Raw genomic sequence first — 56932 nt, forward strand, 5'->3', positions numbered from 1 at the left:
AGGAATTCGAAAACTTTGCCACATCCCATTTGTCTATCGACAGACAGCCGTTCGAAGATTTCAAAACCAACATACTTCTGGTCGCGGAGGAGAAGGCGGATTACCTGATAATCGCCCGCCAGGAAGGCGAGAGGATGATCAAGGAGGCGAGGGTCGAAGGAAAGGTCGAAGTCTTGCCGTGGGTTGCTTCGGTCAACACGCTTCATTTCATGTTTTCCAGGGCAACGCCGTGTATAAAGATGCTGGAAGCGTTTGACGAAGAGCTGCTTCGCCGCCGGGAGACCGGCCGGTTGGATGAGTTGATCGAAGACTACACTCTGCCAGTTGGCGACGGGTAGCAGAACCAAGAGACCCACATGCAGCATCAGGTAAACGCGTGACGGATCTGGGTGCATCCGGCCTGGGGCTGGTTCTCGTTGCCGTTGTGGTGTTCCTCGGTGCGGGGTTCGTCAAGGGGCTCGTGGGGTTCGGTTTGCCGACGATCGGGCTCGGGCTGATGACCGTTTTTGTCGGTGTCGAAAAGGCGATGGTCCTCATTCTGTGGCCGGCATTTCTGACCAACCTTTGGCAAAGCGTGTCCGGTGGTCACCTGCGCGTTCTAGTGCCTCGCCTCTGGCCGTTTCTGGTTTCCGCTGTCGCAACGCTTGCAGCCGGGACATTCATCCTCACACAATTGCCGGACGGGGCTGCAGATCTGCTGCTCGGACTTCTTATGGTTTTCTATGCCGTACCGATGCTGGCTGGTCTTGTTCTGCGTATTCCGGAAAACCGTGTCATTCCGGTGGGCGTGGCCATCGGGCTGGTCAACGGTGTCATGTCAGGCCTGACAGGGTCCTACACGGTGCCGGGGGTCATGTATCTGCAGGCACTTGGGCTCAAGCGGGACGAGTTGATCCAGGCGATGGGCCTCTTGTTCCTGTTGTCGACGATTGCGCTTGGTGTATCGCTTGGTGGCTTCGGATTGATGGGGGGGCAGGAGGCACTGGCTTCCGCTGCGCTGGTCGTTCCGGCACTCTCCGGCGTCTGGGCCGGACAATTCACGCGGCGCAGAGTGTCTGAGGCTGGCTTCCGCCGACTCGTGCTCGCCGCCATCCTCGCACTCGGCCTCTATCTCATTCCCCTCGGTCTCTGGCGGCTGTATTAGCTTTTCCAGCAGATAGGGGGCTTGGTGACAAATTCCCGTCTGGTCATCCCGGACGCAGCGTAGCGAAGATCCGGGATCGGAGAGCTGGGAAACTTGGAACCTGAAGCCCTGAAAACAAATTCTCAAACACGATTGAGTTTTGTGCCTGCCCGGTCGCGGCTCGCGCTTCGCTTGGCCGGGTGACAATGGAGAGGCTTTTTTCTGCTAAACACAGAAACGCCGCGGAAACCGCGGCGCTCACACTCTCATGATGTTGGTGAATCTGTCTTACTTCGCGATCAGTCGCATGGGTGTGGCCGTGCCGACACCGGATGTCGGCTTGGTGTTGGCCCACTGGTAGGACTGGCGCTCTTCCGTCGGCGTGCACAAGAAGCGCTCACGGTAGCACTTGGTGAAATGAGACGTTGACGCGAAACCGCAGGCAAGCGCGACATCCAGCACCGGCCGGCTGGTCCGGCGCAACAGGTCCCGCGCGGTTTCCAGGCGCAGACGCAAATAGTACTGGCCCGGTGTGCAATTGAAATGCCGGCGGAACAGACGCTCCAACTGGCGCGGCGACAGGTTGACCGTCATGGCGAGCTGCTGGCAGCTCAGCGGGTCCTCGATATGAAGATCCATGATCCGGATCGCGTCGAGGATCTTGGCATTCGAGATGCCGGTCCGGGCTTCGATGTCGTGGCGCTGTGCAGATTCGCCGGAGCGCATGTTCTGGTAGAGCGCAACTTCAGCGACTTCATGGGCCAGATAAGCGCCATGCTGGATGGCGATCAGGCGCAGCATCATGTCGAGCGAAGCCATGCCGCCGGCGCAGGTGATGCAGTTGCGGTCGATCGCGAAGATGTCGGAGGTCACTTCGACGTCCGGAAATTCTTCCCGCAGGGACCTCAGGTTCTCCCAATGGATGGTGCAACGGCGGCCGTCCAGAAGATGGTACCGGGCAAGCAGATAGGCCCCGGTGCAGATGGCGCCGAAGGTTCGGCCCATGGCATTCAACCGGCGCAGTCTGTTGCCGAGTTCCGCGTCCAGCGGCAAGCGTTCAACGTCGATGCCGGTACACAAAAGTGTAATGTCGGCGTCATGCAGGTCGCGAACAGATTTTTTAACCGCGACCTCGCAGCCATTGCTTGCCGTGACTGGATTTCCGTCAAGCGAATAAGTCGTCCACTGGTAGTATTCTCTCCCCAGAAGGCGGTTTGCTATTCGCACAGGCTCGATAACGCTCGCGAAAGCGTTCATGGAAAACCGCTCCATGAGCACGAATGCTATTTTCTGGCCTGTTTCTTCGTGCGCGCGTCCGGACATTTACTGTGCCTCAGTGGAAGGTATTATTGCTGTTTGTCTTTGGTTTTCAGCAAGTTTTGCAGTTTGTATTTATCTGTCAAATAAAAAACGCTTACAGAACTGATATTATCGTAAATGTCATAAACGAATTGGCGATGTTGCCCAGCCTGTCATCCAGGTGCGGAACATTTCATCGGCAAATGTCGTCTTTTTAACCGCGACGCCAACGCTGCGGTGCTCCAGGCCCTCATGGTCCAGCGGAATCCCCCTCAAGGAGCTTTTCAACTTCAGATGACCGGCTGGCAGAATGGCGGCACCAAAGCCAAGTCCGGTCAGTTCCAGCACCTGCTGATCGTTCACGGCTTCTGCGGAGACTTTTAAGGGGGCGTCCGCGAGGGCGAATTCGGCCAGCATTGCATCGTGCCTGGGGCAATATCTGCGGGAAACCAGCGTAACCGAGCGCAGGTCCTCAATCGAAATCCTGTTCCGTCCCGCAAGCGGATGAGACCGTGCAACGGCAAGGACATAGGGCTCTGTGTAAAGTTCCGTGAACCTGTGCCCTTTCGGTGCGCAGACCTTGTCGACAATTGCAAGTTCCGCATCCTTCGCCGTCTGCTCGAAACGCATTTCCAGCGTGGGGCAGGAGGTGCGAAGGGCATGGAACGCGCCTTGATAGGCGGACAGCAGGACATCGGGAGCCGTGTAGAGGCTCAAATGAAGAGGCGGCTCTTTGAGGAAGCGACGTTCGGCATCCCCGACCGCACGAAGGATCGTTTGGGCATGATGATAAAGATCCCTGCCGGCCGGTGTCGGACGTAGGCCCGTGCGAGAGCGGACAAATAGCGGCGTTCCCAACGTGTCTTCGAGTTTCTGCAGGGCTTGCGACAGGGAAGGTTGGGAAATGCCGTGCCCGGACGCTGCTGAACTGATCGTTCCCATTTCAAAGGCGCTGACGAAATAACGCAGAGGGGTCACTTCAAGCATAGGAGTGGCCTATATTAAAGATAAGTCGCATAGGACTATACTATGAAAGAGCGGGAATGCACACCTCTGCCTGTCAATCACATCGTCCGGTATTGAAGGATCCCCCGCATGAATTCCGCATTCCCTCTATCTCAGTCCGAAACCTTTCCGCTGGCGCGCACAGAACGGATCGCCATTCACCGCGTGCTCGACCTCTTCGAGAAGGGTTCTCCCGAATTGTTCGCAGAACTGTCGGATCAAATCGATTTCCGCATCGATCACTACCGAGATGAAACCGATGTTTCCTGGCAGGTCGCCTCGAGCCCCGCGGATATGGCAATTGTGCTGCAGCGCCTTGCGCGGGAAGTGTTTCCCAAAGGAACACATGTGCACGGGCTGGCTTCCCAGGCCTTGGGGCAGGGGTGGTTTTTCACGCGCTTCGAGCAAAGGTTTTTCTATCCCGTCAAGGACTGCGAGTGCGAAAGTGTCACTTATATCGTCAGCCACGAAAGCGACGGAAAGCTCGATTTCTTTCGGGAAACCGTGACGACGATCGTTGAGAAGTCCTGACCGATCATGTGCCAGACCTGCGATGCCGCAATGAAGGATGGCAGGTCTGGAGCACATCTGAACGGTGTTGGCGCGCATTCCTGACCTTTTTTAGAATGATTTTTTTGCAGTAAGTGCGTTTAGTGGATCGGAGTTGCTTCAAGTCAAGGCTGGACTAGTGCTACATGAGGCACAATCTTAGAAGCGCGCTGACTTACGGACCCCGATTGACATGAACGTACTTGCCAAACCCGCCGACCTCGAAGCTGCCGCGCCGGCCGGCGCTTTCGTCGAGGAAGTAAAATTCGTCCAGCATTACACGGACCGCCTGTTCCGCTTTCGCATGACCCGTCCGGCGAGCTTCCGTTTCCGGTCCGGGGAATTCGTGATGATCGGCCTGATGATCGATAGCAAGCCGCTTTACCGCGCCTATTCCATCGCCAGCCCGGCATGGGACGAAGAGCTCGAGTTCTTTTCGATCAAGGTTCCGGACGGTCCGCTGACGTCGCATCTTCAGAAGATCCAACCCGGTGATGCGGTGCTGATGAAGAAGAAGCCGACCGGCACGCTGGTGAACGATGCCCTGATTCCCGGCAAGCGTGTCTACATGTTCTCCACTGGAACCGGCATCGCGCCGTTCGCCAGCCTGATCCGCGATCCGGACACCTACGAAAAATTCGACCAGGTGATCCTGACGCATACCTGCCGCGAAGTTGCCGAGCTGAAATACGGCGAGGACCTTGTGCAGGAAACCATCAACGATCCGCTGATCGGTGAATTCGCGAAGGACAAGCTGGTGCATTACACCTCCGTGACCCGCGAAGACTTTCCCCGTCAGGGCCGGATCACGGACCTGATCAAATCCGGCAAATTGTTCGAAGACCTCGGCGTGCCGCCGCTCGACCCGGCGGTCGACCGCGGCATGATCTGCGGTTCCATGGACATGCTGAAGGACACCAAGGCTCTTCTGGAAGAAGCTGGTCTCACCGAAGGGGCCAACAACAAGCCTGCAGAGTTCGTTGTCGAACGTGCTTTTGTCGGCTGAGTCGGCGACGACTTAATTTGTTAATAATGCTTAGATCTTTGCTCGGGGGCGCGTGTTTAACACGTGCCCCCGCAGCTTTATTAAGGGTCTATTGTGGGTTTTCCAAAGAAAGGAAGGCCGATAGCCCCGAATATGGGGTTCGCGGGTGGACAGACCTGATGGCGGGTGGCAAGAATCTGTTTAAAAAATGGCAAGTCAGCAGGGCCACTTGAACGCTGCAGGCCAAACATCAAGGTACTGAGCCATGATCTCCGACAGTCGAACCTATGTGATTGCCGAAATCGGTATCAACCATAATGGCGATATCGATCAGGCCCTCGAAATGATCCGCAAATCCAAGGAGGCCGGGTGCGACGCTGTCAAATTTCAGAAGCGCACGGTTGATGTCGTCTATTCTGCCGAAGAGCTGGCGCGTCCGCGTGAAAACGTCTTCGGCACGACGAATGGCGATCTGAAACGCGGTCTGGAATTCGGCAAGGCCGATTACGATCGTATAGACAAGCTGTGCAAGGAGCTTGGCATCGATTGGTTCGCTTCTCCCTGGGACGAAGGGTCCGTAGACTTCCTGCTGGACTACGACACGCCCTATATCAAGGTCGCCTCTGCCATGGTCACGGATCGTGACTTCCTTGAATACTGCGCGCGCAGTGGCCGCCCTTTGCTGGTTTCCACCGGCATGAGCGACATGGCAATGGTCAAGAGCTTTGTCGACGTGATCGAACGCTCCGGTGGTGAGATCGCATGTCTCTATCACTGCACCTCCACCTATCCGACCCGTGATGACGAGATCAATCTGCGCGGCATCTCGACTCTGAAGGAAGCTTTCCCCCATCTGAAGATCGGGTTCTCCGGTCACGAGGAAGGCATTCTGCCAAGCGTCTGTGCGGCCGCTCTTGGCGCATGCTCGATCGAGCGCCATGTCACGCTTGATCGTTCCGACTGGGGCTCAGACCAGAAGGCGTCGCTCGAAATGCCGGAAGTCGCCGACATGGTCTCGCAGATCCGGCGGGTAGAGATTGTGCGCGGCGACGGCGTTCTGCGTTTTTATGAAGACGAGAAGCCGATCGCGGAAAAGCTGCGCCGGAAAGTCACGCTGCAGGCGGCGTGAGACGGCAGATGTATTGGTGGGCTGACCGGAACCGGTTGGCCCTTTTTTGTTCAAGAGCTTTATATGTCCATCATTGATAGCTGCCTGAATCTCTACCGGGGGGAGAGCTACTACGTGGCGTATCCGGCCCGGCCGCTTCCACAGGACTATTGGGAAGCAAAGAAGGATCCGGACGGCAAGGTCAGGGATATTGAAGCCGAGCGAGACCAGCGCAAGGAAGACGTGCGCTACATCGCTGACTATGTGAACGCACGGGCACCCGGCCGGGTGCTGGATATCGGCTTTGGCCTCGGCGAGTTGCTGGAACAGGTGACCGGCCAGAACGACTGTTTCGGTCTGGACCCATCTCAAAAGGCTGTCGAGGTCGCCCGGCAATGGTGTTCCGCCGACCTTCGGCACGGCGTTCTGGAGAAAGGTACCTTTCCGGCGAACATGTTCGATGTGGTGACTGCCAACCATGTCATCGAACATGTCGATGAGCCGATCCCCTTTGTTGAAGCCATCTTCGAGATCCTGAAGCCCGGTGGGGAATTCATCTGCGGCACGCCGAACTTTGCGTGCGCGGCCGCACGGGTCTATGGGGACCGTTTCAGGTTGCTGCATGACCCAACTCATGTGAGCCTGTTTTCTGACGATTCTCTTGTCAGGCTGCTGCGTGACACGGGGTTCCGCATCGAAATGGTCGAATATCCCTATTTCGGAACACGTTTTGCCACCCGCGAAACGTTCGACAGCATGGTGCGGGCCGATGCGGATGTGTCGCCGGCATTCTGGGGATCCTTCGTAACGGTCTTCGCGCGCAAACCCGTGTGAGCACAGTTTTCCCGAGGTGGTTGAGCATAAAATGAAAATTGTAGCGGCCATTCCTGCCAGAGGCGGTTCCGTTGGTCTTCCGGGAAAGAACATCCGTCCCTTGAACGGCATTCCGCTTGTCGGGCGGACAGTGCGTGCCGCACGCGGATCGCGCTTCGTGTCCGAGGTGTTCGTTTCGAGCGATTCAGCGGAGATTCTGACCGTCGGCGAGAAATACGGCGCTAAATCCGTTCTGCGCCCGGCGGAACTTTCCGGACCGACCGCCAGTTCGGAATCCGCGCTGATCCACCTTCTCCAGAACGAGCCGAGCCTCGTCAGCGAACCGCCGGACATTCTGGTCTTCCTTCAGTGTACGGCGCCGTTTACCCAGGCGCATCACGTCGATCATGTGGTGGAAGCCCTGCTGGCCAAGGAAGCGACAAGCGCAATCTCGGTTGTCGACGATCACGGCTTCTACTGGGAAGTCGGCCCCAACGGCGAAGGCGTGGGTCTGAACCACGACCCCAGCAAACAGCGCGTCCGGCGTCAGGATATTTCTGCAAGATACCGCGAAAATGGCGCGGTCTATGCCATGCGTGTTCCGGAGTTCCTGGAAGCGGGAAACCGCTATTGTGGGAAAACGATCCTGGTGCCGGTGGATTCGACCTGGATCGAAATCGATACCTCGCAGGACTGGGATATGGCGGAGGCCTTTATCCGCTCCGAACCGTTCACCGGCTTCCTGACCGAATCCGAAACACCCCCCTTGCGGGCTCTGGTGACTGCCTTTGCCGGCGTGCATACCGACAATACGATTTTCGTCAATCGGGATGGCACGGAATCCATTGTCTGCAACCGCTACGACGAGATCGGTCTCGACCGGCTGCTTGGCCGGGGCATGCTGCTGCTGATGCTGGATCGGGAAGAGGACAGCCTGGCCGTCCAGCGTGCACGCAAACTTGCCATGGATTACAAGCATCACCTGTTCGACAAGATGGAAACCCTGTCGGACTGGCGCGACAAAAAGGGTCTGGACTGGTCCGAGATCGCTTATATCGGCGCCGACATTGCGGATCTGGATTGCATGAAGGCCTGCGGCCTCAGCATCGCGCCGCGCAACGCGCCGGCCGAGGTGAAGGCGACGGCAACTGTCGTTCTGGAAAGTGCCGGCGGTGCCGGTGTCCTGAACGAAGTCGCCGAATTGCTGATCGCGCGTGGGATGATCGCCGTCTGACAGCCATTGCTGCGGTGGCATTGAAGAAATTGGGCTCGGGGATCGCAACACGAGCAATCTGCAAACGCATGAGTTCCCCGGACGTCTTGCGATTGAAAAGGTGAAATATGGCCGTTGAACCTCTGCAAAAGAACGTTTCGGTGTTCGATACACTGCGGCAACTCGGCCTTGCTTCCCTGGAAACACAAAGCGTTTTCGCGCCTCGGACCCGCGATAAAGACGGACTGACCGTCTATCGCGACACGGTTTCCGGTGTCATTTACATCAACGACTATTATGTCGGCGACGAGACCTACGAAGGCGCTGAACACCGCAAGGACGATTTCTACAAGCGCATCGACTGGGACTATGAATACCAGCAGGACCAGTTCCGGCGTCTGGATGCGTATACGCAGTTCTATACGGGCAAGACGATCACCGAGTTCGGGTGCTGGAAGGGGCTTTTCCTGCGGGAAGCGGCCAATCGGGGCGCCAATGTTACCGGGATCGAGCTTCACAAGGGCTATATCGAGGCCCTCGTCTCCGATGGCTATCGCTGTGTCGACAATGCCAACCAGATCGCACCGGGCACACAGGACGCGGTCTTTGCCTTTCATGTGCTGGAGCATCTTCCCGATCCGCTATCCACCTTGCGCGACTTGCGGGCTCTTCTGACCGACACCGGAACACTTGTTGTCGAGGTTCCGCATGCTTCCGATTTTCTGCTGTCCAATCTTCAAAGCGAAGCCTTCAGGAATTTCACCCTCTGGAGCCAGCATCTCGTTCTTCACACGCGCGAAAGCCTGAAGCGTCTGCTTGCGGCAGTCGGCTTTGAGGATATCGTGATCGAAGGTGTGCAGCGGTATCCGCTTTCCAACCACCTCGGCTGGCTTGCCAACGGCAAGCCCGGTGGCCACAAGTCGAGCCTGTCTGCTCTGGAGACACCAGAACTGAGGTCTGCTTACGAGGCAGCGCTTCGCAAGATCGACGCGACAGATACGCTAATGGCAATTGCCAGGAAGACCCGGTAGCAGGCCGCGTAAAAAAAGGCGTCCGAAGCCTCGTTCAGGCGCGAAGTTGCACAGCCTGCTGACACAGACAAACGTATGGGCGTTTGATCGGTTACAGCCCCAGCCGCTCCTTCCGCTTGTCTGGATAGCCCGCCGCCAGCTCCTCGCGCATGACATCGATGATTTGCGGCACCATGTCTGCCGTTGGCCTCGTTTCATCGATGTGGAGGTATTTCATGCTTGGATACCAGGGCGGATTGGCCTGGCCGAGAAGCAGGGCAGGCTCAACCGGACCGAACCGCACACACGGAACGCCCAGAACGCCTGCCATGTCCGCAACGCTGGTATTTGCCGAGACGACGACATCGCAAATAGCGGTCAGATCGGCTGCCGCAATCAGGTCGTTGAACAGATCGATGTCCCGGAAAAAGGTGAACCGTCCCTCGGAGCGGGCCACCAGAAAATCGAGTTCCTTCTGCAGGGCCAAATACTGAAGATTGATGTAAATCGCATCTTCAGCATCGAGGATAGGCGCAAAATCCGGAGCTGACAGGTAATAGCGCGCCCGGTATTTCTCCAGGTTGCGCGAGCGCCAGGAGACGCCGATAACCGGTTTCTTGTCGGCACCCGACAACAGGCCGAGATAGTCCCGAGCCCTTTGCTGGTTGAATTTATAGACCGGGTAGGGAGCCTTTTCGTAGGCTTCGAAGCTTCGCCGGAAATAACGCGCAAGGTCGACCATGTTGGCCGTGATGTCGTAGTCCGCATCCTCCGGCGCCTGGTCTTCCTTTGGCGTGCCGGGTCTGACAAGGATTTCCGGAAATGAATTCTGGAAGAAGGGAACGGACTTTGCGGAGACTTCCAGAATAAGCTTTTTCGCCCGCGCCTGAATGTCGAGAAACATCGTGCCGCATTTCAAAGCGTCACCCAGCCCCTGATCCCCCCACAAAAGGACTGTCTTGTCCGAGATGTCCTCGCCTTGCCATTCCGGCTTGGGAAACTCGCGCCGCTGTGACGTAGCTTTCTTGTCTTCAAAACGCGCGGCGTGAATGTCCCAGCCTGTTTCCAGATCTCCCTTGGACAGATAGGCAAGTGAGAGGTTCCAGTCGAGGCCGGAAATCACGCCGCCGGGCGCTTCTGCCTTGGCCTGTTTCAGCATGTCGATGCTGTCCTGGCTGCGGCCGAGCATGAGATAGTGAACACCAAGCGTTACCTTGCAATGGTAGTTGCCCGGCGTGCCCTTCACCGCTTCTTCTGCATATGTCAGGCCTTCGTGCGTTCTTGAAAGCGAGAACAGAACGCGGGCCTTCTCATGGATCAGCAGCGGATTGTCTTTGAAGCGTTCCAGCGCCTTGTCGATCGCCTCCAGCGAAGCGTCAAACTGCTTCAGTTCCAGCCGGCACCGTGCCTGTTCGATGCAGTTCTCGACATTGTCCGGTGCCAGTAATTCTGCACGCTGGAAAAACTTGAGCGCGTCTTCGTACCGGTTGCTCTTGCGCAGCAACAGGCCATAATTGGTGAAGATTTCGCCGTAGTTCGGGTGGGCCACGATCAGGCTTTTGAAGATCTCTTCGGCCGCTTCAAACTGCTTCAGACCTGTCAGCGCGATTGCCTTGATGTTGAGCGCTTCGCGCTCCGCCGGATTGAGCGAAAGGGCCTTTTCCGAAACGGCGAGCATGCTTTCCGAATCCGTGCCGATGTCCATCATCGCGCGGGCAAGGTTGGCATAGAACGACGCCTGCTTCGGGTTTTGCGCAATCGCCTTCTGGATATATTCGACAGCTTTCTGGGGGGACCCCAATTGCCGGTAGGTCACGCCAAGCAGGTTGAGCGCATCGGGATTGGTCGGCGCCTTTTTCAGAACCAGCTTGTAGCACCGCTGCGCCTTTTCGATCTCTCCGGACTGATGATAGGACAGTCCCTTGACGAGTTTTTCACGTAAAGGATTTTGAGCGGTTTGCGTGGCCATCTTCTATCTGCTCTTTGGGAATCACTTCAGCCAGAATAGCAGGAAGGGTTCGGAAAGGCAGGCACGCTGGCCAAACTGCCAGGATTACCTTGGGGATTGAAGCCGTAATCTTGTCTGAGCGCGTCTATTGCCGGCGAAACTGCTGCGATTGATATTGCTGGCGCTGGTATTGTTGCGGTTGTCCCCGCTGCGGCCTGTAGTCTTCGCGCTGAAATTGCTGGCGCTGGTAGTAAGACCGGTTCTGCGGCAGACCCGAGCGCCGCTGTCTTTCGAGCTGCAGCAGGCGAACTCTTTCCTCACGCAATTGCTGAATGCGTTGAGCCTCTTCCAGTTTGCGCCTTTCCTGTGCCAGCCGTTGCCGTTCGAGTTCCAGAATGAGCATCTGCTGCTGCAGCAGCGACTGGTTGATCTGCTGCTGCTCCTCGGTCAGCAAGGGCGCTGCTGGAAACTGCGGGTCTTGCACCGTTTGCGCAGATGCAAAGGGTGCGAACGCAAAGGCCGCAGCAAATACCAAAAATGCCAAAGCTGTGTTCGTGGCAGAGCGTAACATGTCATCCATGCCCCGTGCCGGAGCACGGGGCTTTGTTGGCGGGCAGCATGGCACCGGACCACTCCCGGCTCACCCGATCATCAGGATCCGCTCAACGGAACGGACATCGCCAGTATACACACTCACCATTTGCGGGGCTGATCTTCAGCCAAATTTGCCCAGTTTTCTCGCAAGACTTGCAATCGTCGTGAACCGGGGCACTCCAAAGTCGTAAAAAACGCTAGGGCCGTGTTTGGACTTTGTAAGGAAAAATGGTGGGCGATACTGGGATTGAACCAGTGACCTTTCCGGTGTGAACGGAACGCTCTCCCGCTGAGCTAATCGCCCATGCCTTGGCGGCTGGTGGCGCGTATCTAGGGCAAATCGGCAGCTTGCGCAATACTCTTTTTGCTGAACCGGATTTGGGGTCCGGTGCTTTCCGGTTTCAAGGGCTTGTGAGCGAGCGATTGCGTTTTCCACGCACGCGCTGGAAGTTTGTAGCAAGAGGTTTGGAGGTCTGGCCTTGGCTATGAGCCGGGTCCTTTTTGAACCACTGACGTTCCTTCAAACGGGAAGCGGCCTGCCGGATGAAAAGACCTTGGGCTAGCCCGTCAGATTATGTCAGGAGGAGGGTGCCGGTTTCCCGAAAAGGCCGTATTTAAGGCAGACGATCATCGTCACCGATTGTTTTTTGGAGTGTTTTTAAATGATTACGCGCGTTTCTTCCCTCACGCTCGTGTGCCTGTTTCTGCCCGCTGCGGCGTTTGCTGCGGACAATGGGCCCATTACCAGCATCACGCTTTCCTCCGGCGGTCTCGCCGAAGTGGTGCGCAAGGCGGACATTGATAGCAGCGGCCTTATCAACATGACCGTGCCGCTCGAACAGGTCAACGATGTGCTGAAGAGCATTGTCGTGTTCGATGAGGCAGGCGTTGTCGAAGGCATCACACTGCCGGGACCGAACCCGCTGGCCGAAACCTTCAAGAACCTGCCGTTCACCGTGGAAGATCTGCAGTCGCCTGCACGCCTTCTCGCAAAATTGCAGGGCACACGGGTCCGTCTGGAAAAGGCCGGCTCCACGGTCGAAGGGCTTGTTCTTGGCGTGTCGGTGCAGGACGATGGGGACAAGGGGCAGTCCCATGTCGCTTCGGTTCTCAGCGATGGTCGCATCACCGGCGTCGGCCTGTCTGCGGATACGGAAGTCACGTTTCTCGATGAAGACATTCAGCAGAAAGTCGCCAAGGCCTTGTCAGCGGTGGGCAACGGCAAGTCGGACGGTGCGCGCACGGTCGCGCTGAAAGTGGCAGGTGAGGGGGAACGAGAAGTTGCCGTTTCCTATGTTGTGCCGGCCCCCATCTGGAAAACCGCTTACCGGGTGGTGACGATGGCGGACGACAAGGCCCGGCTGCAGGCCTGGGCGGTGCTTGAAAACGCCAGTGGGGAAGACTGGGACGGTGTCAGGATCACGCTGTCTTCCGGCGCTCCGGTGACGCTGAAACAGCGGCTCCATGACCTCTACTGGAGACAGCGGCAGGAAGTGCCTGTGGATGTGTCCAGCGGCTATGTGCCCCCTGTCGACATGGGGGCCGAACCGCAATTCGATGTTGCCGAGAGCGAGGCCCGCATGCCGGGGGCGCCGCGGTCCAGTTTCATCGCCTCTGCCGTCGCGCCGGACATGGTTCTCAACATGGCGGCCGCCAATGTGGGCGAGGTAAGCGAGGGCGCGGCGACGGCTTCCTTTACAATTCCATGGCCTGTCGATCTTGAAAGCGGGGAAACCCTGTCGGCGCCGATTGTCGACAAGGTCGTGTCCGCTGAAACGGTGTCCGTGTTCCGGCCGGAAAGCGGACTGCAGCATCCGATTGCGGCCATCCTGATCAAGAACGAGACCGAAACCAGTCTGCCGCAGGGCATTCTGACAGTTTATGACGAGAAGGAAGGCTATGTCGGCGATGCGCAGATCAGCGGCATGCCCTCGGGCGAAAGCCGCATGGCAAGCTTTGCCACCGACAAGAAGGTCAGGATCGCACAGTCCACGTCCGCCGACAGCCAGATCGTCTCGATCAAGGTCACCGATGGTGTTTTGAACGCCACGGTGCGCGAGCAATCGTCAACGCAATATGCAATCAAGGGAGCCCCGGACGGTGACCGGACGATTGTCATCGAACAGGCCAAACGTCCCGGCTGGACGTTTTCTTCCGTCCAGGAACTGGACAGCACAGTCACCCATCATCGTCTGAAGGTCGAAGTGCCCGCCGGCAAGACCGAGACGGTTTCGGCGCTGCAGGAACGGACCTTGTCGGAGACCTATTCGCTGATGTCCACGGATGCGGGCCAGTTGCTTTACCTCTCCAAACGCTCGCCGGACAAGGAAACCGCCGAAAAGTTGCAGGAACTGTCGGAACTTCAGAACGAGATCGCCCAGATCGAGCGTCAGATCCAGCGCCTGCGTCTGGAAAAGGATGAAGAGACCCGCGACCAGGAGCGGCATCGGGCCAATCTGGCAGCTCTTGAGCCAGGGGCCGATCTCTACAAGCGCGCCGCGCGCAAGCTGGAGGAAAGTGAAACGCGGATCGAGGCTGTCGACACGCAGATCGCTGACCTTTCCGTGCGCCGGGAAGAAATCCGCGAAACCCTGGGCGATGCCATCAGAACGTTCTGAGTGTACGCTGCATCTGTCTCAGGACTTGAGAGAGGCGACGGCACCCGCCAGCTCGTCGAAATGCGAAATCACACGGTCCGGCGAAAGATCCCGGACCGGCACGGTCGTATATCCGAAATCGACCGCTATCACCGGAATACCGGCGTTGCGTGCGGCGTCGATATCAGTGCCGCTGTCCCCGATCATGATGGAGCCACCGATCTGGCCGCCCGCCCGGTGGATGGCACCATGCACGGGTTCGGCATGAGGTTTGGCGACGGAGAAGGTGTCACCGCCGACGACGGCGTCGAAATGCCTTGCAAGATCAAGCGTTGCCAGAAGCGGATGCGTCAGGCGTTCGACCTTGTTGGTGCAGACCGCCAGCTTCCATCCGTCCTTCCGGAAGGTTTCAAGCGCCGTGACAACGCCATCGAAAGGCCGCGTGTGAACCGCGATGTTGTCGGCATAGTGCTCCAGAAAGTGTGCGAAGAGCGGGGCAACTGTTTCGTCCGTCCAGGGGATGTCGTTGAACTCCAGACCGCGCTGGATCAGCACCTTCGCGCCCAGGCCAACCATGTTCGCGACGTTCTCCTGCGGAATGGCGGAATATCCTGCGGACGTCAGGACAACGTTCAAGGTGGCGACGAGATCTTCCATGGACGACACCAGCGTGCCATCCAGATCGAAAACCAGAACGGACATGTGACCCTCTAAGCAGAAAGAGCCGGAGATCATGCGGACAGTCATGCGCACAGGCACGACTGCGGACAGGAAAACCGGCCCCGGAATGTGGGAACGGCCTGCATTCGCCCGAATGCAGGCCGCTTTCAATGCCTAGCTGCATAGCCGCTCCGCCGCAAGGGGCGTGATAGGCAGGCTGGAAAGTTAAATGGTATTGACCCATAAACGACGCGAAATGGCTTCACCTTATACAGTGAGCGTGTGGCTGGGCATGCAGCCAATCCGCGCATTTTTCCTGACATAGTTTTGCGGTTTGTCACGCCGGTATCTTCGCATTTTTAAGGCCAGTGAAAGACTACCTGCAGGATGATTTACTCGCTAACAATGCCAATAGTCTTGCGCGGTCTCTGGTTTCTGAAAGAGAGAAAGAACATGAAATATCCGATGTTGATAGCCTCAATTTTGGCGTCGACTTTATCTATCGAGTCAGCACGAGCTGATTGCTACGGAATGTTGGACAGTGATCATGAGGACGTAAAAAAAAGCAGTGAAAAGCTTCTGGCTGGTAATTACGAAGATTTTGTAGGCGTAATTAACAATATTATTTCGGCGCCGAAAGATAATTTCGATGCTGTAGTCGAACCATTTTTACGATATTTTCCAGAAGGATTCGATAAGTGTAGAATATTGGCACGAAAGAATTACTCAGAAAGCATGTCGTCGTACCTTTTTGAGTTCTCAAAATCTGGATCAATTGTATATCTTTATGAAGTCGCTCTTAATGGTGCGGGAGGTTTTGATAGTGGAGTAATACAGGTTCAAGTAACTACAAATTTCAATGAAATTTTTGACTATTTTGATTAATTAATATTTCAAGACGATAGAAAATTTTGTTGATTTCCAAGTAAAAGCTTTGATTTTGTTTATCTTGTTTTGTCCTGTTTGAGTTTGGGGCAGAGGCACATGCGGTCAATTCTGATGTTGGCCCAAGTCAATAGGGTGCCGATGACAAGGCAGGCTCAAACACGAAAATGGCAGGGCTTCCTTAGTGGCTCCCTAAGTCGACGTTGCGAAGTGTGGTAGCTGCTTCGCAATAGATAGAGAAAATCTTCGAACGGGTCCTGCGCCTGATCGGTACTATTTTATCCATAGTGCAAGACGTGTTTATTCTCTCGTTTGGACGCTCTCATTTAATGTTGGCCCATAGTGCCATGTCCGTTCTTGTGAGGAAACTGGACCATCATACTCCGCGATCAAAACGCTAGAGTTTGTACGCGGTCCGGAACCCGCCCCAGTGACGGCCCTGAACGATGATCGGGGCGTCGATTTCCTTCATCCAGACGATATTGCCGCCGCCCATGTCCCGGGCGTAGGACTGGATCAGGAAGGGGCGTGTGTTGCGTGCGGCGCTGAGGCCGGCGCGGTCGTCAAAGATCCGCTTGTTCCGGCAATTCGCGGTGTTCCAGGCCACATCGTCCGGCTTTTGAGGCTTGGAGTAGATCAGATTGTGCACGGGCAGATAGCCGTTGCGGTCGACCGAAGCGCAAAAGGCCATGCCCTGGGATTTGCCCAGGATCTCTTCCTGGATCGTGGGAAAGATCTTTTCAAGATGTCCGAGTGCGCGCGTGGACACCTGCGGCGGATTGGTTCCGGCGATATGCTGGTAGTTCGTGTCGAACAGGTCGTCCATGCTGAGCTGACGCTGCGCGATGAGATCTTCCATGGCCGCCGCAATTCGTGAAGCGCCTGTCTGGACACGTTCCACTTCAACGGCGTGGCTGACATGGATGTCGGCAATCTTTCGCTCCAGCGCAGCCTGGAACTCCTCGTCCTTGTTGACAAAGCAGCCGTGGCAACCGTGTTCGGAAACAGCGACGATGCGCACGTCCACCTGGCCTACGCCGGCAATATCCAGATGTGCATTCATGCCCGGCTTCAGGTTCACGCCGTCTTCCGGCCGGAACAACGTGCCACCTTCCGAGATGTCATGGGTTTCGATCCGTGCGGTCGTCCCGCCTGCCGTCACTGTTCCGGACAGCTTGATCGGCAGCCGGTCGTGCTGGCGCCGGTCGCCGATTTCCGTCTGCCGGATCATCATGGTGAAGCGGGATTGCAGCGCCTTGGAGGCCGTGCTCATTTCCGCTCCGGTTTCGCGCGCCAGCATGCCGCCTTCTTCTGCTTCGGCGGCAGAATCAGTAATCGTGCGCGCGGTCCGCAGCACTTCCTGAACGAAGTCTGCCGTTTGCTGCGCCTGGCCCCCAATTCTGCTTGTGGTTTCCACCTGGGTCTGAACCGCATCCTCGACGGCGGCGAAGCTTGGACGGATCTTGCCGATGACCTCGATGATCTGGTTGACCGATCCGAGACTGTGTTCCGCAGACTGATTGAGGCGGTCGATATTGGCTACGATCTGTTCCGTCGCCGACTGGGTTTCCACCGAAAGTGCCTTCACCTCGCTGGCGACGACGGAAAATCCGCGACCGGCTTCTCCGGCACGGGCCGCTTCGATGGTGGCATTGAGGGCCAGCAGATTGGTTTGTTTGGCGATATCCGAAATCAGGCTGACGACATTGGCGATGTCGTCGATGGCGTGTTTGAGCTCCAACACACCCTGGTTGACTTCGGCCGCAACGTCGCGCGCTTCCTGGGCCAACTGGTTGGAGACACCGACCTGCGCTCCGATTTCGCTGCTGGAACTGGACAGGTCCTGAATGGAAGCCGCCAGTCCGGAAGCGTTTTCATTGGCGACGGCCGACTGGTCCGCAAGCGACTGGCTGTCGCTGCGGATGGTTTCCAGCTTGTCCATCTGACTGACCAGCCGGTCCTGAACCTTTTCCGCCGCAGCGTTGATGGTCTTGGCCGCAACCTGCAGATCGTCTTCCAGACTATCGAGAACGAAGCTCATCTGGCTGTTGACCAGCGGCGCTTCCGTCTGGGCTTCGGAAGCATTGTCAGTTTCCTCAGGGGCAGGTATCTCTTTGTTTGAATTATTGTATTCGTATTTCTGTCGTGGCTTAAGTCGAAGAATGTTCATCTGATTCTGTGCTTTCCACACCCTAGGCAATTGAATGCATTATCTATTGCTCATCTGAAATGATGGTTAATAAAACCCGGATATCGGCGGAGACTGGCCGTTTAGCCGTTGAAGAGGGGGAATGTCACTGGACCGGCGGATACCGGCCATGTTAAGCACCCGGCGGCCGGATGGAGATGATTGGACAGTCTTCTCCGCCCATCAGGTTGGCCCTAGGAACGGTATATGAGCGACCAGTACAAGAAACTGGCGGCGGAACGCGCTGCCGACGATGTTACATCCGGAATGCGTCTTGGAATTGGGACCGGTTCGACTGCCGAGTTTTTCGTCCACGCGCTTGCCCGCCGGGTGCAAGACGGTTTGGACGTTATCGGTGTGCCGACGTCGGAGCGCACTCGGGAACTGGCCTCGAGCCTCGGCATTCGCCTGACCACTCTCGACGAGTTGCCGGAACTGGACCTGACCGTTGATGGCGCCGATGAACTGGATCCCCATCTGTCGCTCATCAAGGGCGGCGGGGGCGCATTGCTGCGCGAGAAGATCGTCGCGTCGGCTTCGGCCAGCATGATCGTCATTGCGGACGGCAGCAAGGAAGTTGCGACGCTTGGCCGCTTTCCATTGCCGATCGAGGTCGTTCCTTTCGGTCTGGAAGCAACGCGGCGCGCAATCCTGAAGGTGTTTGAGGGCCTTGGCCTGCCGCAGAACCTGGCACTGCGCGGCGGATCGGCCGAGCCTTTCGTGACGGACGGCGGGCACTTCATCCTGGATGCGCAGCTTGAAAGCATACCTGAGGTCCGGACCCTGGGCGACCGGTTGGTCGCCATTCCGGGGGTTGTCGAACACGGCCTCTTCATTGAACTTGCAACAAAAGCTTACGTGGCTGGCACAGATGGGGTAAAGACCGTCTTGCCCATCTAAGTGGTGTGGATTTGGCTTTCCAGACTAAGATGAAAGCCGCCTAGGAGTAGAAAAATGAAGCTTATCAAATCTTTCCCGCGGGGAGCTGTATTGGGCGCAGCCATGATGGCCGCGGGTTTCGTCGCCTCCGGTGCGGCTGCACAGGAAGCTGTTTCCGAGAGCCACCTTGCCGCAGCCAAACAGGTTGCCGTTGTGACCAAGGTTCTGGAGCCGTTCGACGACATCCTGCCGATCCTTGCTGAACAGACCCGGACCGCATTCATCCAGTCCGAACCGACGCGCGCTGAAGAGATCTCGGAAGTCGTGCAGAATGTTGCGCTGACGCTGGCTCCGAAGCGGGTCGAGCTCAACAATCTGGTTTACAAGGCCTGGGCCGACAACTTCACCGAAGAAGAGCTGAAGCAGCTTGCTGAATTCTACAGCACCGACCTCGGCCAGAAGCTGACCGAAAAGATCCCGACCATCACGCAGTATTCCGTTGGTGCTGCCCGTGAGTGGCAGGACAAGATCTCCACCGAAATGGTGACCATGGTTCAGGAAGAACTGGCCAAGCTTAACGCTGCTCAGTGAGGGCAGGGGTTCCGCATTGGCCATGCCAATGGCAGGGAACACGCTTTTCACACGAATAAGTGAGGCCGGCTTCATGACCGGCTGTTGGGCCGCGCAAGCGGCCCAATTCTTTTGGGATGAGCCCCGACCTCTCGGGCCAGGGTGTTCTCCCCAACCAGTCTTGCACACTTGTACCGCGGCTTTCGTTGCCTATCTGCTGGGCTGGCAAAACTCTGTCCGAGAGCGGCAGGCGGACTTCTGATCACGATGAGGCATTGATGACCGACTACAATTACGATCTTTTTGTTATTGGCGGCGGCTCCGGCGGCGTCCGTGCTGCCAGAATCGCTGCAACGCACGGGGCCCGGGTCGGTATCGCCGAGGAACACCGCTACGGTGGCACCTGTGTCATCCGCGGCTGCGTTCCCAAGAAGCTGTTTGTCTATGCCTCCAAGTTCTCCGAGGAATTCGAGGATGCGGAGGGCTTCGGCTGGACGGTCGGCGAACGCGCCTTCTCGTGGGAAAAGCTCGTCGCGGCAAAGGATCAGGAAATCACCCGCCTCGAAGGCATCTACCGGCGTAATCTTGAGCGCACCGATGTGGAGGTCCATGACAGCCGCGCGGTGATCGAAGATGCCCACACCGTACGCCTGCTCTCCACGGGACAGACCCTGACCGCGAAATACATTCTTGTGGCGGTCGGCGCATCTCCGAATGTCGACAAGGACCTGCCGGGCGTCGAGCATGTCATCACCTCCAACGAAGCTTTCCACCTTGCAGAACTGCCGAGCAAGATCGTGGTTGCCGGCGGCGGATATATTGCGGTCGAGTTTGCGGGCATCTTCAACGGCCTCGGGGTCGACACGACGCTGATCTATCGCGGCGAGGAGATCCTTCGCGGCTTTGACCGCGAACTTCGCACTGCGGTCCGGCAGGAAATGGAAAAGAAGGGCATCAAGGTGGTGCTCAACGACACTTTCTCAAAAATCGAAAAGTCGTCCGACGGCACTTTGACGGGTTACACCAGTGGCGGGCTCAAGCTGGAAGCAGGGCAGATCATGTTTGCCATCGGCCGCAATCCGCATACCACAGACCTCGGCCTGGAAAAGGCTGGTGTTGAAATGGACAGCTCGGGTGCTATCAAGGTTGAGGCAGATTCCCGTACCAACGTTGAGTCCATCTATGCCGTCGGCGATGTGACCAATCGCGCCAACCTGACGCCGGTTGCTATCCGGGAGGGGCATGCCTTTGCCGACACCGTCTTCGGCAACAATCCCTGGACCGTCGATCATAGCCTGATCGCCACCGCGGTTTTCTCGCAGCCTGAAATGGGCACTGTTGGTCTGACACAGGACGAAGCGTTGCAGCGCACGCCCAATCTCGACATCTACAAGTCCAGCTTCCGCCCGATGAAACACACCTTGTCCGGACGGGACGAAAAGATGCTCATGAAAATGATCGTCGACGCGGATACGCAGAAGGTCCTCGGTGTCCACATCATGGGGCCGGATGCCGGCGAGCTGGCGCAGATCCTTGGTGTCACGTTGCAGATGGGCGCGACCAAGGCCGATTTCGACAGGACGATTGCCGTTCATCCGACTGCCGCGGAAGAACTCGTCACCATGCGCGAACCAACCGAGCGTCTGCGCGGTTAATCCGGCCGGTCAGAAAAAGCCGCTGCGGGGCACAGCGTCCCGTGGCGGTTTCATTCGGCAGGCCCGGATGCGGCGCGTGGTCGACGCACTTCGCTGGAAAGGGTCAAGACGCCATCCGGCCCGACCTCCATTTCCTGAGACTCCGCGTAAAAGGAATACCGGCCCCGGCCCAGTTTCTTTGACTGGTAAAGGGCTGCGTCCGAACGGGTGACGAGCAATTCTGCCGTGCTTCCATCCTTGGGGGCAATCGCGATGCCGACACTCAATCCGATCTGCGCAATTTCACCGCTTGAGATCGGCACGGGAAGTTCACCGGCGGCAACCAGCGCTCGGCTCAGATCGATCAGACCTTCCCGCGTAACGCTGCCCCGATAAATCACCATGAATTCGTCACCGCCGATACGGCAGACGAGGCCGGGTTTGCCGACCGCTGTGGTCAGCCGTTCGGCCATCGTCCTGATGACGATATCGCCTGCCGCATGGCCAAAGGTGTCGTTCACCGCCTTGAACTTGTCCAGGTCACAGTGAATGACGGCAAAGGGTTTGTCCGGCAGGTTCTTGACCGACGATTCCAGGACGCGGTTGAATTGCAAGCGGTTTGCGAGCCCGGTCAACGTGTCGTGCAGGGCCAGGTATCTGTTCTGGTGTTCGCTTGCCTGAAGCGACGTCGTCAGCTGGCCGATACGCCAGGCAATGCCGAAGGCAAGAGCACCGAGAGCGAGGCTCAAGATCACGATGACAGGGACGATGGTCGGCCAGAGGGATTCCCCGATGGTCTGGCTGTCCCAGCGAAATACCCCCAACAGGTCTCCGTCCAGGCCGGTGACGAGATGATGCGGCCCGCTTCCAGTCGTGCCTGTCTCGGCGTCGAACCCGAAATTCGCAAAATTCAGTTGCGCGTTGAGCTGACCGAGCAGAAAGGAGTCAACGTAAAGCGCCGACAGCAGCACCGTCGGCGGTCCATCCGGCAATGTCTCCTGATAGTCGTCCGGAATGATCGGCATCGCACCAAAGATGGCCGGCTTGCCGTCAATATGGACAAAACCCATGACGGCGTATTCGCCAGGATCTGCTCCCTGAAGGGATTTGTGGCCGAAACCGCCAGGCACCCGCACCCGGTTCTGCAGGTAGAGCGCCTTCATTTTTTCGTGGATGACCTCAAGCTCGGGCGTTTCGGAGATCGGGCGCCGGATGACATGGGTGTAGTCGGCAAAGGATTCCGCCAGTACGTCGCCTTCTCCGGATATCAGCATCACCTTGCTGTGGCTATAGGTCGACCACAGGGTGTCGAAGCTGCTCCGGACATAGGCGGGATCGAAATTGCGCACGAGTTTCTGCACCGACTGGTCTGAAGAGGCGATGACGATCTGTTCGCGAACAATGGTGCGCAAGTGATCGGCCAGGGCGCTGCGAAACAGGCGTTCTTCGTTGGCAATCGCCTGTTGCCTGGATGCCTGGGAGGCGACATATCCGACGAACAGCAGCGAAACGGAAGTCACGGCAATCAGCAATCCGGCAAGCAGAAATGCCAGCCTGGAAATATGCTGCCGGGGAATTTTCGCGTTTTGGTCGCTATATCTGCGCCGGAACTCGGTCAAGTTGCGATCCCGATTGGGTCTTTCTACGTTATTCTGTATTTTTAGCAGCTAAGAGTAAAGTGAGTGTAATGACGAATACATGGAAGGAGCGAAATATTATTGAATCTTTGAATTTGTATGAGGTTTAGTCTCTGCAGACTTGTCGGTAATAGTAATAATTACAATGTCATTTGAGGCTGGTAGCGCGTGCCTGTCAGCGTGAAACCTCGTAGGCTTGCGGTGCCATCGGCTTGCGGATCTTGGTGTCTTCAACGCTGAGCGGCCCTGCGAATTCAAACGCGTTACGGCCGGTTTCCTTGGCCCGGTAGAGCGCCATGTCGGCCATACGTATCAGGTCCTGCTCGCTCATGCCCGACTCCGGTGCGCTGGCGATACCGATACTGACGCCGATACCGACTTTGTGGCCACCATCGATGTCGATGGGGTCTGCGATTGACCGGCAGATGTCCCCGGCGAGCGCGGCAAGCGCGTCCCGGTCCATTTGCTGGGTCAGAAGGACGATGAATTCGTCGCCTCCGATCCGGCTGACAACGCCATTCTCGCCCACCAGAAGCCGCAAACGGTCGGCAACGGCGCAGATGACCCTGTCTCCGGCTTCATGCCCGTAGGTGTCGTTCACAGGTTTGAAGCGGTCGAGATCACAGGCAAAAATAGAAAATCCGCGATCCGGCAGGCCGTCCAGCGAGAAGGACAGACAGTCGGAAAAGTGATGCCGGTTCGCCAGCCCTGTCAGGGCATCGTGCCGTGCGAAGTACCGGTTCTTTCGCTCGCTTTCTTCCAGCGAGGCCGACAGGCGGCTGATTTTTGTGGCAAGTGCGAAGGCCACGATGGCGATGAAGGATGCCAGCAGGACGATCAGCGGCAAGGCCATCATCCAGATTTCGCGTCCGGGTTTGGAATGGTCCCAGCGGAAGTAGCCGAATGTGGAGCCGTCCGCCGCCTGCACCAGATAGTTCGTCGGGTGCCTGCGTTCAGGCTCGCCCGGATAGAACCTGAAATCCCTGTAGCCGAGTTGTTCACTCAAACCGGTGAGCCAGTCTTCATCGATGTAGACGGCATTGACCAGAATTGCCGGATAGTCGCCCTCAAGGCGGACCTGACCTTCGTCGGGAAGGATCGGTATGGCACTGACGAAGGCCCGGGTCCCGTCTATTACGGCAAAGATGGCTTGAGACGTTTCCAAGAGGGCGGACTGAGGCAAGTACCAATCCGCGAAAACGGAATTCGAGCGGTTCTGCTGCCTCCGGAATGCGGCCATGGTCTGTTCGGCAAGTTTCCGGATAGGATTGCCGGATTGTAGCAGTTTGGTTTCAAACAGGACATCGTCCTTGATTGCCTGTGCGATCAAGGTCCCGTCCGGTGTCACCACAAAAGTCCGGTCGAGATTGAAATCTTCCCATAGGTCGCCGACCAGGTCGTCTTCGATGAACGCGCGGTCGAGCGGGGCCTGAAGGGCATTGAATGTCCTGTCCCACTGGGCCACCGTCATCTGATCGCGCGCCACCTGCCGGTGGATGTCGTTCAGGGTGCGGGTGAGGTGCAGTTGCTCGGCTTCGAGGGCGCGCCTGTCGGCCTCGCCCCAGGCCATCTGGGCGATATAGGTGAGGGAGGCTGTCGACAGGACAATCAGCAGAGCGGCAAAGCTGTAGATCCAGACGGTAATCCGCTGACCACGCTTGGGAAGGTCCTGCCCTTGAGGCACCGCAGCCGATGTCTTTTTCTTCGAATGGTACAAGAACAGTCATCCCCTCTTTCCCGGATGTGATGGCTGTCTAGTGGAAGAACTTTAACACCGGGTGGGGGAAGGTTGTTTTTGGGCCTTTACCTAGCGCAAACTACCAAGACACTTAACAAAGCGTTCAATTTCTTCTTCGCAGTTGAATGCATGAACCGAGGCACGCACCACTGCATCGAGACCTCGTTGCGGCAAGTCGATGCGGGCTGAGCTGGCCCGGCTGACGGACACGTTGATGCCGGCCTGACTGAGCCTTTGCTTGGTCTGCTCCGGGGTCTCGCCCTGCCATGTAAACGTGACGATGCCTCCCTTGCGCTCTCCCTTGTCGTGCAGCGTTGCCTCGCGGCGGGCAGAAAGCTCCGACCGCAAATGGTCGCCGAGTTCGCAGATCCGTTTGCCCAGCCGCTCCATGCCGAAGCCGATGGCATAGCTGACCGCAACGCCGAGGCCGATCTGGCCGGCAACATAGCGTTCCCAGGTCTCGAAGCGCCGGGCGTGGGGGACGAGTTCATAGCGATCCTCGTCGATCCATTCCGCGGCCTGCAGGTCGACAAACGGCGGTTCCACCTGGTCCAGCACGGCGTCGCTGACATAGAGAAAGCCGGTTCCGCGTGGGCCGCGCAGATATTTACGGCCGGTTCCGGACAGCATGTGGCAACCGATCTCGTCGACGTTCAGCGGAATTTGTCCGGCAGACTGACAGGCGTCCAGCAGGTAAAGCACACCGGTTTCCCGCGCGATCTCACCAACGTCTTCGGCCGGGTTGATCAGCCCGGAAAACGTCGGGATGTGGGTCAGCGCGAGGAGCCTTGTCTTCGGGCCAATGGCCGCCTTCAGGGCCTTGAGGTCGATTTGCCCGAAAGCATCATCCTCCACAATGTCGATCTCGATCCCCTTGCGCCGCTTCATCTGCAGCAGGGCAACGTAGTTGGAGACATATTCGGCGCGTCCGGTGACGACGCGGTCTCCCTGCCGGAAGTCTATGCCGTAAAAGGCCATGTCCCAGGCCCGGGTGGCGTTTTCGACATAGGCAATTTCGTGCGGCTTGCTGCCGACCAATGCCGCAAGGGAGGTGTAAAACGCGTCCATGGTGGCTTGGGCGGCTGCTGCTGCCTCGTATCCGCCGAGGGTGGCTTCAAGGTCTAGGTGCTGCTTGACGGCCTCCAGAACCGGGGTGGGGGCCAGGCCGGTTCCGGCATTGTTAAAGTGAATGAGCTGACGTACACCCGGAGTATCGTCCCTCAAGAGGTCGACATCCTGCTGGGTAAAAGACGAAACATTCATGACACCCTCGGGAACGGTATAAGAAAAACGACGAAGCACTAGACAAGCACCAGATGACGATCACTTATTTTGGTTATGGCTCCCTCGTCAATGTTGACACCATACCCCCCGGCGTTGAAGTCACACCCGGCGCCCTTCATGGCTGGGTGCGGGAGTGGAAGGTGTGCGGAGAGGGTGAGAACGGCAAGGGGCGTTGCGCGCTGACGATTCGCGAGCAGGAAGGCACGCGCATCATGGGCGTGATGGCGCGTGAACCGAAGACGCGTCTTGCGGAGCTGGAGCTTCGTGAGAAACGCTATCTGAAGGTCGAAGCGGTCGGCCGCTCGTTTCGATGCGATGCGGCGATGCAGCCGGGGCCAGACGAACTGTTTCTTTTCCGGGCGGCTCCCGAACATTGCCGATGGGGCACGGACACGCATCCCATCCTGCAAAGCTATCTGGACTGCGTTCTGGCCGGGTTCTTCCGGTTCTGGGGCGAGGCGGGGATCGATCATTTTCTGGAAACAACCGAAGGCTGGCATGTGCCCGTGTTGCCGGACCGGGCGCGGCCGCATTATCCGCGCAAGGTCGTGCTGGATCCCGAGCTCGCGGATCTGATTGACTGCAAGGTCAAAGCGCTCGGCGTCCGCTTTCTTCCGCCTGTTGGCTAGCCGACTGAAAGGTGTCAGCCAAGCAGCGCTTGCAGTCCGTAGCCGACACCGAAGGCGATGGCAGCTGCAAAAGTACCGATGGCGGTCGTTTCCAGACCACAGGATACCCAGTGGCGCTGCGACCAGCGCGCCCTCAGGGAACCGATGGTGAAAAAAGCAAGGATCGTCAGAACCGTCGCGGTTGCCGCACTGGCAGGCACCGGAAAGACGAACGGCATCAGCGGGATCGAGCCGAAAAGAACGAAGGCGGCAAACGTGTAGAGAGCTGCCTTGAGCGGCGACCGCGCTGAATCCGTCAGGCCGTATTCTGCCTGCATCATGGTTTCGATCCAGATGGATTTGTTGGAAGAGACCAGCTCGACCAGCGTATCCAGATCGGACCCATCATATCCTTTGGCACGGAATATCTGCCGGATTTCCTCGCGTTCGCCATCGGGCGCCACGGCGATGTGTTTTTCTTCCACGGCCTTCAGACGGGCATAATCCTCGATTTCGGACTTGGAGCCGCTGTAGTTGGCCGCGGCCATGGAAAAGCCGTCTGCAAACAGGTTGGCAGCTCCCAGGATCAGGATAATCGTCGCCGAAAGGTCCGCGCCGATCGAGCCTGCCACGATGGCAAAGGTTGTCACGGTGCCGTCTATGCCTCCATAGACCCAGTCTCTGAGGTAACTGGCGTTCGGTCCTGAAGCGAGCCGGTTCGCGATGTCGTCGGGCCTGTGGCTATGCTCCAGACGAGGTGTCGGCATGAAGTCTTCCTCTATGGTTTTGCCCAAGATGCAGCCCTTGAACCATACCCGCAATGATCCGTCTCAAAGGCACGCTTTTCGCGTCCGGTGAAGCGAACCGAAAATCATCCTGAAAACTGGGTTAAATTTGGGGGATTGCCCTGTGGCCTTGGCGGCCCATGAAGTGTATAAGGCCGCACGTTTGCCTTGAATTGGCAGACCCAAACGAACGAAAATGTCGCGGACCGCGTGATCAAGGGTGCTAAAAGTACCTGCGGGTCCAGTGAGGAGTAGGAAGTATGGCGGAGAAGTGGAGCCCGGACAGCTGGAGATCGAAGCCGATCTTGCAGGTGCCGGAATACCCGGATCAAGAGGCAGTGGCGGATGTTGAACAGCGCCTGTCGACTTATCCGCCGCTGGTTTTTGCAGGTGAAGCGCGTGCGCTGAAGAGCCAGCTTGCAAATGTCGCGCAGGGCAACGGTTTTCTGCTGCAGGGCGGGGACTGCGCCGAAAGCTTTGCCGAGCACCATCCTGACCACATTCGTGACTTCTTCCGTGTCTTCCTGCAAATGGCTGTGGTGCTGACCTATGCCGCCAGCCAGCCAGTTGTGAAAGTCGGCCGAATTGCCGGCCAGTTCGCCAAGCCCCGCTCTTCCAATTTCGAGAAGAAGGGTGATGTCGAGCTGCCGAGCTACCGCGGCGACATCATCAACGACATCAACTTCACCCCGGAAAGCCGCATCCCGGATCCGGGCCGCATGGCCATGGCTTACCGTCAGTCCGCTGCAACGCTGAACCTTCTGCGAGCTTTCGCGCAGGGCGGGTTTGCGAACCTCGATCAGGTTCATCGCTGGATGCTCGGCTTCATCTCCGACAGCCCGCAGGGCCATCGGTACAAGGAGCTGGCTGACCGGATTTCAGAATCCCTGAACTTCATGAAAGCCTGCGGCATCAATGCCGAAAGCGTTCCGCAACTTCGCTCGACCGATTTCTTCACCAGCCACGAAGCTTTGCTGCTCGGCTACGAGGAAGCTCTGACGCGTGTCGATTCCACGTCAGGCGATTGGTATGCGACCTCCGGCCACATGATCTGGATCGGCGACCGGACGCGTCAGCCGGACCATGCTCATGTGGAATTCTTCCGCGGCATCAAGAACCCGATCGGCCTCAAGTGCGGTCCGTCGCTTTCGCCGGATGGCCTGCTGGAGTTGATCGACATCCTGAACCCGGAAAACGAACCGGGCCGGTTGACGCTGATCGCCCGTTTCGGTGCCGACAAGGTGTTCGACCATCTGCCGCAGCTCGTTCGTGCTGTTCAGCGGGAAGGCAAGTCGGTGGTCTGGTCCTGCGACCCGATGCATGGCAATACCATCTCTGCCGGTGGCTACAAGACCCGTCCGTTCGACCGGATCCTGAAAGAAGTGGAAGCCTTCTTCGCAGTTCACCGGGCCGAAGGCACACATGCCGGTGGTGTTCACATCGAAATGACCGGGCGGAACGTGACCGAGTGCACGGGCGGGGCACGCGCGCTGACCGAAGACCAGCTCGGCGACCGCTACCACACCCATTGCGATCCGCGCCTCAATGCGGATCAGGCGCTGGAACTGGCTTTCCTGATCGCGGAAAACCTGAAGAAGGAACGCGACCACCGCCAGGTCGAGCCGCTTGCGGCAAGCGCCTAAAAACCTGTCGCATACGAACGTTGATTGAAAGGGCGGCACTTGCCGCCCTTTCTCATTTTTTCCGCATTTTTCCGGATGAACATGCCCGAAGGTAAGCCTCGCTTAACGCTCGCAGCGCATACATTCTCGTCAGGGAATCGGGTGAAGCGGGGAGACTGAGTGTTGCGTGAGAAGTGGGATCTATCGAGGATTTCCTGTCTGATTGCGGAAGACAATCCCCACATGCGCTCCATACTCCGCTCGGTCCTGACAGGGTTCGGCATCCGCTCGGCCTATGAGGCGACGGACGGCGCGGAAGCCCTGGAACTGGTTGTCGACCGCAAACCGGACATCGTCCTGTGCGACTGGGTGATGAACCCCTTTGGCGGCAACGAATTTCTTCGCATCCTGCGGTCCGACAGGGATCTGGTGATCAGCACCACGCCGGTGTTGATCGTGACAGCGCACGCCAAGCGGGCAACGATCCTGGAAGGTATCGAGATCGGCATTCATGGGTTTGTCGCCAAACCCATCGCTCCCGCCATTCTGTATCGCCATATCGGTGATATCCTTGCACGGCAGGAAATCCATGGACGGTCCAAGGGCATACTCGGACCCGGTCAGCAGCCACCGCTTCGCAAGCTGAACGTCACTGGCGCCGAGCCTGTGGCAACGCCGGAGACTTCGGACGATCTGGCCGGCCTCGCCTTGCTCTGAAGCAAGCGCCGGGTGGAACCGGTGCTGGCCAGGCATTTGCGGAGCGTTGGCAAAGCATCTTCTGGACGGGCGCAAATTCCGATTGGACGTTCACCGATCTAGCGGCTACACCAGAAAGCAATGTCACTTCCTGGTAATTCTCCGATGATTTCAGACCGTTTCAGACTGGCTGTCGCGCAGCTAAACCCGACTGTTGGCGATGTGGCCGGAAATGCAGACCTTGTTCGCAAGGCCCGGCTGGATGCTGCCTCTCAAGGGGCGGACCTCGTCCTGACCTCCGAATTGGTGCTCGCGGGCTATCTGCCGGAAGATCTCGTCTTGAAACCCGCCTTCGTCAGACGCTGCATGGAAGCGGCCGAAACGCTGGCCGGAGAAACCGCCGACGGTGGTCCGGGGCTGATCCTGGGGTCTCCGTGGCGGAGCGAAGAAGGCAAGGTCTATAACGCAGCCCTGCTTCTGGACCAGGGCGAGATCAAGGCTGTCCGCTACAAATACGACCTGCCGAATTATAGCGTCTTTGACGAAAAGCGCGTGTTTGCGGCGGGTCCCTTGCCCGGGCCGGTCGACTTCCGCGGCGTGCGCATCGGCCTTCCGATCTGCGAAGACATCTGGAACGACGAGGTCTGCGAGTGTCTGGAGGAAACCGGAGCGGAGCTGCTTCTGGTTCCCAACGGCTCTCCTTACTGGGAACACAGGGCAGAGCACCGTCTCCAGGTGGTCGTCTCGCGGGTGGTGCAGACCGGTTTGCCGCTGGTCTACTGCAACCAGCTTGGCGGGCAGGACGAGCTTGTCTTTGATGGCGGCTCCTTCGCGCTCCACGCCGACCGTTCGCTGGCGTTCCAGATGCCTCAGTTCGAAACCGCTCTCGGCATCAGCGACTGGAAACGGGACGGCGACACCTGGCTCTGCGAGAACGGCTCTGTTGCAAAGCTGCCGGATCTCGATGAGGCCAATTGGCGGGCCTGCGTCATGGGTCTTGGGGACTATGTCACCAAGAACGGTTTTCCGGGAGTGGTGCTTGGGCTGTCCGGCGGCATCGATTCCGCCATTTGCGCGGCCATGGCGGTTGATGCGCTTGGAGCCGACAAGGTTCATGCGATCATGCTGCCGTATCGCTATACGTCGGAAGAAAGCATCACCGATGCGGCCGCTTGCGCCAAGGCCCTCGGCATCCGTTATGACACGGTGCCGATTTCCGAACCGGTGGAAGGGTTCCGGTCGGCGCTCAGCAATCTGTTTGCCGGCACCAAGGAAGACACGACCGAAGAAAACCTTCAGTCGCGTGCGCGCGGTGTGATCCTGATGGCGGTGTCCAACAAGTTTGGCCACATGGTCATGACAACCGGCAACAAGTCGGAAATGTCGGTTGGTTATGCCACGCTTTATGGCGACATGAACGGTGGCTACAATCCGATCAAGGATCTCTACAAGACCCAGGTTTACCACCTGGCCGAATGGCGGAATAACAACCGGCCGGAAGGCCTGCTGGGGCCGGGCAGAGAGGTGATCCCCTCCAACATCATCACCAAGGTGCCGACCGCCGAACTGCGTGAAAACCAGACCGATCAGGATTCCCTGCCGCCTTACGATGTTCTCGACGACATTCTGGAATGTCTGGTGGAAGACGAGATGTCGGTGGGCGACATTGAAAAACGCGGCCATGACAGGGCGCTGATCCACCGGATAGAACATCTTCTCTATATTGCCGAATACAAACGCCGGCAGGCGCCTCCAGGTGTGAAGATCACCGAGCGCAATTTCGGCAAGGACCGGCGATATCCCATCACCAACAGGTTCCGCGACCGCTCCTGAGGGGGCGCTTGATGGGCGCTTGCCAGGCGGACGTTTCGCAGCACCTGACCGATTGAAAAATGAATGGGCGTGGCTGGAGAAATTCCCACCTCCTGAAGAGGGGCAGTCAGGTCCGTCTCGAGGGTGGGCGGCATGTTCAGCCGGATTTGGTCCATCCTTCGAGACAGCGTTACGCGCTTCCTCAATATGAGGATGTGTGTGGGTCTTCAGTTGTTTGTTAAAAGTGTGCTTTGCCTCGATGACCTATTTCTCGTTCCTGCGTGAAAATGCCCGCTGGCTTGCCGCCAGTTATCTGCTGGCGGTTTTTTCCGGCTTTGGGCAGACGTTTTTCATCTCGCTTTCGGCGGGCGACATCCGGGCGGAGTTCGACCTCAGTCACGGCGATATCGGCTTGCTCTATATGGTCGCGACGCTCGGCAGTGCACTGACCTTGCCCTATGTCGGCCGCAGCCTCGATCACTTCCCGGTACAGAGGATCGCAGCGGTGGTGATGACAGGCCTGGCCCTGTTCTGCCTGGCGATGGCCAACACGTTTTCCGTCTGGATGGTCGGGCTCACCTTTTACGGTCTTCGCCTGTGCGGGCAGGGCATGATGACCCACACGTCGGTGACCGCGGCGGGCCGCTGGTTCACAGCGCAACGCGGCCGGGCGGTTTCGCTCGCAGTTCTCGGCTTTCCGACTGCCGAAGCCCTGTTTCCGCTCTGTTTCGTCGTCCTGGCCAATGCCTTTGGCTGGCGGGGCGCATGGACGGTATCGGCCATCGTGCTCGCAGTCGTCGCCATGCCGGTTTTGCTGACGCTCCTGGCAAAGGACCGCATTCCATCGGCGCTGGAAACAGCCTCTGCCAAACCGGAAGGCCGTCAGTGGACGCGCGGAGAAGCGCTGCGCGACGTCCGCTTCTGGCTGGTCAATTGCGGCGTCAACGCACCGGCCTTCATCGGCACGGCGATCTTTTTTCACCAGGTCTATCTGGTGGAACTTAGAGGCTGGACGCTGGAACTCTTCGCGAGCGCCTTCCTGCTGATGGCCTCCGGCGTGGTTTGCGCCTCGCTGGTGATCGGCCCGTTGATCGACCGGTTCTCCGCGCGCCAGTTGCTGCCCTTCGCTCTGGTTCCCCTGACGCTGGCCTGCTTCGTGCTCGCCAATTTCCACGCGCCTGCAGCCGCATTCGTCTTCATGCTGCTTGTCGGCATTTCGAACGGCTTCAACAGCACTCTGGTCGGGGCGTTATGGCCGGAGGTCTACGGAACCAGGCACATGGGGGCAATTCGCTCGGTTGCCTTTTCCGTGATGGTGTTCGCTTCCGCCGCGGGTCCCGGTCTGGTCGGTTGGCTGATCGACAAGGGCGTCTCGTTCGATCTTCAGGTCATGGCAATGGGACTCTATTGCCTCGTTTTCTGCGGTGTCCTTGGCTTTGTGTCGCGGACCTACCGGTCTGGCGAACATTCTTCGTAAGGTCCGATAGTTTGGGGTTGCCGTCCGGTTCAACCCCGGCTAACTCATCGCCATGACTGTCACCGTACGCTTCGCGCCGTCGCCGACCGGCCACATCCACATCGGCAACATCCGTCCCGCGCTCTACAACTGGCTTTTTGCCAAGAAAATGGGCGGCAGGTTCATTCTGCGCTTCGATGATACGGACCTTGTCCGCTCGAAGCAGGAATACGCCGATTCCATCGAGAGCGACCTGCATTGGCTTGGTATCGAGCCGGACCTGAAGGAGCGGCAATCGGACCGGATCGCGAATTACGATGCGGCGGCCCAGAAGCTCAAGGACGCTGGCCTGCTTTATCCGTGTTATGAAACCCCGGATGAACTGGAGCGGCGCCGGTCACGCCAGCGTGCGCTCGGCAGACCCCCGGTCTATGACCGTGCAGGCCTGAAACAGACCGCGGAAGAACGCGCCGCCTTTGAAGCGGAAGGCCGCAAGCCGCATTGGCGGTTTGTCCTGCCGAACCACGACGGAAATCCGTTTGAAACCAGGCGTACGGATGTTGCCTGGTCGGATCTGTGCCGGGGTGACCAGACCATCGATCTGGCGTCCATGTCCGATCCGGTCCTGATCCGTGCGGATGGGTCGTATCTCTACACGTTTACCTCCATCGTCGATGATATCGACATGGACGTGACCCACATCATCCGCGGCGAGGATCACGTCTCCAACACCGGTGTCCAGATCGCCATCTTCGAGGCGATGGGGGCGAAACCGCCGGTGTTCGGCCATCACAACCTGCTGACGACGATCGACGGCGAAGGCCTGTCGAAGCGCAAGGGAGCGCTTTCCATAGGCTCGCTGCGGGAGGCCGGGCTTGAGCCGATGGCGGTCGCTTCCCTGGCCGTTCTGACCGGCACAAGCCAGGCGGTCGAGCCGGTTGCGACCATGGACGCCCTGATCGAGAAATTCGATCTGACCAGCGTCTCCCGGTCCTCCGCCAAGTTCGATCCGGAGGAACTGAAATCCCTCAACGCCCGTCTGGTGCACGACTTGCCCTTCGAGGCGGTCGAGAAACGCCTTGCCGACATGGGCATTGATGCAGGTGCTGAATTCTGGGAAACCGTGCGCGGCAATTGTGAGACCGTCGGCGATGCGCGTTCCTATTGGCAGATTGTCACCGGCCCGGTCGAAAGCCGCATCGAGGACGAGGACCGGGAGTTCGTTTCAGGCGCGAAGGCCTTGCTGCCGGAAGGCGAAGTGACCGGGGAAACCTGGGGCGAGTGGACGTCTGCCCTGAAGGCGGAAACCGGGCGCAAGGGCCGTGGCCTGTTCATGCCGCTGCGCCGGGTGCTCACCGGCATGGATCACGGTCCGGACATGAAGGCTTTGTTGCCGCTTATTGGGCGACGAAATATTCTGGACCGACTACCCTGACAGGGGCCTTCCGGTCCGGCGCCTCGTGGTAGCCGTCGTCATCCGTCTTGAAGACGGGTGAAAAGGCTGTCAGGTCCTCCTCGTTCGTTTCCTCGTGGGAACGGATCGACAGGACCGGGAACCCGTCCTTGAAACCGGAACTTGAAGCCACTTTGTTCTCGCCGCTCTCAAACCGTGTTGCGGCGAGGTCAAGCCGGGCGGAAACATTGAAACCCTTTTCCATATTCATGAGGGTATCGGGATCCTCGAAACGCGGTAACTGCGTTCTGTCGAGCGGGGTTCTTGCCAGCGGAGAGGGGAGGTCCTCTTCGTGTTCGTAGGTTCCGCCACGGCTTGGCTGAAGCGTTCGGCGCGGCAGGCCGGCGCTGATATCAGTGAAAAACACCTTGTTGCCGGAGCTGGTGCTGATATCCGTCCAGGCAGACTGCGCCTTCGACTGGCGGGTCGTGCGGCAACTGCAGCCTTCCACGAATTCGCTCTTGTAACGGTAGGCGAAAGGCTGCTCGGAGTAGAGGTGACCGGCAAGGGACATCATCTGGGACTGATCGCCGCCCGGGTTGCGATAGACGTATAGCTCTGTTTCCGCTGCCGGACAGATTTCCGAACACCGTGCCTCGTCGTAGGCAAATTGGCTCTTGCCTGTCGAAAAACTGACGGGGAAGAAATAGCCGTCGCAGGTTCTGACGCAAACAGTTCGGAACGCTCCGCCGGAAGGCAGTGAATACCGTTTGGTTTCGCTGCGGGTCTGGCGGCGCACGGAAGCAATTTCGCGGTCGCCGGTTGTCGCTGAAGTCGGTTCGACGCGAGGCTGTTCGACGCGCTGTTGCGGGTTGAAAATACGGGCCAGAAGCGATTGAGGTTTGTTTTCGCCATCGGCATTGTGTTGCCGGGCTTCCCGGGAAGGGGCGTTGCAATTCTGTTTGGCAAGCGAGGCCTTGATCTGCCGCACGCGTTTGGCGTTTTTTGACGACCCGCCGCCAGACTTTGCAAGCTGGCGCTCAATTGCGGCGAGGTTGGCCTTCATGCGTTTGATCTTGTCGTTGAGACCGTTGCATTTGGCCGAAGCGGTCGCGGCACAGCCGTAATAGTTCGCGTCCCGTTCTGCCGCACTGATGGCTTTCTGCTGCTGGGATTTGGCGGTGCTCCATTTCCGGGCCGCGGGCGACTGGGCGCCGGAGCGCTGTTCGATCCGCTGAAGCTCAGCGTTCAGGCTGGTGCAGGTGGCTGCGCTTGCCGTGTGTGCGCTCAGCACGAGGCAGGCACCAAACGCGACAGCGCGTGCCAAAACCTTCGACCTGGCAGACCAGCAACGTCTCATCACCCAACCCCCGCAGCGTGTTTTTCACGCCGTATCGGCTCAAAGCCGACGACCGGCACTATCGCTGCCGGTCCTATCAATAGCAACGAAAGCTCTCACGTTAGGTTAATGGCAAAACGGCGGAACCAGGGAAAGTTTCAGGGGGTTTCCCCGGATCGGGCAGCTTCGTGAAGACGTTCGAAAATCTCGTCCAGCACAGCTTTCTGGTCATCCGTCAGCGCGTCTTCCAGGTTTTTGGAGTAGGCGAGCGCCTGGGGGACGATTTCCTCGTACATGGCGTTGCCTTTTTCCGACAGACTCAAGCTCTGTTCCCGTTGGTCCTCCCTGTTCTTGTCACGCAGCAGAAGGTCGCGTTTTTCCAGCGCCGCGACTGCCCGGCTAACCTTGGTCTTGTGCATGGAGGTTGCCTGGCTGATGTCCCGCGCGGTCATGGCCTTGCATTCGCCGAGGGTTGCCAGGACACGCCATTCGGCAATGCCGATGCCATATGTGTCGGCATAGATCCGGGAAAAGGATCTGCTGACGGTCTCCGCCAGATGGTTGAGCCTGTAAGGCAGAAAGGCGCCCAGCTTCAGGACAGGTTTGGAAGGTACCTTGCCGGGGGAGGCAGCGGATTTGGACCCTTGCTGATCGCACATGAATAAGTCGACGCCTTGGAGCTTCGTTGTGCCTGATGGAACAGGCAGATGAACAATGCCGTTATCCGGCCATTTTCTGTGACTAGCAAGTATATCCGACTGAAGAACCCTGGAAAGACTCCCCGGCCAGCTACGAAAAAGTAGCAGGATTGAAAGCAAGCCCGACGGAGAGCTTACTCAGGTGCAGTCAAAATAAGGCGAATGAGCTGACCTATCTGTTGATAAAGAAGGAATAGTTAAGGAATTGGCGAGTGAAAAATTGCGAATCAGACACTGAAACTGAGACGCTTCAGTCAACAGGAAAAAGCGCGGCAAAAATGGCGCAGGCCGATACAGGCAGTCAGACATCTGACAGGAAAGCGAGACCGCTATGGTAGAGATGACAAACAGGTCCGAAGCCGTTCCGGGCGATAACGAACGGTTCGAGGAGCTTGGACGCGGCTGTTATGCCTATAGCGCGGACGGCTGCTCAAACACCGGTGTTGTCATCGGCGACAACGGCGTTCTGATTGTCGATGCGCAGGCGACACCCGCTCTTGCGGAAAAGGTGCTGCAGAAGGTTCGCGAACTTACGGACAAGCCCGTCAAACAAATTGTTCTGACCCACTTCCATGCAGACAACACACTTGGCGCTCTGGCCTTTGAGCCGGGAGAAGTCATTGCGTCCGATCTGACCAAGCGAATGATGGAAACGCGCGGCGTCGAAGAGATCCGCCTGGCGCGGCAGCGGGATGCCGCGCTGTTTGCTGATCTGCCCGGAAACACCGGCGTAAGCATGCCCTCCATGACCATAGCCTCGTCGATGACCATCGACCTTGGCGGGCTGGACGTTCGGCTGATGCATCTGGGCCGGGCTCATACGATGGGCGATCTGGTGGTCTGGGTTCCGCAGAGTGGCGTGATCTTCGCCGGTGACCTGGTGCAGAAATCCGCTGTTCCCTATTGCGGTGACGCGCACCTGGCCGACTGGCCCCGTGCACTCGACCGTATCAGGGCCTTCCGCCCGACCGCACTGATGCCGGGCCGTGGAAAGTCTGCCATCGGTGCACAGGCCGTTGCAACCGCTGTTGAAACAACCCGCGATTTTGTCGTCACCCTTCGGGATGCGGCCGCTGCATGTGTTGAACAGAGCCTTGGACTGAAGGACACTTTTCAGGCGGTACGCGACGCATTGGCGGGCCGCTTCGGATCGAAGACAGATTTCGAGTTCCATCTGCCCATCAGCGTCGCACGGGCTTACGACGAGGCGCTTGGCCTCGACCAGCCGCAGGTATGGACGCGGGAACGGATCGCCGATCTTTATGACGCTCTGGACGGGACCTCAGCCACGTCTGAGGCCGCAACAGGCCAGTCCGCAGAAGAGGCTGCGGTGACCGAGGCTCCGTCACAGGAGGCAGACGCTGAAGCGCCTGTTGCCACCAGCGACGCCAAGGCGTCCGATCTCGTGTCAGACAGTGATTTTGCCGCCTCGCTTGCGCTCGGCTCTGAAGACGAACTTGCGACTGACGGCAAAGACATGGAACTTGCGGCGGAGGACATCGTTGAAGATGACAAGCCGTCAGACGCTGATGAAACTGCGTCGTCGGACAAGTCTTCTGCCGACAAGGTTCTGGAAGACGCCCGCTAACAGCGCTTTCAAAACCGGTTGAGAAAATTCGTGAGACGCGCGCCATCCGGGCGCGCGTTTTGTTTTGGGATCGACGCTTGATCGCGCTTTCGTGAACCCCACATGTTGAGCGGTCGAAAATCTGGAGGATTTCTAATGCGTTTTCTGGTTGCTGCCGCTCTTGGCGCTTCTTTGCTGCTGCAAGGCGTCGGCGCTGCCCTCGCGGCAGACGAACCTGATCTGATCTTCAAGAAGTCGACCGTTTGGAAGTTCCTCACGCCCGACCACAAGCTGGCGACCTACGCGATAGACGACCCGATCGTTGAAGGTGTCGCCTGCCACTTCACGGTTCCGGAGAAGGGCGGTGTTTCCGGGTGGCTGGGTGTTGCGGAAGAAGTATCGGACGTCTCGCTGGCCTGCCGTCAGGTAGGGCCGATCACGATCAAGGAAGACTTCGAGCAGGGCGAGGAAATGTTCCGCCAGCGCCGTTCGTTCGTTTTCAAGAAGATGCGCATCGTCCGAGGCTGTGATGCCAAGCGGAATGTTCTTGTTTATCTTGTCTATTCCGACAAGCTGATTGAGGGTAGCCCGAAAAACTCGACCTCAACCGTACCGTTGATGCCATGGGGAGATCAGCCGCCGCCAAAATGCGCTGACTTTTTGAAGGACTGAGGCTGCAGACCAAATGGCTCGTGGGGCGCGGATCAGTCCGCGTCCAGCGTTTCCAGTTGTTTCGGGCCAGGCAGCTCGGCATCCGCGCAAAAGTTCTTGTACAGCACTGACATGATGTCCCGAACCGGTTCGCTGGCGAGCTGGTAATAAATTGTCGTGCCTTCACGACGGGTGGTGACGAGCCCCTGCGCACGCAGAAGCGCAAGCTGTTGCGAAACGGTAGGCATGCGCATGCCGGTCTTTTCGGCCAGCTCGCCAACGCTGCGTTCGTTGTCGAGGACAAGACACATCAACAGCAATCGCGGAGCGGATGCCATCATCTTTAAGAAATCAGCCGCAGATTGTGCTTTATCTTCTAGTGCTTTGTAGTCCATCGGAAGACCTTGCCAAACATCGGAGTAAACTGCAAGCAAAGAGGCTGGGACTTCCTCTGCGTGAATGGTCGCGGGCAAGTTTCCCACTGTTTTCGCGGTGTCTCAACTTTAAAGGTGTGCTCAGTTCCTGAGCAACTTTTACCGGTCCCTGCAATGCTCGCGAACGCGCTTTTATATCCGACTGGCCACCGTGACAATGATATTTCCGTTGCCACAGCCCGTGCCGGTAGTCAGGCACATGCCTTTTTGCTGGGCTTCCTGGCCAAAAGCCTTGGTACCGTCGGTAATTGCGATGATGGCCGCAAACGGGCCACCCAGGATGAGGGCGAGGAACATGAGGACGAAGAGGCGGTTCAGCATGGGTAACTCCAGATGGCAATCCGTATCGATTGACTGGAGATTAGTCGGGCCGGCTTGAACCCATGCTGAGTGCCATATTCAGCTAACGTTCAGATACGTAAACGGAAATAAAAATCAATTATAACAATGAGTTAATCCATCAGAGGTTCTGCGTCATCGCCGTGCGCAGTGCTTCCAGAAGCACCTTGTCACGGTTGTAGATGTCTTTTCTGAAATGGGTCGACCCGTCTTTGTTCATCCACGCAGTCAGATACGTCAGATGAACGTCGATCTCGACCTTTGGCTTGACGACGGTGCGTTCGCCGCCGTCGCGGATGGCTTCCCAGTGGCCAGGTGTTGCGTCGGAATCGACCAGGAGAACATCTGCCAGGGCGAAAGGATCCGAGACGCGAATGCAGCCGTGACTGAACGCACGCTCTGCTCTGGCGAACAGGGACTTGGAAGGCGTGTCGTGAATGTAGATGTTGAAACGATTGGGGAACATGAACTTGATGCGGCCGAGCGCATTGTCCGCACCCGGGTCCTGGCGCAGGCGGAACGGGAAGTTGCCGCCTGAATAGCTGTTCCAGGCAACCTGTGTCGGCGCGACTTCATTGCCTTCCTGAAATACCCGGATGCTCTTTCCATTAAGCGCTGTCGGGTTCTGTTTCAGTTTCGGAAGGTATTCCTTGGTGGCAATGGAATAAGGCACGTTCCAATAGGGGTTGATCTCGACATATTCCAACCGGTCTGAAAATACCGGCGTCGCATGGTAGGGCTTGCCCACGACGACCCTGGCCGTGTGTATGGTCTTGCCGTCTCGCACCACTTTCAGGTTCTGGTCTGCCAGATTGACGAACACATAGAACTGCCCCGGATCGTCCGGCATCCAGCGCCGCCGCTCCATGTTGAGCTCCATCTGGATGAGCTTTTCCTGAATGGGGATGTTGAGCTGGGCAATCGTGTCCTTGCCGATGACGCCATCGGTCTCAAGGCCATGATATTCCTGAAACAGCTTGACGGCTTCCACCAGGGCGCCGTCATAGATGTCGCCGGTATGGTCGGCTGCACCTGGGATATCTTCTTCGGCCAACCGGGTTCGCAGAACGGTCAGGCGCGGATCGCTCATGCCCGGTTTCAGAACTTCGCCTTCCGGCACCTGCGCAAAGCCACCGGCTGCTGCCTTTTCCCGGTATTGGGCGAGACGCCGCTTCAGGCGGGCGTAATTGTCGGTCTGCGGTGCAAGGCTCTCCAGAAACGCTCCGAAATCCACGGCCTGCTCGGCGTTTTCAAACAGTGTTTGGGGATCTGGCCTGTCCGGAAACAGGTTCAGGGCCTTGTTGACCTTGTTGGGCTGGACGCGGCCGGAGGAAAGGTGGGTCGCATAGCGCAGGAACTGAACGGAAAGGTCCAGATCGAACTGGGCCCATTCTGCTTCACTTTGGGCGGTTTCCGAGCGCTTGATGAAGCCGAGGGGATCATAATTGTTGGGGTTTAGCGCGTGGTCGTTTGCTGCCGCCATTGCGGCAATGGCCAGGTGAGCGTCTTCCGTCAGGCCATTTTCATTGAACCAGACGGGCGCAAATGCGCGTTCGCCATAGTAAAGTGCCAGGCCTTCGGGCACTTCCGACGACATATGCGCCTGGATGGCCTTGGCAATCGGGGTCTGCGGGTCCTTGAACGCAGCGGGCGGGGAGACTTGCGTCTCACTGCCCGACGGAGCCTCGGTCTGGGCCTGGCTGGTAGGTGCTGCAAGTGGTCCTGACAAAAACGCAGTCAGCGCAAAAAGAAGACCGAAATATCTATTACGGCACGTGCAAATCATTCCCATCGGAAATACCCCCTCTGATTCCCAGCCGGCAAAGTCTAGTGCATCTTGCACGTAATTGAACTCTGTTCAGCTACCTTGTTCTTGTAAAATCGATCACGTTTCTTTCCGTTCCCAGGAGAGTGTGCGCCGTTCTCGAAAATCTTCTCACGCAGTGACGCACCTGGGGCACAACGCAGACAAATTGGCGTTCCGACGGCAACAGCAGCCTTGACCGGGTTCTGTTTTCCGGTCCATAAAGCGCACCATGATGACGGCCACACGGAACATCATTTCGATCACCATTATTTGCAGCTAGCGACACCGCTGGCTGTGGCCGTTCCCTCTTGGCAAAATTTCCTTTGAGACGGACCGCCCGGCCAGCCGGCCAGGAGACCGTTTGACATGAGCGCCGCTGAGACAGAGACATCCGGCACTTTCAAGGGCTTGAAGCTCACCAACACATTGACGCGCCAGAAAGAGGACTTCAGGGCGATCGATGACGGGAATGTGCGTCTCTACGTCTGCGGACCGACGGTCTATGACTTTGCCCATATCGGCAATGCGCGACCGGTCATCGTCTTCGACGTGCTCTTCCGGCTTCTGCGACATCTTTACGGTGCGGACCACGTTACCTATGCGCGCAACATCACCGACGTTGACGACAAGATCAACGCACGGGCCCTGCGCGATTTCCCCGATTTGCCGCTCAATGAAGCCATTGCCCGGGTGACACAAAAGACGGCGGACCAGTTCCACAAGGACATCAGGTCTCTTGGCGTTCTGGAGCCGAGCATCGAGCCGCGCGCAACACAGCACATCGGCGGCATGGTCGAGATGATCGCGGCGCTGATCGAGAAGGGCCACGCCTATCAGGCCGGCGGCGAAGTGCTGTTCGATACGCAGTCCATGCCCGACTACGGCGGCCTGTCAAAACGCAAGCTGGATGAGCAGCTTGCCGGGGCCCGCATTGCGGTGGACGCGCACAAGAAGAACCCAGGAGACTTTGTGCTCTGGAAACTGTCTTCCGACGAGGAGCCCGGCTGGGACAGCCCTTGGGGCAGGGGACGTCCCGGCTGGCACATCGAGTGCTCGGTCATGAGTGCGCAGCATCTCGGCGAGGTTTTCGATATTCATGGCGGCGGGCTGGATCTGATCTTCCCGCACCACGAAAACGAAATCGCCCAGTCCCGCTGCGCGCATGGCACCAAGGTCATGGCCAACTACTGGATGCATAACGGCTTCCTGCAGGTGGAAGGCCGGAAGATGTCAAAGTCCGAGGGCAACTTCTTCACCATCCAGGAGCTTCTGGAAACCGACAGCTTCGGCGGCCGAAAGTGGCCGGGCGAAGTGCTGCGTCTTGCCATGCTGATGACAAACTACCGCGAGCCGATCGACTTCTCGAAGCGCAAGCTGGAAGAAGCGGAAAATCTACTGGCCCGCTGGCCGGACCCTGTCGAAACGGATGCGGCGCCCGCCGCCGAAGTGCTGGACGCCCTTCTGGACGACCTGAACACCGCAGGTGCGATCCAGGCACTCCACGCGCTTGCCGTCGAGGCGTCCAAGGATCCCGCCAAGCTGACCGTTTACTCTGCCTCCGCCGCGCTCCTCGGTGTTCACCCGGTCAAGGCGGATCTGTCCGGCGTTGATGAGGCGGCCATTCAGGCAGCCATCGAAAAACGCCTGGAAGCGCTCAATGCCAAGAACTGGGCGGAAGCCGACGCGATCCGAGATGATCTGACGTCTCAGGGAATTCTTCTAAAGGATTCAAAAGACTCAGAAACCGGTGCCCGCGTGACAACCTGGGAAGTCAAACGGTGAGACGGTGCCAGGCGGAAAGACGGGATACCCCCCTCTGTCCACTAGCGCGGACATCTCCCCCGCAAGGGGGGAGAGGGGCGTATGCCGCCCGGCTTTACTCTGGTACTCCACGCTCCAAGGCTTGGACGGGAAAACCGCTGAAGGTTGGACTGGGTCAGGATATCACTGTTTGGCTCCGAGGCGCCGCAAATACCTCTCTCCCCCTTTGCGGGGGAGATGTCCCTGCAAGGGACAGAGGGGGGTATGCAACCCTTGCGACATATGCAGAGTATCGGTCTCGGCAAGGAGGTCGCTACATGCCGCACCAGTCTGTTTCCAAGCAACTCAGATCCAACGCCAAACGCCTGCGTTCGCAAATGACGGACGCTGAAAAGAAGCTTTGGCATGTGATCCGGGCACATCGGCTGGAAGGGATTTCCTTTCGCAGGCAGATGCCGATCGAAGGGGTCATTGTCGATTTCGCGGCACCTGCTCATCGCTTGATCATGGAACTGGACGGATCCCAGCACGCAGAACTGCAGGGCCAGGTGCGTGACATCGCGCGCGACCGCAAGTTTCGGGCTCTCGGCTGGACGACCTTGCGCTTCTGGAATGCGGAGGTCATGCAGGATCTCGACGGCGTCTGCCGCAAGATCCTGAACGCTTGTGGCAAGGAGAACTTCTGATGGCAGGCGATGTTCAAAAGCTGAGCGGCGGTTGCCAGTGCGGCGCGGTGCGCTACAAGGTGACGGGGGAGGTCGGCCATCCTCACCTGTGCCATTGCCGCATGTGCCAGAAGGCATCAGGGAACTTCTTTCTGCCGTTGATCGGTGCTGCGAAGAAAGACTTCGTGTGGACGCGCGGTGAGCCCGCCTGGTTCCACTCATCCAGACCCGTACGCCGCGGTTTCTGCGGAACCTGCGGCACGCCGCTGGCTTTCGATACGGTTGGCGACGACCACATTGCCTTTACCCATGGCAGCCTGGACGACGTGGTTGCGGTCACGCCTGTCGAACAGTCCGGTGTCGAGGGCCGCGTGCCGTTCTACGGGCATCTTTTCGAACTGAGTGAAACACTGTCCAACCGGGATGACTTGCCAGGCGGGATCGATGATGTCTCGTCAACCAACAATCAGCATCCGGATCACGACACGGATCAATGGGAGGTGAGGGGCGCATGACGGAGATCCATTCTGGCGGCTGTCAGTGCGGGGCCTTGCGGTTCAAGGTTGAAGGGCCTTTGGGCGAGGCTTCCATTTGCCACTGCCGCATGTGCCAGAAAGCCTTCGGCAGCTTTTACGCACCGCTGGTCAGCGTGCCTGCAGCCTCCAGGCTTGTCTGGACACGCGGGTCGCTGAAGCATTTTCAAAGTTCCAATCATGCCTCACGGGGCTTTTGTGCAGAGTGCGGCACGCCGCTGACCTATGAAGCGCCGGACGGCATCGCCTTGGCCATCGGAAGTTTCGATGATCCCTCGCAGATCCCGCCAGGCATTCAGTTCGGGGTCGAGGCGAAGCTGCCTTACACCGATCGCATGGGGCAAATTCCCGAACGGGTGACGGAAGACGATATGGAGGCGGCCCCCTTTCTGGCGTCGCTGGTTTCTTTCCAGCACCCCGACCACGACACAGACACCTGGCCACCGGTTCGCACCGGGGCCAACGACAACGAATAAAAGACAGCCCGACGCTGCTCAGGATACGGATATGACCAAGGAACGGCTTTTTCTTTTCGACACGACGCTGCGGGACGGCGCCCAGACCAGCGGGGTCGACTTCTCCGTCAACGAGAAGGTTGTGGTCGCTGAACTGCTGGAGCGTCTTGGCGTCGACTACATTGAAGGCGGTTACCCGGGCGCCAATCCGACCGACAGCGAGTTCTTCAGCCAGAAGCGGACGCGGAAAGCCACTTTCACCGCCTTCGGCATGACCAAGCGCGCGGGCCGATCGGCCGCCAACGATCCGGGGCTTCAGGAAGTGCTGTCCGCCAGCGCCGATGCCTGCTGCTTCGTGGCCAAGGCCTGGGACTATCATGTGCGGGTCGCGCTTGGCTGCAGCAACGAGGAAAATCTGGATTCGATCTTCGAGACCGTTACCGCGGCGGTTGATGCCGGCAAGGAAGCGATGATCGATTGCGAACACTTCTTTGACGGTTTCAAGGCCAATCCGGCGTACGCCCTCGATTGCGCTCGCACCGCCTATCATGCCGGAGCTCGCTGGATCGTGCTGTGCGACACCAACGGCGGCACGCTGCCTGACGAGATCTTCGACATCGTCACCAAGGTTCAGGAGGTCGTTCCCGGAACGCATCTTGGCATCCATACTCATGACGATACCGGCCATGCGGTCGCCAATTCGCTGGCAGCGGTGGAAGCGGGTGTGCGCCAGATTCAGGGGACCTTGAACGGCCTTGGCGAGCGCTGCGGCAACGCCAACCTGATTACCCTGATCCCGACGCTCAAACTGAAATCGTCATACGCTGACCGGTTCGAGATTGGTGTCAGCGATGCGCAGTTGAAGGAGATCACCGCGATCTCCCATGCGTTCGACGAAATCCTCAACCGATCTCCGGACCGGCAAGCGCCCTACGTGGGCGAAACCGCCTTTGCCACCAAAGCGGGCATTCATGCCTCGGCAATCCTGAAGGATCCGCAGACCTATGAACATGTGACACCGGAAAGCGTCGGCAACCAGCGCCGGGTTCTGGTGTCCGACCAGGCTGGAAAAAGCAATCTTCTGGGCGAACTGGCCCGTGTCGGCATCGAGGTCGACAAGGCCGACCCGCGTCTCGACCTGCTGCTGGCCAAGGTCAAGGAACGGGAAGCCGAAGGCTACGCCTATGAAGCTGCCGACGCCTCGTTCGAGCTGCTCGCCCGTCGGGAACTGGGCGAAGTGCCGCGTTACTTCGCGGTCGAATCCTTCCGCGTGATGGTGGAGCGCCGGTTCAATGCAATCGGCGATCTGGTCACCGTTTCGGAAGCCGTGGTCAAGGTCGATGTCGATGGCGAGACCCGGATGTCGGTCTCCGAGGGCAACGGCCCCGTCAACGCCCTCGACATGGCTCTGCGAAAGGATCTGGGCAAGTATCAGTCGGCCATCGACGGTCTGGAACTGATCGATTATAAGGTGCGCATCCTCAACGGTGGCACGGGCGCGGTCACACGCGTTCTGATCGAAAGCCAGGACACTGTCACGCACCGGCGCTGGTTTACGATTGGGGTGTCCTCCAACATCGTCGACGCCTCTTTCCAGGCCCTGGTCGACTCCATCACATTCGCGCTGATGAAAGCCAACGTGGCCTGATCCTGGTCCACGCGTTTTCAGGCGTCAGAAAGGCAATGCCATGTCGCAGACGGTGACCAGCACCGAAGCGAGCACCGAATTCCGTCACGGCCTCCTGTTCGGCCTGGCGGCATACGGCATGTGGGGCTTTCTTCCGGCCTACTACAAGCTGACCGAAACCGTGCCGGCAGACCTGGTGGTGTCGCATCGCATTCTCTGGTCGGTGCTGTTTGTCGGCCTGTTTCTTTATGCGCGCGGCCGCTGGCAGGAAGTGGTGGATGTTTTCCGCCAGCCGAAGGTGCTGATGGGGCTGACGGTGTCGGCCACATTGATTGCCGTCAACTGGCTGACCTTCGTCTGGGCCATCGCTGAAAATCATGTGCTGGATATTTCGCTCGGATACTTCATCAACCCGCTGGTCAGCATTCTGGTCGGCCTGTTCGTGCTGCGGGAAAAACTGACGACCTGGCAGGGCATCGCCGTTGGCGTTGCCGCCCTTGCCGTCGTGCTGCAGGCGATCCTGGCAGGCGGACTTCCCTGGGTATCGCTGGTGTTGGCGTTTTCCTTTGCCGGCTATGGCTACGTGCGCAAGGTCGTGCCGGTGAAGGCCACGCCGGGGCTCTTTGTGGAGACCATCGTCCTGTTTCCGCTTGCTGCCGGCTACATGCTCTTGAGCCTGAGCTGGGGTGACGATGCATTGGTGCTGAACGATCCGCCGGTGCTGCTTGCCCTTGTGGGAACGGGCATTGTCACGGCTTTGCCGCTGATCTGCTTTTCATCCGCTGCCAGGCGTCTGCCTCTCTTCATGCTGGGGCTGATGCAATATATGGCTCCGTCCATGCACTTTCTGATGGCCGTCTACATCTGGGGTGAGCCGCTGGACACGACCAAGCTGATGACGTTCGGCATGATCTGGGCTGCCCTGGCGGTGTTTTCCTACGACAGTTGGCGCCGTTACCGGCTGAACCAGCGTGTTTCGCGCTAAGGGTCATGTTGCCAGAAGCGTCAGGTTAAGCGGAGCGCGTGCCTAGTCAGTGTAGACCAACTGCCCGCGCCCGCTGCGTTTAGCGCCATAAAGTCTATGGTCGGCGGTCTTCAGGGCATCGCCGAACTTACCGGCCTCCAGCCGCGCGACTCCGATGCTGGTCTTCATCAGGTGTTCGTCACCGTCCTGCCGGACAGGGGACGCCTGAATGGAGTCCAGAAGGTTTTGCAGCCCTTCGATGACCTCTGTCTCCTCCTTGTCCCTAAAGACGATGCAGAATTCGTCGCCGCCGAGCCGCGAGACGATGTCGCCTTCCTTGGCGAGCTTCATCATGTGCCGGGCGAAATTGACCAGAACCGCATCGCCGAAATCGTGTCCGAGTGAATCGTTGATGGCCTTGAAGGAGTCGAGGTCCATCAGGGCAATCCAGTGCGCGCGCCCTTCCGAAGCCGGCCAGGTCGCAATCGACCTGGTGGCCTGTTCCAGCAGGTAGCGGCGGTTGTAGAGCCCCGTAAGAGCGTCCCGCATCGCCATGTTGTTGAGTTCTTCGATCCGGTAGATGTAATCGAGGTTCTGCGACACCCTCAGCAGCAGTTCTTCCGGTGGGCAGTTCTTGTCGACGAAGTCCGCTGCGCCGTATTTCAAGAACCGGACCCGGTTGTCCGGATTTGCGTAGGACGACATGCCGATAACGCCGACCTTTTCCGGGTCGTGCACTCTGCGCACCGCCTTCAGAAAGGCAAAGCCGTCCTTTTCCGGCATGAAATAATCCGCCAGAACCAGTTTGATGTCCTTGTGCTGCTTCAGGGTTTCCAGAGCTTCGTCGGTGGAGCCTGCCTGATAGATCTTGTAAAGATGCTTGCCGACGATCTGGGAAATCATCTCCCGTTCGACGGCTGAATCGTCCAGCACAAGAATGCCGATCTTGGGGTTCTGGGCCAGTTTCCGGATCAGGTCCGCGACATAGTTCAAGCTGCCGGGCGAGTCCTTCAGGACATAGTCGATGACGCCCTTTTCCAGAAACTTGCTGCGGGTCTTCGGGTCGAACCGGCTGGTGAAAACGATGGTGGGAATGTTCCACTTTTCGCACAGATCGACGATTTCCCCATCCGGTGCGTCCGGCAGGGTCAGATCGACAAGAGCGAGATCGGGTTCGCCAATGGGCAGATTGAGGCAGTTTTCAGCTTCTTCATAGCTTCGCGCAACCATGATCTGGTGGCGGCCGACCTCATGCAGTTTCTTGACGATTGCCTTCTCGAAAAACGCTGCATCTTCAACAAGAAGGGTAGTTTGCATTGAGTAGCCTGTTTCGCCAGCGTCTTACACAACGGTCCCATTCAACTTCGAGGACAGTAACTCGAACCGGGTCCGACAGTCACAGTCGCGGGAAAGTCTTGCGATAGTCTATACAGGGTAGACCTTTAGAGATCGGTTACCGTTGCGCAGGCTTCTTCGGTAGGAAGGGGTTCGCCGTTGAGGGCCCGGCGCAGCATGGGCACGACATCGTCTACGGACCGGGCAACAAGATAGGGAACTTCCGTGTCCGGGCGGATGTATCCCTGCGCCCGCATATGATCCAGAAGTTCCAGCAGCGGTGACCAGAAGCCGTTGATATTGGCAAGTGCCACCGGCTTGCGGTGCTGGCCCAACTGCGCCCAGGTCATCATTTCAACGACTTCTTCCAGCGTGCCGATGCCGCCGGGCAAAGCGATAAAGGCGTCGGATTTCTCGAACATCAGATGCTTGCGCTCATGCATGTCCTGCGTGATGACCAGGTCTTCCAGCGTGTCCAGCATCACCTCGCGTTTTTCCAGGAAGCGCGGAATGATTCCCGTCACCTTTCCGCCGGCTTCCAGGGCGGCGTTCGCAACTGTTCCCATCAGGCCGACAGAGCCGCCGCCATAGACAAGTCGAAGACCAGCCTCGGCGATAAGCTGTCCCAGACGGGTGGCGGATGCTTCGTGTGCCGGGTCGGAACCAAAGCTGGACCCGCAGTAAACACAGACGCTTGTAAGCTGATTTTGAGAAACCGTATTCATGACGCAAAGATGTGGCATTCAGAGCGGCAAAAGGTCAAGCATTCTGTTTGAAAGGCCTTGGTTCTGAACCAGCTTTTCTTGCCGCGCCCGGAAAAGACGTTTATGCATGAAACAGGATCTGACAATGGCCGGTAACAACGCAAAAACGGGCCGGTAAGGCCAGGGGATTGGCTGAGACAAGCAGCACCCACAAGGGTGTAAACAGGGGAACGGATTTGGAGAGCGCCGCAACGGCTGGCTGCTTTCCCGGCGGGATGACAATGAACAACAAGACACTCATCTGGACTTTGATCGTAGCCGTGCCTGTGGGTCTGGCCGCCCTGGTGACAGGCTATATTTATCGTGACACAGGGCGCCTGCCTTTCCAGAGCGGTACCGACATCGCCGCAACGCCGTCCGTGTCCGGTGACGGCTCGACTTCGGAGCAATCTTCAGGGTCGCCAGCCAGCGCCGGGGACCAGGCAGCGAAGACCGCTGAGGCGGATGCTTCGAAAGACGAACCAGCAGCAGATCCGGCGATATCCGGCCCGAGCTTTGACGTTGTCGGGGTGGAGCCGACCGGGGAAACGGTTGTGGCCGGCCGCTCGGTCGCAGGCGCCATTGTTGCCCTGACCGCAAACGGCAAGGTTGTCGGCAAAAGCATTGCCAATGAAATCGGTGAATGGACCATCATTCTGGATGAGCCTTTGAAGCCGGGCGACTATGACGTTGGCCTGGAAGTGCACGACGACACCGGAAAACCGATTGCCACTTCCAAGGAACATCTTGCTGTGTCTCTTCCGGAAGGTGGCAAGGAACAGCCGCTCGTGGTTTTGAACACGCCTGACGGCCCGTCCGACATCCTGCAGAAACCGGATACCGAACAACAAGTCGCATCGGCAGCAATCGCTGCTCCCGCCGCTGAGGGCACTGCCGCGCAGGCTGGAGGCGTAGCCGCTGAGACTGGCGTTGCCGCTGGAAAAGCAACCGCAGAAACCGCCGAAGGCACGACAGAGCAGACCGCAGTAGCCTCCGCCGAGGCAGCATCATCCGCAACAGGCACTGCAGCGCCAGATGCAAACGGCAGCGGCGGTTCCGCTTCCACGGCTGCAGCACCGGCACAACCTGCCGCAGATGCGTCCGCCGGGGAGACCGAGGCTGCTTCAACGCAAGCAGGTACGGCTCCGGCAGCCGATACGAGCCAGCAGACAGCCGCTGATACGGCCGAAACCGGTGGACAGCAGGACAATGCTACAGACGTTGCGAAGGCTGACCAGAATGAAACGGCTGCGGTTCCGGAGGCGGCTTCGGATGCTCCGACCGTGACGGTGGAAGCGGTGGAATCTGAACAAGACAAGGTCTTCATCGCGGGAACTGGCGAGCCGGGCTCATCTGTCCGCGTATATGTCGGCGACGAGTTTCAGGGTGAGGCCAAGGTTGGTTCTGGTGGCAAATGGCTCGTCCAGGGCGGCAAGAATATTGCTGAAGGCAATGTCGAGGTTCGCGCCGATCTGATTGGCGAGGATGGCAATACGGTCGATGCCCGTGCCGCCGTGACCTTTGAGAAGGAACAGGACAAGCAGATTGTGCTGACCAAGGTCATCGCAAGCGGTGAGGGCGCCGGGGCTGAAGGCCAGGGCGCTGAAGTGAAAAAGGCCCTTCCGGTCGTGATCATCCGCAAGGGCGACAACCTGTGGCGCATCTCCCGGCGTCTTTATGGCGAGGGCTTCCGCTACACCACGATCTATAAGGCCAACCAGGAGCAGATCCGCAATCCGGACCTGATCTATCCGGGGCAGGTGTTCCTGACACCTGAAGGCGACCTGAACTGGCCGAAGCCGAAGGAAAACAACGGTTGAGAGCCGGCGGCACCTGCTGAAGACGTCAGCTTTGCGCGCCGGATCAACACCTGCCTGGCCTGATCGAAGGCCAGGGCCCGTTGCATAAGTTATTGGGTTCTTTTGTATCTTCCAATCGGAAAACCAAGACGTTCCAACATCGGCGCCCATCATGCAGTGTTCGGCGGGACACTTTGGCGACATGCGCCCAAGAAGGCAGGAGGCGGAACGAGCCTCTGCCTTTTTGCCGCAACCCCTTGTTTTTTTCATGATTCATCGCATATCAACGATGAAACAAACAATCGTGAATGAGGAAACCGCCCCATGAACGGGACGGATCTGCCGGCGGGTGGAAACAGCAAGGACGAAAGGGAAGATCTGGCAAGCTGCGAGGACCTTGCGGCTATTTTCCGCGCGCTCGGACATCCGGCCCGGCTGGCAATCATCAAGCAGCTCGCAAGCCGAAAGGGCGCTTGCTGCGGAGAGATCGTCAGTCATCTGCCGTTGGCCCAGTCGACCGTGTCGCAGCACTTGCAGGTGTTGAAGGACGCGGGGCTTTTGTTCTGCGACACCCGTGGCCGAAACTGCCACTATGCGCTCAATTGGCAAATGCTCAGTCTGGCCGGGTGCCGGACGAGGGATTTCTGGGAGCGCCTGAATGCGGCGCAGCCCGAAGAGGCAGAGCAGCCAGCCGGCACACTTCCGGTTTCCGCTACAGACTAACCCAAACGGCCGCCTTCCGTGGCCTGGAGATTTTGTGTGACCGATCAGACAGCGACCACGCCGCAAAAGCCTTCGGCTGCGGCTTCCGGCAGCCAATCCGCTCAAGCTCACATCCGCAAGCCAGTCAACGCAGACGAAGGCAGCACCTTCACGACGCTGGCCAATCTGTGGCCCTACATCTGGCCGTCCAACCGGCCGGATCTGAAGCAGCGTGTTCTTCTGGCCATCTTCACCTTGATCATCGCCAAGATCGTGACGGTCCTGTCGCCGTATTTCTTTGCCTGGGCAACGGACGCGCTGACAGGTGAGGGGTCCAACCTGCCTGCTTTCCTTGTAGCTCCGGTCATGCTGGTGCTTGCCTATAACGCGGCCCGCGTTTTGGCGGTGGCTTTCAACCAGTTGCGCGATGCCCTGTTTGCGCGGGTCGGCCAGCATGCCGTGCGCCAGCTTGCCATTCTGACGTTCCGCCACCTGCACCAGCTTTCCCTGCGCTTTCACCTTGCCCGGCGGACGGGCGGGCTCAGCCGGGTGATCGAGCGCGGGGTCAAGGGGATCGAGGCGATTGTCCGCTTCACCATCTTGAACGGCATTCCCACGGTTCTGGAATTTGCCATCATGGCGGCCGTGATCTGGTACCAGTTCGGCTTTCTCTATGTGGTCATTGTTGCGGTGATGATTGTTGCCTATGTCTGGTTCACTATCAAAACCTCTAACTGGCGCATCGGCATTCGCCGCGAAATGAACGACAGCGACACGGATGCCAATTCCAAGGCCATCGACAGTCTGCTCAACTTCGAAACGGTCAAGTATTTTGGCAACGAAAACATGGAAGCCGCGCGCTTCGATGTGTCCATGGCAAGATACGAAAGCGCCGCCACCAAAACCTGGACATCCCTTTCCTGGCTCAACTTCGGTCAGGCGGTGATCCTCGGCATCGGCATGGCAGCCTGCATGGGCCTGTCCGCGCAGGCCGTCCTTGCGGGTGAACAGAACATTGGCGACTTCGTTCTGATCAACGCTCTGCTGATGCAGATTTCCATCCCGCTCAATTTCATCGGCTTTCTTTACCGGGAAATCCGTCAGGGCCTTGCGGACATTGAATCCATGTTCGACCTGTTGATGGTGCCGGCTGAAATCGAAGACAAGCCGGACGCGAGCCCGCTGAAGGCTGTTGAAGGCAAGATTGCCTTCAAGAACGTGCGCTTTCACTACGATGCCGACCGGCCAATCCTCAAGGGGATCGACTTCGAGGTTCCGGCCGGCAAGACGGTTGCCATCGTGGGGCCATCTGGGGCGGGCAAATCGACAATCTCCCGTCTTCTGTTCCGGTTTTACGACGTCACCGACGGTGCGGTGGAGATAGATGGCCAGGATGTGCGCGACGTCACCCAGGAAAGTGTGCGCCAGGCCATCGGCATGGTTCCCCAGGACACGGTGCTCTTCAACGACACGATTGCCTACAACATCCGCTACGGCCGTCCGGACGCAAGCGATGAAGAGGTCCGGGAAGCTGCGCGCATGGCGCAGATCCACGACTTCATCGAGCGGCTACCGCAGGGCTATAACGCCGAGGTTGGCGAGCGCGGACTGAAGTTGTCCGGCGGTGAAAAGCAGCGTGTTGCGATTGCCCGCACGATCCTGAAATCGCCGCCGATCCTCATTCTCGATGAGGCAACCTCGGCGCTCGACACCCACACGGAACGCGAGATCCAGTCGGCGCTGGACGAGGTTTCGCAGGATCGGACGACCCTGGTGATTGCTCACCGTCTATCCACCGTGGTGAACGCGGATCAGATCATCGTTCTGGAAGCTGGCGAGATTGCCGAGCGCGGCACCCATCAGGAGCTGCTGGCCAAGGAGAACGGTCTTTATGCATCCATGTGGGCTCGTCAGCGCGAGGCGGACGAAGCCGAGGAACGGTTGCGGGCAGCACGGGAAAACGACGAACTCGGCATCGTCACGCGCGGCCAGAGGGCAGACTACGTTCCGGCGAAATAGGGGCGGTGAAGTCTTCTGTCGTCGTCCCGGCTCAGGCCGCACGGATTGTTGGCTGTCCCTGGTCATTGTCACTGGCCGAGAGGTCCGTTGAGGCCACCTTATAAGCTTGCGCGGTTTCAGCCTTGCTGAACAAAAGGCTTGAGATTGCTCCTGCCAGACGGCGCAGTTCGGCGTGACGGGCCGCGCGGGCGCGGGCTTCAAAGATATCTCCTGTATGTGTCATGGCGCTCTCCATCGCTAAGGGTGAGCTTTTATCTCATATTGCTTAGTTTCGAAGAATGAGGCTTAAATAGAAATAATTCTTCGAAAGAGTGGAATAATGAGACTGGAAGACCTGCAGTTTTTTGTCCGCATAGCGGAACTCGGCAGCATGGCAGCGGCCGGCCGGGAAATAGGCCTGTCGCCTTCTGCCGCCAGCACGCGGCTGACCGGCCTGGAAAAAGCCTTCGGATCTCAGCTTTTTGCCCGCACCACCAGGCGCACGACACTGACCGAAGCCGGCCGTGTGCTGCTGCAGCACGCGCGCACCGCGGTTGGCGAGATCGAACAGGCCCGCTCCATACTGGAAGCGTCAACTGAAGCTCCGCGCGGTTCGCTTCGGTTTTCCTGCAACACCTTCTTCGGTCGCAAACACATTCTGCCCTATCTGGTGGAGTTCCATGAGCTTTACCCGGACATTCGACTGGAAATGGACTTTTCCGACCGGATTGTGGATGTCATCGAGGAAGGCTACGACATGGCCGTGAGGGGCGCGCCGCTCACGGATTCCTCGCTGCTGGCCCGCAAGCTTGGCGGCAATCCAAGGGCCCTGTGCGCTTCTCCGGACTATCTGGCCCGCAAAGGTGTGCCGCGCACACCGGAAGATCTAGCCAACCACGACTGTATCGCCATGGCGTCGATGCCGTACTGGTATTTCAACGGACCGGAAGGCGAGATAGCCTTCGAGATCCGGAAGCCGATCATCAAGGGCGACAGTGGCGACCTGACCTATGATGCCGCGCTTCACGGCCTTGGCCTCAGCCTGAAATCGCTGGCGCATGTCTGGGAGGACCTGCGCGACGGGCGGCTGGTGGCGGTTCTGCAGGACTATACCATTGCCCGCACAGGCGCGATCTGGGCCGTTTATCCGCCAAGTCAGTTCGTCCCGCCCAAGGTAACGGCTTTTGTCGATTTCCTGATTTCAAAATACGGACGGCCACCCTATTGGGAGAGTGACTACCGAACGGCTGCAATTGGCAAAAGCGGGTCGTAAACCGTGTGATTTTCAAGAAAAGCCGGTTCTCTTTACCTTGAAAAGCCACTAGAAGCGGGGCAGAAGCTAAAGCGCAAAGGGTGCGTTAGGGCTCTTCGCCGCGACCGCGCCTGCCTGCAGGCAGCAACTGAAAGTGAAGATAACAATATGTCGATAGTCGATTCCGTCTCCAAGGCCATGGTGCCGATCCATCGTGAGGGCTGGCCCTTCATCGCGATTGCTCTGGTGGCGACGCTCGTTATCGGCTGGTTCATCGATCCCTTGTTCTGGGTCGGCCTCTTCCTCACCGGTTGGGTCTGCTACTTCTTCCGTGATCCCAAGCGCGTGACCCCGGTTGGCGAAGGACTGGTGATTTCCCCGGCTGACGGTGTCGTCAGCCTTGTCGGCCTCGCGCGTCCGCCTGCGGAACTGGAGCTGGGCTCCGAACCGCTGATGCGCGTCTCCGTTTTCATGAATGTGTTCAATTGCCATGTGAACCGCGCACCTGTGGGGGGGCGGATCGAACGGGTGGCCTATCGGGCCGGCAAGTTCCTGAACGCCGAACTGGACAAGGCCAGCGAAGACAACGAGCGCAATGGCCTGGTTATCGACACGGGTCATGGCCGCATCGGCGTCGTGCAGATTGCCGGTCTGGTTGCCCGACGCATTGTCTGCTTCGTCCGTGAAGGCGAAACCCTGTCTGCGGGTGAGCGGTTCGGTCTGATCCGTTTCGGCTCACGTCTTGATGTCTACTTCCCGGCCGGCACCCAGCCGAAGGTCGCTCTGGGCCAGACCATGATTGCCGGTGAAACGGTGCTGGCCGATTTGTCCGCGCCGCAAAGCCCGGCGCAATCCCTGACCCGAGTAAGCTGAGGCAACCGTGAACGAAACGCCCGACCATGGATCGTCCGACGTCCGCAGGACACCGCGTTTCCGGCGTGTGCCGCTGCGCCTGATCATCCCGAACATGGTGACCCTTCTGGCGCTGTGCTCCGGCCTGACAGCGGTACGCATGGCGTTCGAGGGGCGTTGGGAATTTGCGGTCGGCGCCATTCTGGTCGCCGCGGTGCTGGATGGTCTGGACGGACGTGTCGCTCGCATGATGAAGGGGACGTCGCGGTTCGGGGCGGAACTCGATTCCCTGTCCGATTTCGTCAATTTCGGCGTGACGCCGGCCTTGATGCTCTACCTGTGGATCCTCAAGGATGCCGGCAACATGGGGTGGATCGCGGCTCTGATCTTCGCAATTTCAGCGGCCCTTCGCCTGGCACGTTTCAATGTTGCGCTGGACGATCCGAACAAGCCTGCCTGGGCATCGCGTTTTTTCACCGGGGTTCCGGCACCCGCCGGGGCGCTGACCGTGCTCCTGCCGCTGTATCTCGACTTCCTCGGCCTGTTTCCCCACTGGTTTGCGGATGATGCTTTCGTTGCGGCCTACACCATCGGCGTCGCCTTCCTGCTGATCAGCCGTTTGCCGACCTATTCCGGCAAGACGCTTGGAACAAGGGTTCGCCGCGACTTCGTGCTGCCGTTGTTCCTGGTTGCCGTGCTGATCGTGGCCATGACTGTTTCCTATCCCTTCCGCATGCTTGCCGGGGGCGCGGTATTGTATCTGCTGACCATCCCGTTCTCCTGGCGCGCACACAGAAAGCTGGTTCTGGCCGATACCACCCTGGGCTTCGAAGACGACGGCGATGAATGCGACATCGATCTCGACAATATCGCCGACAGGGACAAGGACCACGGCGGCTGATACGTGTCTGCTCGGGTATCGGTAATGCTCGAAACCGCCGCACGAAGCGGTTCAGGAAAGCACCTGAACCGTTCCTCCAGGCCATTCATGCTTTGCAAAGCCGTAGGTCTCTTTCACCTTTGAGGCGCATCCACCAAGCTTACAGTCTGGCGGATGGCTTGGTCTTGCATTAAGGGAGCGGCGTCTTAGGCGCTCTGCGTCTACTTTGAACGTACCCTTATGAATTTCTGCTCGGTAACGGACTTGCCCCATTGATCGCCGTCGTATTCCTCGACGAGGGTGAAACCGTTTTTCTCGTAAAGCGCGCGTGCTGCGTCGAGCCCCTTGAGCGTCCACAGGTGGATTTCGTCGAAGCCGAGATTGTCCGAATGGTCGAGCGCCTTCTGGAGCAGGGCTCTTCCAACTCCCTTGCCCCGCAG

The 56932-nt window shown here is 58.4% G+C and carries 52 protein-coding genes and 1 tRNA gene (2 of these 53 running past the window's edge); 33 read left to right on the forward strand and 20 right to left on the reverse strand.

The window, feature by feature from the left end:
- Together SIAM614_RS02110 and SIAM614_RS02115 are read left to right on the forward strand one after the other, a co-directional pair.
- On the forward strand, positions 1–338 hold the 3' end of the coding sequence (locus tag SIAM614_RS02110) for a substrate-binding periplasmic protein (protein WP_006931674.1). The gene continues 439 nt to the left of window position 1, outside the view; the window shows 338 of its 777 coding nt (coding positions 440–777); the start codon falls outside the window, past its left edge; it ends in the stop codon at positions 336–338.
- A 38-nt stretch (positions 339–376) separates the two neighbouring features.
- A complete protein-coding gene (locus SIAM614_RS02115; protein WP_006931675.1) occupies positions 377–1144 on the forward strand; it encodes a sulfite exporter TauE/SafE family protein in 768 nt (255 codons plus the stop codon).
- 267 nt (positions 1145–1411) lie between these two features.
- On the opposite strand, the gene SIAM614_RS02120 is transcribed toward SIAM614_RS02115, so the two are convergent.
- Together SIAM614_RS02120 and SIAM614_RS02125 are read right to left on the reverse strand one after the other, a co-directional pair.
- Positions 1412–2446, reverse strand: a complete 1035-nt coding sequence (locus SIAM614_RS02120) for a GlxA family transcriptional regulator (RefSeq protein WP_006931676.1) — start codon at positions 2444–2446, stop codon at positions 1412–1414.
- Positions 2447–2563: 117 nt separating this feature from the next.
- Positions 2564–3409, reverse strand: a complete 846-nt coding sequence (locus SIAM614_RS02125) for a LysR family transcriptional regulator (protein ID WP_006931677.1) — start codon at positions 3407–3409, stop codon at positions 2564–2566.
- A 108-nt stretch (positions 3410–3517) separates the two neighbouring features.
- On the opposite strand from SIAM614_RS02125, the gene SIAM614_RS02130 reads away from it, so the two are divergent.
- The 6 genes from SIAM614_RS02130 (at position 3518) to SIAM614_RS02155 (ending at position 9126) form a co-directional block, all read left to right on the forward strand.
- Complete coding sequence (locus SIAM614_RS02130; RefSeq protein ID WP_006931679.1) at positions 3518–3958, forward strand: hypothetical protein; 441 nt, start codon at positions 3518–3520, stop codon at positions 3956–3958.
- Between the two features lie 211 nt (positions 3959–4169).
- Positions 4170–4982, forward strand: a complete 813-nt coding sequence (locus SIAM614_RS02135; protein WP_006931681.1) for a ferredoxin--NADP reductase — start codon at positions 4170–4172, stop codon at positions 4980–4982.
- 244 nt (positions 4983–5226) lie between these two features.
- The gene (locus SIAM614_RS02140) at positions 5227–6090 is read left to right on the forward strand and encodes an N-acetylneuraminate synthase family protein (RefSeq protein ID WP_006931682.1); all 864 of its coding nucleotides are present in this window, start codon (positions 5227–5229) and stop codon (positions 6088–6090) included.
- Positions 6091–6153: 63 nt separating this feature from the next.
- Complete coding sequence (locus SIAM614_RS30410) at positions 6154–6903, forward strand: class I SAM-dependent methyltransferase (protein ID WP_006931683.1); 750 nt, start codon at positions 6154–6156, stop codon at positions 6901–6903.
- Positions 6904–6934: 31 nt separating this feature from the next.
- Positions 6935–8116 (forward strand): acylneuraminate cytidylyltransferase, encoded by a 1182-nt coding sequence (locus SIAM614_RS02150; RefSeq protein ID WP_006931685.1) that lies wholly within the window; start codon positions 6935–6937, stop codon positions 8114–8116.
- 107 nt (positions 8117–8223) lie between these two features.
- Positions 8224–9126 (forward strand): class I SAM-dependent methyltransferase, encoded by a 903-nt coding sequence (locus SIAM614_RS02155; RefSeq protein ID WP_006931687.1) that lies wholly within the window; start codon positions 8224–8226, stop codon positions 9124–9126.
- A gap of 91 nt (positions 9127–9217) precedes the next feature.
- On the opposite strand, the gene SIAM614_RS02160 is transcribed toward SIAM614_RS02155, so the two are convergent.
- From SIAM614_RS02160 to SIAM614_RS02170, 3 genes are all read right to left on the reverse strand, one after another.
- Positions 9218–11074 (reverse strand): tetratricopeptide repeat protein, encoded by a 1857-nt coding sequence (locus SIAM614_RS02160; protein WP_006931688.1) that lies wholly within the window; start codon positions 11072–11074, stop codon positions 9218–9220.
- 124 nt (positions 11075–11198) lie between these two features.
- Positions 11199–11597, reverse strand: coding sequence for a hypothetical protein (locus tag SIAM614_RS02165; protein WP_157139622.1), 399 nt, complete (start codon positions 11595–11597; stop codon positions 11199–11201).
- Between the two features lie 279 nt (positions 11598–11876).
- Positions 11877–11951: transfer RNA gene (locus SIAM614_RS02170), tRNA-Val, on the reverse strand.
- A 358-nt stretch (positions 11952–12309) separates the two neighbouring features.
- Here SIAM614_RS02170 and SIAM614_RS02175 point away from each other — a divergent pair.
- Entirely contained in the window at positions 12310–14265 is a 1956-nt protein-coding gene (locus tag SIAM614_RS02175) for a DUF4139 domain-containing protein (RefSeq protein WP_006931696.1), read from the forward strand.
- 18 nt (positions 14266–14283) lie between these two features.
- On the opposite strand, the gene SIAM614_RS02180 is transcribed toward SIAM614_RS02175, so the two are convergent.
- Complete coding sequence (locus tag SIAM614_RS02180) at positions 14284–14946, reverse strand: HAD hydrolase-like protein (RefSeq protein ID WP_040438954.1); 663 nt, start codon at positions 14944–14946, stop codon at positions 14284–14286.
- A 411-nt stretch (positions 14947–15357) separates the two neighbouring features.
- Here SIAM614_RS02180 and SIAM614_RS02185 point away from each other — a divergent pair, with 411 nt between their 5' ends.
- Positions 15358–15789 (forward strand): hypothetical protein, encoded by a 432-nt coding sequence (locus SIAM614_RS02185; protein WP_157139623.1) that lies wholly within the window; start codon positions 15358–15360, stop codon positions 15787–15789.
- Positions 15790–16186: 397 nt separating this feature from the next.
- Here the strand turns inward: SIAM614_RS02185 and SIAM614_RS02190 are convergent, their stop codons facing one another.
- Positions 16187–17959 (reverse strand): methyl-accepting chemotaxis protein, encoded by a 1773-nt coding sequence (locus tag SIAM614_RS02190; protein ID WP_050789303.1) that lies wholly within the window; start codon positions 17957–17959, stop codon positions 16187–16189.
- Between the two features lie 225 nt (positions 17960–18184).
- Here SIAM614_RS02190 and rpiA point away from each other — a divergent pair, with 225 nt between their 5' ends.
- The 3 genes from rpiA to gor all read left to right on the forward strand — a co-directional run bounded on the left by rpiA (position 18185) and on the right by gor (position 21081).
- A complete protein-coding gene (rpiA, locus tag SIAM614_RS02195) occupies positions 18185–18877 on the forward strand; it encodes a ribose-5-phosphate isomerase RpiA (protein ID WP_006931703.1) in 693 nt (230 codons plus the stop codon).
- A 54-nt stretch (positions 18878–18931) separates the two neighbouring features.
- On the forward strand, positions 18932–19447 hold the full coding sequence (locus SIAM614_RS02200; RefSeq protein ID WP_040438797.1) for a DUF2059 domain-containing protein: 516 nt from the start codon (positions 18932–18934) through the stop codon (positions 19445–19447).
- A 257-nt stretch (positions 19448–19704) separates the two neighbouring features.
- The gene (gene gor / locus SIAM614_RS02205) at positions 19705–21081 is read left to right on the forward strand and encodes a glutathione-disulfide reductase (protein WP_006931707.1); all 1377 of its coding nucleotides are present in this window, start codon (positions 19705–19707) and stop codon (positions 21079–21081) included.
- A gap of 50 nt (positions 21082–21131) precedes the next feature.
- Here the strand turns inward: gor and SIAM614_RS02210 are convergent, their stop codons facing one another.
- From SIAM614_RS02210 to SIAM614_RS02220, 3 genes are all read right to left on the reverse strand, one after another.
- Positions 21132–22679: a sensor domain-containing diguanylate cyclase gene (locus SIAM614_RS02210; protein ID WP_208983869.1), complete on the reverse strand. Its 1548-nt coding sequence runs from the start codon at positions 22677–22679 to the stop codon at positions 21132–21134.
- 193 nt (positions 22680–22872) lie between these two features.
- Positions 22873–24414 carry a diguanylate cyclase domain-containing protein gene (locus tag SIAM614_RS30415; RefSeq protein ID WP_006931711.1) on the reverse strand — a complete coding sequence of 514 codons (1542 nt, stop codon included), beginning with the start codon at positions 24412–24414 and terminating at the stop codon, positions 22873–22875.
- A 90-nt stretch (positions 24415–24504) separates the two neighbouring features.
- Positions 24505–25698 carry an aminotransferase class V-fold PLP-dependent enzyme gene (locus SIAM614_RS02220; protein WP_006931713.1) on the reverse strand — a complete coding sequence of 398 codons (1194 nt, stop codon included), beginning with the start codon at positions 25696–25698 and terminating at the stop codon, positions 24505–24507.
- Positions 25699–25751: 53 nt separating this feature from the next.
- On the opposite strand from SIAM614_RS02220, the gene SIAM614_RS02225 reads away from it, so the two are divergent.
- The gene (locus SIAM614_RS02225) at positions 25752–26348 is read left to right on the forward strand and encodes a hypothetical protein (RefSeq protein WP_006931714.1); all 597 of its coding nucleotides are present in this window, start codon (positions 25752–25754) and stop codon (positions 26346–26348) included.
- Positions 26349–26362: 14 nt separating this feature from the next.
- Here the strand turns inward: SIAM614_RS02225 and SIAM614_RS02230 are convergent, their stop codons facing one another.
- Positions 26363–27094, reverse strand: coding sequence for a VIT1/CCC1 transporter family protein (locus SIAM614_RS02230; protein WP_040438957.1), 732 nt, complete (start codon positions 27092–27094; stop codon positions 26363–26365).
- Positions 27095–27372: 278 nt separating this feature from the next.
- Between SIAM614_RS02230 and SIAM614_RS02235 the strand changes: the two genes are divergently transcribed.
- The 5 genes from SIAM614_RS02235 to gltX all read left to right on the forward strand — a co-directional run bounded on the left by SIAM614_RS02235 (position 27373) and on the right by gltX (position 34133).
- The gene (locus SIAM614_RS02235) at positions 27373–28755 is read left to right on the forward strand and encodes a class II 3-deoxy-7-phosphoheptulonate synthase (protein ID WP_006931718.1); all 1383 of its coding nucleotides are present in this window, start codon (positions 27373–27375) and stop codon (positions 28753–28755) included.
- Between the two features lie 159 nt (positions 28756–28914).
- Complete coding sequence (locus SIAM614_RS02240) at positions 28915–29451, forward strand: response regulator (RefSeq protein WP_267871935.1); 537 nt, start codon at positions 28915–28917, stop codon at positions 29449–29451.
- Positions 29452–29595: 144 nt separating this feature from the next.
- Positions 29596–31263 carry an NAD+ synthase gene (locus SIAM614_RS02245; RefSeq protein WP_006931723.1) on the forward strand — a complete coding sequence of 556 codons (1668 nt, stop codon included), beginning with the start codon at positions 29596–29598 and terminating at the stop codon, positions 31261–31263.
- 238 nt (positions 31264–31501) lie between these two features.
- Complete coding sequence (locus tag SIAM614_RS02250; protein WP_006931725.1) at positions 31502–32719, forward strand: MFS transporter; 1218 nt, start codon at positions 31502–31504, stop codon at positions 32717–32719.
- Between the two features lie 52 nt (positions 32720–32771).
- Complete coding sequence (gene gltX / locus SIAM614_RS02255) at positions 32772–34133, forward strand: glutamate--tRNA ligase (RefSeq protein WP_006931727.1); 1362 nt, start codon at positions 32772–32774, stop codon at positions 34131–34133.
- Here gltX and SIAM614_RS02260 read toward each other — a convergent pair.
- Positions 34096–35385, reverse strand: coding sequence for a DUF2865 domain-containing protein (locus SIAM614_RS02260; protein WP_208983870.1), 1290 nt, complete (start codon positions 35383–35385; stop codon positions 34096–34098). The genes gltX and SIAM614_RS02260 overlap by 38 nt on opposite strands.
- A 203-nt stretch (positions 35386–35588) precedes the next feature.
- On the reverse strand, positions 35589–36089 hold the full coding sequence (locus SIAM614_RS02265; RefSeq protein ID WP_006931731.1) for a MarR family winged helix-turn-helix transcriptional regulator: 501 nt from the start codon (positions 36087–36089) through the stop codon (positions 35589–35591).
- A gap of 370 nt (positions 36090–36459) precedes the next feature.
- On the opposite strand from SIAM614_RS02265, the gene SIAM614_RS02270 reads away from it, so the two are divergent.
- Together SIAM614_RS02270 and SIAM614_RS02275 are read left to right on the forward strand one after the other, a co-directional pair.
- Positions 36460–37716: an MBL fold metallo-hydrolase gene (locus SIAM614_RS02270; protein WP_157139624.1), complete on the forward strand. Its 1257-nt coding sequence runs from the start codon at positions 36460–36462 to the stop codon at positions 37714–37716.
- Between the two features lie 135 nt (positions 37717–37851).
- Positions 37852–38367, forward strand: coding sequence for a CreA family protein (locus tag SIAM614_RS02275; protein ID WP_006931735.1), 516 nt, complete (start codon positions 37852–37854; stop codon positions 38365–38367).
- 32 nt (positions 38368–38399) lie between these two features.
- Here SIAM614_RS02275 and SIAM614_RS02280 read toward each other — a convergent pair whose 3' ends face one another.
- The 3 genes from SIAM614_RS02280 to SIAM614_RS02290 all read right to left on the reverse strand — a co-directional run bounded on the left by SIAM614_RS02280 (position 38400) and on the right by SIAM614_RS02290 (position 40848).
- Positions 38400–38741 carry an ArsR/SmtB family transcription factor gene (locus tag SIAM614_RS02280; protein ID WP_040438805.1) on the reverse strand — a complete coding sequence of 114 codons (342 nt, stop codon included), beginning with the start codon at positions 38739–38741 and terminating at the stop codon, positions 38400–38402.
- 171 nt (positions 38742–38912) lie between these two features.
- Complete coding sequence (locus SIAM614_RS02285) at positions 38913–39101, reverse strand: hypothetical protein (RefSeq protein WP_006931740.1); 189 nt, start codon at positions 39099–39101, stop codon at positions 38913–38915.
- A gap of 139 nt (positions 39102–39240) precedes the next feature.
- Entirely contained in the window at positions 39241–40848 is a 1608-nt protein-coding gene (locus SIAM614_RS02290; protein WP_006931742.1) for a L,D-transpeptidase family protein, read from the reverse strand.
- A 444-nt stretch (positions 40849–41292) separates the two neighbouring features.
- On the opposite strand from SIAM614_RS02290, the gene cysS reads away from it, so the two are divergent.
- The 6 genes from cysS (at position 41293) to rarD (ending at position 46952) form a co-directional block, all read left to right on the forward strand.
- Positions 41293–42708, forward strand: a complete 1416-nt coding sequence (gene cysS, locus SIAM614_RS02295; RefSeq protein WP_006931743.1) for a cysteine--tRNA ligase — start codon at positions 41293–41295, stop codon at positions 42706–42708.
- A 296-nt stretch (positions 42709–43004) separates the two neighbouring features.
- Positions 43005–43373, forward strand: coding sequence for an endonuclease domain-containing protein (locus SIAM614_RS02300; RefSeq protein WP_006931744.1), 369 nt, complete (start codon positions 43005–43007; stop codon positions 43371–43373).
- The gene (locus tag SIAM614_RS02305) at positions 43373–43867 is read left to right on the forward strand and encodes a GFA family protein (protein WP_006931745.1); all 495 of its coding nucleotides are present in this window, start codon (positions 43373–43375) and stop codon (positions 43865–43867) included. The genes SIAM614_RS02300 and SIAM614_RS02305 overlap by 1 nt, the downstream gene beginning before the upstream one ends.
- Entirely contained in the window at positions 43864–44361 is a 498-nt protein-coding gene (locus SIAM614_RS02310; protein WP_157139626.1) for a GFA family protein, read from the forward strand. The genes SIAM614_RS02305 and SIAM614_RS02310 overlap by 4 nt, the downstream gene beginning before the upstream one ends.
- A gap of 31 nt (positions 44362–44392) precedes the next feature.
- Positions 44393–45988, forward strand: coding sequence for a citramalate synthase (cimA, locus tag SIAM614_RS02315; RefSeq protein WP_006931747.1), 1596 nt, complete (start codon positions 44393–44395; stop codon positions 45986–45988).
- Positions 45989–46028: 40 nt separating this feature from the next.
- Positions 46029–46952 (forward strand): EamA family transporter RarD, encoded by a 924-nt coding sequence (gene rarD, locus SIAM614_RS02320; protein ID WP_006931748.1) that lies wholly within the window; start codon positions 46029–46031, stop codon positions 46950–46952.
- Positions 46953–46994: 42 nt separating this feature from the next.
- Here rarD and SIAM614_RS02325 read toward each other — a convergent pair whose 3' ends face one another.
- Positions 46995–48248, reverse strand: coding sequence for a GGDEF domain-containing response regulator (locus SIAM614_RS02325; RefSeq protein WP_006931750.1), 1254 nt, complete (start codon positions 48246–48248; stop codon positions 46995–46997).
- A 125-nt stretch (positions 48249–48373) separates the two neighbouring features.
- Positions 48374–48991, reverse strand: coding sequence for an LOG family protein (locus SIAM614_RS02330; protein ID WP_006931752.1), 618 nt, complete (start codon positions 48989–48991; stop codon positions 48374–48376).
- Positions 48992–49251: 260 nt separating this feature from the next.
- Here SIAM614_RS02330 and SIAM614_RS02335 point away from each other — a divergent pair, with 260 nt between their 5' ends.
- From SIAM614_RS02335 to SIAM614_RS02345, 3 genes are all read left to right on the forward strand, one after another.
- Positions 49252–50829 carry a LysM peptidoglycan-binding domain-containing protein gene (locus SIAM614_RS02335; RefSeq protein ID WP_157139627.1) on the forward strand — a complete coding sequence of 526 codons (1578 nt, stop codon included), beginning with the start codon at positions 49252–49254 and terminating at the stop codon, positions 50827–50829.
- Positions 50830–51132: 303 nt separating this feature from the next.
- On the forward strand, positions 51133–51531 hold the full coding sequence (locus SIAM614_RS02340; RefSeq protein WP_006931759.1) for an ArsR/SmtB family transcription factor: 399 nt from the start codon (positions 51133–51135) through the stop codon (positions 51529–51531).
- 111 nt (positions 51532–51642) lie between these two features.
- Positions 51643–53529: an ABCB family ABC transporter ATP-binding protein/permease gene (locus SIAM614_RS02345; protein ID WP_040438966.1), complete on the forward strand. Its 1887-nt coding sequence runs from the start codon at positions 51643–51645 to the stop codon at positions 53527–53529.
- Positions 53530–53560: 31 nt separating this feature from the next.
- Here the strand turns inward: SIAM614_RS02345 and SIAM614_RS02350 are convergent, their stop codons facing one another.
- Positions 53561–53752 (reverse strand): hypothetical protein, encoded by a 192-nt coding sequence (locus SIAM614_RS02350; protein ID WP_157139628.1) that lies wholly within the window; start codon positions 53750–53752, stop codon positions 53561–53563.
- Positions 53753–53848: 96 nt separating this feature from the next.
- Between SIAM614_RS02350 and SIAM614_RS02355 the strand changes: the two genes are divergently transcribed.
- From SIAM614_RS02355 to SIAM614_RS02365, 3 genes are all read left to right on the forward strand, one after another.
- The gene (locus SIAM614_RS02355) at positions 53849–54781 is read left to right on the forward strand and encodes a LysR family transcriptional regulator (RefSeq protein ID WP_006931764.1); all 933 of its coding nucleotides are present in this window, start codon (positions 53849–53851) and stop codon (positions 54779–54781) included.
- Positions 54782–54895: 114 nt separating this feature from the next.
- A complete protein-coding gene (locus tag SIAM614_RS02360; protein ID WP_081455173.1) occupies positions 54896–55633 on the forward strand; it encodes a phosphatidylserine decarboxylase in 738 nt (245 codons plus the stop codon).
- 67 nt (positions 55634–55700) lie between these two features.
- Positions 55701–56513 (forward strand): CDP-alcohol phosphatidyltransferase family protein, encoded by an 813-nt coding sequence (locus tag SIAM614_RS02365; RefSeq protein ID WP_006931768.1) that lies wholly within the window; start codon positions 55701–55703, stop codon positions 56511–56513.
- Positions 56514–56713: 200 nt separating this feature from the next.
- Here SIAM614_RS02365 and SIAM614_RS02370 read toward each other — a convergent pair whose 3' ends face one another.
- Positions 56714–56932: the 3' end of a bifunctional helix-turn-helix transcriptional regulator/GNAT family N-acetyltransferase gene (locus tag SIAM614_RS02370; RefSeq protein WP_006931770.1), read on the reverse strand. It continues 735 nt past the right edge of the window; only the last 219 of its 954 coding nucleotides appear in the window; its start codon lies beyond the right edge, outside the window; it ends in the stop codon at positions 56714–56716.

The sequence above is a fragment of the Roseibium aggregatum IAM 12614 genome (assembly GCF_000168975.1).
In the GTDB taxonomy this organism is placed as follows: Bacteria; Pseudomonadota; Alphaproteobacteria; order Rhizobiales; family Stappiaceae; genus Roseibium; species Roseibium aggregatum.

Coding starts and splice junctions, on each gene's coding strand:
- SIAM614_RS02280 (WP_040438805.1), bottom strand. CDS start 38,741: ATGGACTACAAAGCACTAGAAGATAAAGCACAATCTGCGGCTGATTTC.
- SIAM614_RS02190 (WP_050789303.1), bottom strand. CDS start 17,959: ATGAACATTCTTCGACTTAAGCCACGACAGAAATACGAATACAATAAT.
- SIAM614_RS02270 (WP_157139624.1), top strand. CDS start 36,460: ATGGTAGAGATGACAAACAGGTCCGAAGCCGTTCCGGGCGATAACGAA.
- SIAM614_RS02155 (WP_006931687.1), top strand. CDS start 8,224: ATGGCCGTTGAACCTCTGCAAAAGAACGTTTCGGTGTTCGATACACTG.
- SIAM614_RS02325 (WP_006931750.1), bottom strand. CDS start 48,248: ATGCAAACTACCCTTCTTGTTGAAGATGCAGCGTTTTTCGAGAAGGCA.
- SIAM614_RS02335 (WP_157139627.1), top strand. CDS start 49,252: ATGAACAACAAGACACTCATCTGGACTTTGATCGTAGCCGTGCCTGTG.
- SIAM614_RS02330 (WP_006931752.1), bottom strand. CDS start 48,991: ATGAATACGGTTTCTCAAAATCAGCTTACAAGCGTCTGTGTTTACTGC.
- SIAM614_RS02355 (WP_006931764.1), top strand. CDS start 53,849: ATGAGACTGGAAGACCTGCAGTTTTTTGTCCGCATAGCGGAACTCGGC.
- SIAM614_RS02285 (WP_006931740.1), bottom strand. CDS start 39,101: ATGCTGAACCGCCTCTTCGTCCTCATGTTCCTCGCCCTCATCCTGGGT.
- SIAM614_RS02125 (WP_006931677.1), bottom strand. CDS start 3,409: ATGCTTGAAGTGACCCCTCTGCGTTATTTCGTCAGCGCCTTTGAAATG.
- SIAM614_RS02305 (WP_006931745.1), top strand. CDS start 43,373: ATGGCAGGCGATGTTCAAAAGCTGAGCGGCGGTTGCCAGTGCGGCGCG.
- SIAM614_RS02160 (WP_006931688.1), bottom strand. CDS start 11,074: ATGGCCACGCAAACCGCTCAAAATCCTTTACGTGAAAAACTCGTCAAG.
- SIAM614_RS02185 (WP_157139623.1), top strand. CDS start 15,358: ATGAAATATCCGATGTTGATAGCCTCAATTTTGGCGTCGACTTTATCT.
- SIAM614_RS02225 (WP_006931714.1), top strand. CDS start 25,752: ATGACGATCACTTATTTTGGTTATGGCTCCCTCGTCAATGTTGACACC.
- SIAM614_RS02250 (WP_006931725.1), top strand. CDS start 31,502: ATGACCTATTTCTCGTTCCTGCGTGAAAATGCCCGCTGGCTTGCCGCC.
- SIAM614_RS02180 (WP_040438954.1), bottom strand. CDS start 14,946: ATGTCCGTTCTGGTTTTCGATCTGGATGGCACGCTGGTGTCGTCCATG.
- SIAM614_RS02140 (WP_006931682.1), top strand. CDS start 5,227: ATGATCTCCGACAGTCGAACCTATGTGATTGCCGAAATCGGTATCAAC.
- rpiA (WP_006931703.1), top strand. CDS start 18,185: ATGAGCGACCAGTACAAGAAACTGGCGGCGGAACGCGCTGCCGACGAT.
- SIAM614_RS02135 (WP_006931681.1), top strand. CDS start 4,170: ATGAACGTACTTGCCAAACCCGCCGACCTCGAAGCTGCCGCGCCGGCC.
- SIAM614_RS02120 (WP_006931676.1), bottom strand. CDS start 2,446: ATGTCCGGACGCGCGCACGAAGAAACAGGCCAGAAAATAGCATTCGTG.
- SIAM614_RS02200 (WP_040438797.1), top strand. CDS start 18,932: ATGAAGCTTATCAAATCTTTCCCGCGGGGAGCTGTATTGGGCGCAGCC.
- SIAM614_RS02275 (WP_006931735.1), top strand. CDS start 37,852: ATGCGTTTTCTGGTTGCTGCCGCTCTTGGCGCTTCTTTGCTGCTGCAA.
- SIAM614_RS02340 (WP_006931759.1), top strand. CDS start 51,133: ATGAACGGGACGGATCTGCCGGCGGGTGGAAACAGCAAGGACGAAAGG.
- SIAM614_RS02265 (WP_006931731.1), bottom strand. CDS start 36,089: ATGTGCGATCAGCAAGGGTCCAAATCCGCTGCCTCCCCCGGCAAGGTA.
- SIAM614_RS02310 (WP_157139626.1), top strand. CDS start 43,864: ATGACGGAGATCCATTCTGGCGGCTGTCAGTGCGGGGCCTTGCGGTTC.
- gltX (WP_006931727.1), top strand. CDS start 32,772: ATGACTGTCACCGTACGCTTCGCGCCGTCGCCGACCGGCCACATCCAC.
- cysS (WP_006931743.1), top strand. CDS start 41,293: ATGAGCGCCGCTGAGACAGAGACATCCGGCACTTTCAAGGGCTTGAAG.
- SIAM614_RS02230 (WP_040438957.1), bottom strand. CDS start 27,094: ATGCCGACACCTCGTCTGGAGCATAGCCACAGGCCCGACGACATCGCG.
- cimA (WP_006931747.1), top strand. CDS start 44,393: ATGACCAAGGAACGGCTTTTTCTTTTCGACACGACGCTGCGGGACGGC.
- SIAM614_RS02175 (WP_006931696.1), top strand. CDS start 12,310: ATGATTACGCGCGTTTCTTCCCTCACGCTCGTGTGCCTGTTTCTGCCC.
- gor (WP_006931707.1), top strand. CDS start 19,705: ATGACCGACTACAATTACGATCTTTTTGTTATTGGCGGCGGCTCCGGC.
- SIAM614_RS02300 (WP_006931744.1), top strand. CDS start 43,005: ATGCCGCACCAGTCTGTTTCCAAGCAACTCAGATCCAACGCCAAACGC.
- SIAM614_RS02350 (WP_157139628.1), bottom strand. CDS start 53,752: ATGACACATACAGGAGATATCTTTGAAGCCCGCGCCCGCGCGGCCCGT.
- SIAM614_RS02235 (WP_006931718.1), top strand. CDS start 27,373: ATGGCGGAGAAGTGGAGCCCGGACAGCTGGAGATCGAAGCCGATCTTG.
- SIAM614_RS02130 (WP_006931679.1), top strand. CDS start 3,518: ATGAATTCCGCATTCCCTCTATCTCAGTCCGAAACCTTTCCGCTGGCG.
- SIAM614_RS30410 (WP_006931683.1), top strand. CDS start 6,154: ATGTCCATCATTGATAGCTGCCTGAATCTCTACCGGGGGGAGAGCTAC.
- rarD (WP_006931748.1), top strand. CDS start 46,029: ATGTCGCAGACGGTGACCAGCACCGAAGCGAGCACCGAATTCCGTCAC.
- SIAM614_RS02150 (WP_006931685.1), top strand. CDS start 6,935: ATGAAAATTGTAGCGGCCATTCCTGCCAGAGGCGGTTCCGTTGGTCTT.
- SIAM614_RS02245 (WP_006931723.1), top strand. CDS start 29,596: ATGATTTCAGACCGTTTCAGACTGGCTGTCGCGCAGCTAAACCCGACT.
- SIAM614_RS02220 (WP_006931713.1), bottom strand. CDS start 25,698: ATGAATGTTTCGTCTTTTACCCAGCAGGATGTCGACCTCTTGAGGGAC.